This window comes from Mesorhizobium sp. M7A.F.Ce.TU.012.03.2.1 (assembly GCF_004006095.1).
In the GTDB taxonomy this organism is placed as follows: domain Bacteria; phylum Pseudomonadota; class Alphaproteobacteria; order Rhizobiales; family Rhizobiaceae; genus Mesorhizobium.
In genome coordinates, this window is sequence record NZ_CP034779.1 from 4,546,441 (window position 1) to 4,601,988 (window position 55,548).

The following is a 55,548-nucleotide window of genomic DNA, read 5'->3' on the forward strand; positions in this document are numbered from 1 at the left end:
AAAATCCTTCGTCAAGGACGGCGTCAACCGCGTGATGCTTGCTACCGACGGCGACTTCAATGTCGGCCAGACCGATGACGACGACCTCAAGCGGCTGATCGAAAGCGAGCGCAAGACCGGCGTTTTCCTGTCGGTGTTCGGCTTCGGCCGCGGCAATCTGAACGACCAGATGATGCAAACCATTGCCCAGAACGGCAACGGCACCGCCGCCTATATCGATACGCTGGCCGAGGCTGAAAAGGTGCTGGTCGAGGATGCCTCGTCGACGCTGTTCACCATCGCAAAGGACGTGAAGATCCAGGTCGAGTTCAACCCGAACAAGGTCTCGGAATATCGCCTGATCGGCTACGAGACCCGCGCCTTGAACCGCGAGGATTTCAACAATGACCGCGTCGATGCCGGCGATATCGGTTCGGGCCACTCGGTCACCGCGATCTACGAGATCACGCCCAAGGGCAGTGGTGGCGAGCAGATCGACCAACTGCGTTATGGCCAGGCGTCGGTGGACAATGGCGGCGTCGCCAATGCGGACGAATATGCCTTCGTCAAGATCCGCTATAAGCTGCCGAATGAAGACGTCTCGAAACTGATCACCACGCCGGTGACCTCGGCCAACGAGATTTCGTCCTTCGACCAGGCCAGCACCGATCAGCGCTTCTCCGTCGCGGTTGCCGCCTTCGGCCAGAAGCTGCGCGACGAGGATGCGACCGCGAAGTTCGGCTACGACAAGATCATGGAGATCGCCACTGCCGCTCGAGGAGCCGACCCGTTTGGGTACAGGGCCGAGTTCCTCTCGCTTGTGCGCCTTACCTCTGCGCTGGGCGGTAACCGGTAAGTGATGATGACGGCCGGTTTCTTTCAGATGGGATCGTTCTGATACGGGGGAACCGACCGCGGGCGGGTGAGGCAGGCCGGCGAGGGAAACCTTGCCGGCCTTTTTTCGCGGATTTTATGGGTCGTTAAATTGCGCGGCATTTCCGGTACCGGATGGCAACCCCCTCCTTGTTACGCAGGACAGGTGTACTGGGCTTGAGGGAGCCGAAATTGCAGATCAGGACTATCGCCAACTCGATACCCCCAGCGCCAGACGCCTCGGCGGTTTCATCGGCCCCATCATCGGAATCCAGGCGTATCAGTGACGATGTCGCACAGGCGCGCCACACCGCCCTGTCGGCGCTGACCAACGACCGCTTCCGCATCATGCTGGAACAGATCACCGACCCCAGCGCTTCAGGCGCGCTGATGACGATGCGCGGCGACAATGTGGTCGACTTCAAGTCGGCGCAGTCGAGCTACGCCGACAACAGCGAATAACCGAAATCGATGAGGTCAGGCCCGGCTGCGGCGGCGCTCGCGCCGGGCTTCGCTGGTCTCGGCGGTGTTTTCCGTCGCGACCTTGTTGCGCATCGGACCGATGCGCTCGACGATCGCGGCAACCGTCGGACGATCCGCCTTGGTGTGCGCATCGAGCGCCTTGCGCATGGCGGCAAGGTGCTGGAACGAGGTGCCGCAGCAGCCGCCGATAATCTTGGCGCCGCCATCGACGGCGAGGCGTACATAATCGGCCATCAGTTCTGGCGTGCCGGAATAATGGATTTCGGTGCCGCGGAATTCGGGAATGCCGCAATTGCCCTTGACGATCACCGTCGCCTCCGGCTTCGCCTCGGTCATGTCGAGCAGCGAGGCCAGGATGTCGGACGCGCCAACGCCGCAATTGGCGCCAACGCCGAGCGGCGCCTGCGACAGCCCGTCGGTGACGCCGTGGATATCCCTGGGCAGCAGGCCCATCATGGTGCGGCCGGCAGTGTCGAAGGAACCGGTATAGGTGTAGGGCAGGCCGACGCGGATAGCAGCCTCGGCGGCGGCCCGGATCTCGTCTGGAGCCGACATCGTCTCGATCCAGGCGACTTCGGCGCCGCCTTCCTTGAGGCCTTCGATCTGCTCGGCGAAGGCGTCGACCGCCTCGTCATAGGTCATGGCGCCCAGCGGCACCAGCAATTCGCCGGTCGGGCCGACCGAGCCGGCGACGATGACCTTGCGGCCGGCCCTGCCGGCGACCGCACGCGCAAGCTCAGCGGCGCGTTTGTTCAACGCGTGCACGCGATCCTGCGCATGGTGCAGCTTCAAGCGGTGACGGGTGCCGCCGAACGAGTTGGTGAGGATGATGTCGGCGCCGGCATCGACGAAATTCTGATGCAGGCTGGTGATGGTGTCGGGCGCCGTCTCGTTGAGCAGCTCTGGCGCCTCGCCCGCCTCCAGCCCCATGGCGAACAGGTTTGTGCCGGTGGCGCCATCGGCTAGCAGCACGCCCTTTTCAGCCAGCAGCGTATCGATCGGGTTGGTGGTCGTCATCGGATTGGCTTTCATGTTTCGAATTCGAATAAGGATATAAAGAAGTCTTTATGTGTAGTCAATGATTTTGCCGCGACCGCTCGGCCAGATGGAGCCCTTTCCTCACGATCCGGGGGTGATCTCGACGTGGATCTCGGTGCAGATGCCGCCATTGGTCGGGTGATGGTCGACCGAGCAGGCGGTGACCACCAGCAGGAGGTCCTGTTCGGCGCGCAACGTCACATAGCCGCCCGGCGGGTTGATCGACGCGGAAACCACCAGCCGACCGTCGGGTTCCGGCAAGGAGTTCTGAAAGAGATCGACCGGATCGGGGGCGAAAGGCAGCGATATGCCCTCTGTGGCCAGCGCCTGCATCAGATTGTCCCGGCAGTTCGGATGATTGGGAAATCCGGCGCGCTCATAAAGCGCGCTGTCGCAAGCGGGGTAAAGCATGTCGTGCGGACCCGGCGAGCCATCTTCGACCAGCGTCAGCATCGGCTTGGCGGCGGCACTGAAGAAACTGTCGCCGATTGCGGGAAAAAGCCGCTCGGTGATGTCACGGGTCTGCGAGGTGCTCAGCCAGTCAAGCGCCGGGTCGGTGCTGAAAGCCCAGAGATCGGAAACCTGCTGTCCTTTGGGATCGATGATGCGGATGAGGTCGCCTCGTGAGACGCGGATGGCGCGGCCCGACTGGGGTGGAACGACGATGCGGCGCGGATCGGGCATGAGCTGTCCTTCAAAAATGGAAATGGCGTGGCCGGGACGAGGCTCCACCAGAGGACCATGATTGCCAGAGATCAGACAGTGCCTGTTGGGAACGACATGCCGGCCAGCCTGTGCGCGAAGCCGGACGCCTCGTGCGCGTTGATGTCGGCGGCGCGGATCAAATTGTCAAAATGCTGGATCAGCGTCTGGATCGGCTGGGTGGCGTTGAGCACCAGATACATGTCGCCGACATAAATGGCGGCGCGATAGGGACCGAAGATGGTGTAGGGGATGGAATAGCGAATCCGCCCGTCATAGAGAAACAGCCGGAAGGTGGGGTAGAGGTCGTCGAGCAGCGTCGCCATGTGCAGCAATTGGGCGCGGCGGTCGGCTTCCGGGAAACGATCCCAGACACCCAGGCCGCGGGCGAAAATCTCCAGCGTATGGCGAGGCATGCAGACTTCCATGTCGGTTTCCGGCCGCCTGTTGTAGTCGATGCGGTATTGCGTTTCGCCGGCCTGGGCGAGGCGGCTCTTGTTGGTGATGCCGGCTTCGTAGTCGACCAATGCTTCGGTGCGCAGAAGGTCGGGAATGCCGGCCGGTACGTAGCGGATCTTGGTGCCGGCCGCCTCGGCATGCCATTTGGCCAGCAGCGTGCGGTCGAAGCCGTCCGGTGCCTCCTCGATCTCCAGGCTCTCGCGGATTTCGCCGGTGAGGCCCTCGTCCTGGCTGAGGCCGAGAAGCCAATCGAGCGACACCTTGAACTCGGCGGCGATGTTGAGCAGCGTTTCCGCTCGGGGCAGACGCGTCGAGGCGCCCGACAGCAGCTGCGACAGCGCCGAACGGTCGATGCCGACCGCAGTCGCGAAGGCCGACTGGTTCAGGTCGGAGCGTGTCAAGAGTGTTTTCAGGCGCTCGCGGAAGATCGTCGACAGGTCGCGCTTGTCCATGTCCGTGCTCCACCTCGATTGAGGAAAAATTTGCGCCGAATCGCTTCCGAGCGCACCTCAGGCGTAAATGAATCCATAAGCCTGTTTACAATGTTTAACAAGTGCGGTCAAAAATGCGCAATCGCAACAGTTTGTGTACTTTGTCTCGTTGAGTGGAATCACTTCTCCTGACACAATGTTGTCAGGAGCCAATTGGGGCTCCGGCGACTGAGGGGCAGTGGTCGATAGCATGACGAGCAAGAGCATCAGGCGACACAGCGCACCGGCCATAGAGTGGCCGACCGTGGTACTCGCCTTCTTCTGCTACGCAACTTGGCTCGCCACCGGTTTCCTGCTCTGGCCATCCTACCCCGTCCTGGCGCTCGCCATCCTGGCTTTGACCGCCGCATTGCAATCGTCGATCATGCACGAAGTGCTGCACGGGCATCCGACACGCAACGCGCGGGTCAATGAAGCCTTCGTGTTCCTGCCGATCGGTCTGGTCTGGCCATTCCGCCGCTTCAAGACCATTCATCTGCGCCACCACGCCGACGAGCGGCTGACGGACCCGCTGGACGATCCGGAAAGCTATTATCAGGCGCTCTGGCAGCACGACGAACTGCCGCCGACGATGAAATTCCTGCTCAAGATCAACAACACCATGGCCGGCCGCTTCGTGCTTGGCCCGTGGCTGTCCTGCGTCGGCTTCTTCATCGACGATGCCAAGCAGGTGATCGCCGGTGACAAGGCGATCCGCAAGGCCTGGCTGCTGCATGCGATCGGCCTTGCCGTCGTGATGCCGATCGTGCAGTTCGGCTTCGGCATCCCGCTGTGGCTTTACATTCTGGTGCCGGTCTGGCTCGGCCAGTCGCTGATCTCGATCCGTACTTTCGCCGAGCATCAATGGTCGGAACATCCGGAAGGCCGCACGGTCATCGTCGAGCGCTCGCCGCTGTCGTTCCTGTTCCTCAACAACAATCTGCACTTCGTCCATCACAAGACCCCGACCGTGGCCTGGTACAAGCTGCCCAAGCTGTTTCGCGACCGCCGTGAGGAATGGCTGCGGATGAACAATGGCTATGCCTATCCCAACTATTTCGCGCTGATCAAAGCCTATGCGTTCAAGGCGAAGGAGCCGATCGTGCACCCGGTGCTGCGGCGTCAAGCCGAGCCGGGCAGGGCCTTCAAGCCGCGCATCAGGGCGCGCAGCATCAGCGGACTCGGCAGTGCGCCGGTTCCCGCGGAGCCGCCGAAGGAATAATTCCGGTCTACCCGGAATCCGTGTCGGCCAATTCTGATTGGGCGCCGCGTTTTTGCGATCATTTTTCCAGACATGATGATTTGATATCGGCATGAGTGAATTGGTTGCGGCGTTGCCGATGTATGATGGGACGTCAGGCCAGCAATTGCGCGATTTCTTCTGGTAAGTTGTACTTTTGTCGTACCGATCTGAGAAAGCCCGCCGAAGCGGGCTTCTGTTTTTCGGCTTGGGCTTAGTTGGCCACCAGCACTTCGCCCAAAATCGTGAGATACGGCACATCGCAGTCATCCTGACGGAGGACGCCATATAGCTCCCCCAACCGGCCAGCCTTGTGGCGCGTCATCACCAGCGCCGGCATCGACTGGTCTCTGTGCGTGACCATTTGGCCGACGTTGAATTTCCAGCTCTCATTAACTGCGTGGGTGTCCATTGGTTCGCTCCTCGTTGCGCTTGAGTCCAATGTCGGACATAATGTTCAACGTACACTTCGATGTCAACAAGGAATACAACGTTGGACATAAAGTCGATTTCGCCGGGGCAATGTAGGGCGGCCCGGGCCCTGCTGGACATGGATCAGAACACGTTGGCTGCAGCGGCCGACGTTTCGCGCGGTGTCATCATTGATTTCGAAAAGCAGAGGCGGGTGCCGGGGAGAAACAACCTAGCCGCTATCCGCGCAGCTCTTGAGGCTGCAGGCGTCGAATTTATCGATCATTCTGGCGTGAGGATAGCCAGCAACTAAAAAGGCCGACGCTCACCGACGCGCCGGCCCACACTCGCCTATAGACGTGATCAAGCGCCTACAATCGATGTGCCAAACTGTTCCGGAATGGATAAAATTGCAAAGCGGCGGTTCGTCTATGCGGCGAGCTCAAGACGCCCGGTCGCAGCCACGAATTGCGGTGCAACCCTTCGGAGAGCCGACCCGACAATTATTCTACGCTGACCAAGGCACGAGCCACTGACCAGTTCGACTTCATACACGTCCGGACCTGAGCCTCCGCTTCGCCTCGCGGTATGCGCACGGAACGTTACGATCCCCGGAAACTGTCCGCTGGCGTGTTCAACAAGGTCACCTAGATTAAATAGAAAGTTGTCGTTTGCAGATCGAGCACTTCTCCTGCCGAATGAGATTCGCATTGTATTTCATCTTCTATTCGAGTGTGGTTGAAGAAAACCGCCATCGGCTTTCGGCCGTCTCAATGATCCTGGCTGGTTATTATCGCAACATCGATTTATTAATTTCCACAGCCTAAACTGTTAAAGGCGTTTTCGCCTAAACTGCCATTGCCGATTATGCGAAAGCGCTTATTGGATCGCGGGCTGTTCTTCACTGGACTGGCCGTTTAGTCTACGGCGTTTATCTTGGAAATGGGAGTGAAAAATCGGCGCTTTGATTGTTATCGTCGGCGTGTTGGAGATCTTGGCCGGAATGTCTTTCTTCGGCGCCGCCAAATCAGCAATTCACGAGAATTGGCTACCGCAGCAGGTGTCACTGCAAATACGGTGACGCGTATCGAGAATGGCGCCGATGCCAAGCAATCCACTATCGAGGCGCTGAAGAGAGCATTGGAGGCTGCAGGCGTCATCTTTCTGGCCGATGGCGAGACGGTCGACGGCGGCCCGGGAGTGAGATTGCGAACGTGCGGCTAAAACAGTGGCAGCTAAAGCGGAGCTTGCTTAATCGGCCCTATTGCGCAAATATTCCTCTTGGGGGAGTAAAAAGGGGATGTTCAAACTATTTTCGGCAATCTTTTCGGTAGTGTTTGTGGCCACCGCGAATGCCCAGTCATTCGAGAATATTGAAAATTGCCGGCAGTTGCTGGGCAATGCGGACAGACTAGCCTGTTACGATGCACTCAAGCCAGATGAACCGCTCCCGTTGAAAACAGAGCCGGCAGCTAGCGTGCCTGACCCACTGGTTAAACTGGCGCTGGCGCGCTTCAATGTCCAAGAAGAGAACGTCAGGCAGCGCATCTATAGCTCGAGGATCGAGCTACATCTTTCCTTTTCAAATGCATCTGCAAAACGCGTCTCAGCATTGGCCCTCTTGATCACCATCAGGGATGCATTTGGCGACGAGATTTTGGTCAACGACAGCAAGTTGGACATAAACATACAGCCTGGCGGATCGACCGCGAGCAATACGTTTTTCTTTTGGGAAGATAACCAGTTCATTCACGACGATGCGTACAGCAAGTTGATTGGCCCCGTTACCGCGGGGACGGCGAAGACAGAAGTCACCGTTAAGCGAATAGTGTATCAGGACGGCACCTTAGATACTTATTAACAACTGTGCACTGCACGGGGCAAGGGGGGCTTCCCCCTGCAACTCGGATGGGCGCGTTGCTTTCAGAAACTGGTGGCCGCCCATTGGGAGCCAGCTAAATAGCGCGTGACGGCTGCCATGCTACCCAGCCGTAGGGGGCCGTACCGGCCCCGTAGTGTTCCACTGGATGAACTCTACTTCCTTCCCGGTGACTTCCCGCACGGCTTTCAACAGCACCTCATGCAAGACGCGCGTCTGCCTGTAGTGGTCGCAATGTGGCGATATGAACGGCTTCACGATGCTCTTGTGCAGCGCTTCCGCCGCCACCAGAAAGCACTCGATTTCAGCTTGCGATAGCTGCTTTGAGGGTTTTGACCTAGCCATTGCGACACCTTTTGAGAGTCGCCCCACCCGAGGACATTATTCCTACTTCAAAGTTCACATGTAAAGGCTCAAACGATTCCGGGCTTGTCTCTGGTCTTGTTTGGGGCGCCCCTTGGCGTATGCCGATTGATCGCCACGGGGGCTGAAACTTTTTGCATCGACCTGAGGAACATGCATCCGCAATCGAACGTTCAGGATGTGCTTGGTAAGGATCACTCCTTGAAACGCCCCAGGCAGAGCCCGCCACTGTTTTCCCTCAAGTTCGGTGGCGGGCCTTTTCGTGAGCCGCCGGCAAGCGTCAAATCTTTTTCGTGGGGCGGAACAGCCGTCAGCTATCGAAGTTGGAAATGTACTTGGTCAGCATGTCTCTCTCCTGGGACGACCAAGCGCTGGTGCAAGGCCCGTCGCTGTTCCCGTGTCCCTTTCAGCGGCGGGCTTCCTTCGTCAGGCGCTCGACGGTCTCAATTATGGCCTTGGCCAGAGCTTCGCCTTCATGGATTGGCTCAGGACCATAAAGGCCAAGGACGGCTTCCTCAGATGGCAGCACGCCGGCAGGGCATACCTGCTCGATAGCCATTCGGACGAGCTTCAACGCGGCACGTTCGCCAGCTGGGTTGATTGCCACAGGGGGGCGTGAGTTGCGGGTTCATGTGCCGAGTGCGATCATTCGGGCGAGCCAGGATCATAGTGCACAATGGCATCGAGGATCGTCTCGTAGACGCTTCCTGTGTTTTCCTCAATCTCGGTGCTGCTGATGCCTATCGCTTCCGCGTCCGCGAATAGCTTTTGGGTCAGTTCAGCAACCGATATGATGTCGGAGCTGGTCGTCTCTGGGACGTTCTGACTTATCCATTTGTGCAGGAAGTTCGTGCCGCGTGTGCTCATATCGCCATAAGCTACCGGAGGGCGTTAGGTTCCCGGCAGTTTAGCTTTGTCTTACGTATGCGGTTACTCCTCGCGGAAATCCTGCAATGAGGCATGCCGCAAATCTTCCTCGCCGCGCAGGTGCTTCACACGGCCGACCAGGCCCGGCTTGACCCATTGCGTCGCCGGCCGCTTCATGCCCTTTGGCGCCGGCCCGGCGTGCTCCTGGACACGCTTCCATAGCCGTTCCCGGATCGGCCGACTGGAGTTGATGAAGGCCGAGCCGACATACTGGCCGGTCTTCCGATCGGCCATCAGGGCGAAGGCAGGCTTGCCGGGCTCCCGCTCGACGCCGAGCAAGGCGTATTCCTCCACCATGTAGCTCTTGATCTTCAGCCAGTTGGTGGATCGGCCGCTGCGATATTTGCTGTCGCGGCGCTTCGACACCATGCCCTCAAGGCCAGCTTCGTCTATCAGGTGATAGATCGCCTTGGCGTCGCCGGGCAGCGCCTGGCTGAATTGGATTCGAATGTTGGCCGGGATCATGCTTTCAAGGATCTCGCGCCGCTCCTCCAGCGCCATGTCGCGCAGGTCATGGCCTTTAAGATGCAAAAGATCGAAGGCGACGAAGTAGAGGTCGTGCTGGCGCCGGGTGATCGCTCTCCGCAGTTCGGAGAAGTCGGAAAGGCCGGCTTCGTTTAGGACGATGATCTCACCATCAATGATGGCACTCTCGGCCCCGAGCTCTGCGCTTGCCGCCACCAAGTCACGATATTTCGCTGTCCAGTCCAACCCGCGACGCGTGAAAATGCGCGTGCCTTCGCTGTCAATGATCATCTGGGAACGGTAGCCGTCGAACTTCACCTCGTGAGTCCAGGCTCCCCCCTCTGGAGGCTTCTCCACAAGGGTCGGCATCAACGGCTCGATGAACTTCAAACGCATGCACTGACCCACCGTCCGACGATTCAAGCGCCGAGCCTGAAATCGGTTCCCGGAACAATTTAGCTAAAATGAATGTTTCAATGGTTATGAAGATCGAAGCGGACGAATGCCGGGCTGCACTGACGTTGATCCGGCGCACAATAGAGGAGCATTGCACGCCCGGTGTGCTGCCCAGCGAAGAGATGATCAACGGGCTTTATGGGCCAGGGTTGAGCATAGGGGGGATTCACAGACTCCCTGTTTCGATCTATGTTGCCGGCCATGGACACGGTTTTCGATGACCTTTCCGAAGCCCTCAGAGCGCCCCACCAGGACGCATGGCCCGCTGTCCGCGCCTTCGCCCTGGACGTTGCCGCCAAGCTGTTCCTAGGCCTTGCTATCGGCCTAGGCGTTGGACTGGGGATGGCGATCGCCGGCTAACTTACAGACGGCGCGCCTTTAATGGAACGAGACAGCCGTCACGACTTCGAAACCGGCCGAGGACGACATCCCCACACCATAGCTGGCGGTATTGGCCGCGACGCCCACGGCGTGGCCACAGCCCGCCCGCATGAACGTCGGAGTTACCCCGTACCGCCCTTCAAGGTCCAGCGTCACCCCCGTAAGGGACATGGCGCTTGTCGAAGGCTCCACGCCACCAGCCATGGCGATAACGCAACTGTCCGCCGCAGTCGTCAGATTGGTGATGGTTGGATCGTTACCGGTTGCCGATTTGAAGTCAGTATGGACGTTGGAGGCGTATCCAGTGATGACGTAGATATCCATCAGGGAGCAAGTGTGCAGCCCGCTCCACGTCAAAGTCACTGTGATATTGCCGCCCGTGGTGATTTCTCGATAAGCGATACCGGCCTGCGTGCCTTCGTTGAGGCCATCGTTAATCCCGTTTTGCCCGGCAAGCGTGCCGTTGGTGCCGTCGATGCTACACGACGATAGAGTCCGGACGCCAGCGGCGGTCCGAACGGAATGCGCGCCGATAAGAACGATCTTGGGACCGGCCGCGCCGACATTGATGTTGATTTCCGTATGAGGCGATGTGCCTCCCCCCGTTACAACACTGTTGCGACGCTCAATGAAGGTGACGACAGGGCCGGCAGGCGGTGGGGTAAACACGAACGAATTTACTATCATCATGGGGAATGGAAACGTCACTTGGACGCCCTCCTCTGTTTGTTAGGGTGGCTAAGTCCTGTTTGTTCAAATGAAATTGTGGGGGATCGTAGACCTTCCCCCTTTTCACGGGTTGTCTACGATGTCGCCAACCGAAGAGATGACGGCATCGATCGCGAACGCGCCATCGGTGAACGCTCGCTTGAAGATGATCTGGCCAGCGCGCTCGAATATGGCGATCGAGTAAGGGTCGCAGACCGACCGTGCGATGTCGCGAACGCCCGCCGTGACGTCGACAACGGCGCCGTCGATCACATCATCGATGTCGCCTTCAAAGGCGATTTCCGATTCATCGAAGCCGCCCGCCTGCATGAGAGCGAGCAGGAAATCGGCGAGCTGCCGTTGTGTCCCGTCTTGCGAGGTGATGCGCATCCGCTGCGGCACACTGAAGACGGGTGTCTTGGTCAGCAGCGTGTCGGTTTGACCGTCGTAGTAGTATTCTTGCGGGTTGCTAGTCGCGCCCGCAACAGACCGCGTTTCGCCCGTCTGCAAGTTGGTGAAATAGGACGTGCTCGACGCGACGAAATAGAATTCATCAGTCAGGCGATGCAGGTCAGGATCGCCGAGCTTCCTGACGCTGCTATAGGCCTCTATCTGGTAGGGCACGGTCTTGGTGAACTCGACAGCGCCGGTTGTTCCATTGATGCGCTTGACGGTGCCTGCATCAGTCCAGACGACAAGATCGCCATCGTCGTAAACCGCATAGCGCAAGTCATCCGCCAGCGTGGCAACAACAGTCGTGCTCTTGACCGTGCCGAGAGCCGTGAAGATTACCTTGACCAGTGCGTTGTCGGCGCAAATCCAGACATCTGCCTCATTGCCCCGGACGGCTCCTGGCGTCAGGCATTGAATGCTTGCATAACCGCCCCAGCTTACGGCGGTCTCGGTCGCCAGGGTAAGCGACTCGTCGGCTGCCTTGTAGTAGTAGCAGAACAATTGCTGATCGTCGGTCGATCCAACGTAGAGAGCGCCATCGCCGATTTCGACCAGGCATATAACGCCCATCACGGCGAGTATGGTCCCAAAAACGTCGCCAGCGGCAACGACTGCGCCGCTCAACGGGTTGAGGATCCTCAGGCTCCAATGACCGTCCCCTGACTCTCCAAGGTAGAAAAGGCGGTCATAGGCTCGGCTGTAGCGCCAGCCAGCGTACATGGTTGCCCCACCTGCCTGTGGGATGACGTAGAACTCCCGCAGAGCGCCGATGGAAAACCGCCTGATCAGCCCGCCAGGGCTGGTGTAGCCGTAGAGTTCCAGTTCCCCCCAGACTGGGACCATGTAGTTGATCGTCCCTGAGCTTAAGGTGCCGAAAGACTCATAGTCGTGCGTCGTCGCGCCGTCCTGAATCCACTCGGCTTCAAAGACCGGCGGAGCGCCAAGCCCAACAATGTCGAAATCCTTGACGACGATATCGAGATACCCGCGATGGGCAGAAACGTTGCTTTCGCCTTCCTCCGAAACCATTGTCGGGTCGCGCGGCTGGGTGCTCCTGCCGTCATAGGCGGTGAACTTCAGGCCGCTTTGGCGATAGCCTGTGCTGCCGTCATAGATCAGCTTGCCATTGGCGTAGAGTTTGCGCAGGACCCAGGTCGAGTTTGGAACCAGCGGCCGCGCGAAACGCAGGCGGGCCGACATCTTTGCCGTGGTGGAGGTGATCGTGTCCCAGTATTCGACATGGGTGGAGGTGACGGTAAGGATCGGCGGCACCCAGATATAGGCCGCCGGCAGCCGGCATTTTCCGTAGACGACTGGAATAGTTTGGCCATACGCCGAAGTCGGCAACGTGGTTTGGACTTCCGGCACTTGAGGCACGGTCGGCGCTGTCGGTTCATCGAAAAGCCACCGCCCTCTTATCGGTCTCGACATTTACTGCCCCGCCCCATTTAGGAATGCCTGACCAGGCAGTCGGTTCTCAGCCCGAAAATTTATGATCAGCGCCGCCGGGTCGAGGGGCTCGCCGCATAGCGAGATTTCATCGATCCGGTTGACTGCCGTCAGGATCTTTATGCCGCACTGCATCGTGTCCCAGGCGGCGCCCTTAGGGCCGAGCGAAAGACCCGTCAAACAGCCTTCGCGGTAGAGCGCAATCGCCTCGCACGCTCGCGGCGTATTCCAGAGCCGACCGATGACGAAAAGGCCGCGGTCATCGTCGGCGATCGTCAGCCACTCGCCGATTTCGGGGCCTTTGTGGTTGAGCAGCATTTTTGGTTTACATCCGCGCTGCATGAGATCGCGGAAGGCGCCCTTCGCGATGATATAGCGTCCACATAAGACGCCATAATTCGCGGCATAGCCGGCGACCATCATTTGTTGGCGGCCACGGCTATGCGATCGCGCGGTCGCGCGTGGGGTGGTGGTCATGTTGTGGGGGATCCTGTATCAGGGGAGGGTTGCATCTGGTTGGCAACTGATTGCCAACACGATAAGGAAAATGCTATCTGGGTTCCTTTAGAATAAGGAGGAGTCAATATGCCGATAAAGAAGCGGAATCTGTTCCCTCACCAGAAAGGCCTGAACGGCCCGCTGGATGAGCCTTTCAAGAAACGCCTTCAGAGGATTAGAAACGTCGGAGGGCTCACTTACGACAAGCTCGGTCAAAAGCTTGGCATAAGCGGAAGCTTTGCGAGCAACCTGCTTCAACAGGAAGCCCACACGCGCACCGTGCATATTCCAAGGTATTTGTCAGCGGTTGAGCAGTTGGAGCGCGAGCTTGGAATAGTTGGAGGCGAAGCAATTACTGTGAGCGCTTCTGTACCGCAGTCGGATCCGATTTCGCTCGAAGGGCTAATCCGCTACGCGAATAGCCAAGGATTTGCAGTGACCTTTACTCCGATTGACCCTCGAATGCCGGCAGACGCATAAGGCGAGTCTCCCGTCCGCACCGCGGCGCTTCACGTTAAAACCGGTCATGCTTGAGGGCCTAAAATGGAAAGCCGCTTGGATGGCGATTTCTTACTGACTTTAGCGGGCCGATTGTATACTTGCAGTGGTGTGGCTTGGAATTTTAGATGGCAAATTTCTATGCTATTTTGCAAAAGGCGCTCGGCAAGCATGGCGACGAGACGCCGGAAAAGCGTACGCGCATCTATGCCAGCGTTCGCACCATGCTGGCGAAGAAGCTTGAGGAATATTCGCCGCCGCCGGCCNCCGCTACATCGAAGAGCTGATCGGCGCCCCGGTCGCACTCCTTTCCACCAGCCCGGAACGGGACGACACGATACTTGTGACCGATCCGTTTCAAGACTAGTTTCTGAAGCCTTTCCGGGCATCGCGGCCGATTTGCGGGGGCCGGCGCGGAAACAAAATACAGGTCGACTGAAGCATGGCAGATTACGTTGCTATTCTGAAAAAGGCGCTCGGCAAGCATGGCGACGAGACGCCGGAAAAGCGTACGCGCATCTATGCCAGCGTTCGCACCATGCTGGCGAAGAAGCTTGAGGAATATTCGCCGCCGCCGGCCGCCGRAGCCATAGCCACGCAGATGCGTTCGCTGGAAGACGCGATCGCGAGTGTCGARCGGGACTATGCCAAGAGCCTGCCGGAGACCGATCCGCTGGCGGAGCTGGAACACATCTTTTCRTCGATCGATCGCAACAAGAATCAGCCGAGCCGTACAAGCCAGCCGGCAACGATGGAACCGGCCTGGACCCGATTTTCTCCGCCACCTCCGCCGAGGTACAAAGAGCCTCCCTCAATCGATGAACAGATCGCTGAAACCGTCTTGGAGATTGGCGGGGAGTCTTTGACCGTTGCCCCGCCGGCAAAGCAAAATTCGCCCAAGCCGCCCGAACCTACAACCGTGGCAGGCCCGCACTATCAAATACGCGGAGGGAAATTGGCAAGTTCCCTGTCGCCGCCAGGTGATTCCGAAATTGAGGTCCAGCGACAACTTCATTCGAATCTAAAAGTCGCAATACGCGACGCGGTCGCACTCACGCCCAGCATGAAAAATCGCTTTCCGGAGTTAGCGAGAGCGGTAGAAGCTTATGACCGTCTAATCGACTGCGAGACGGAGCAGCTAAATGTCGTAAACCTCTGGGCGGTCGGCGGCGCATTATACAGTTTCGAAAGTGCTTATCGAAACCAAAATATGATTCGTACACTTTCCGAGCCTATCGAGCCACAGATCGAAGCGGCGCTTCACAACGTGGCCAGATTGCACGGCGCCTTCATAATGGGTTTCGAGGAAGGTCGAGACCTCGTCAGCAGAGCCGATGCTTTCACGCATGAGGAGGAAATTGTAGACAGTTTGCGTGAATCTGGCGACAAGCTCATTTCTATTTTATCAGAGAATGCTGACCTTGTTGAGGAACGAACCAGAGCAGTCACCAAACCAATAGCAGACTATGTGCACGAATTTGGGTGGACCGGAACCCGGACTGGCTATGCCGCATATACTGTCGTGAGCAATGGTATTCTGGCCATTCTACGGGGCTTAATTGGCAGGCCGAATTCTGTTTTAGATGCGGGAACTAAAGTTGCTGCGATATATGCTTTTGCTGGCTATAGTAACCCCGAGTTCGCGCAAGTGGCTTTGCCCATACTGCATCGCAATGGATCGGTTATTCTGTCCTTTGTTAACCACTCACCGGAGTTTCGCGCTTATGTTGAGTGGGCACTTGCACTCCTTCGCGCAGATCAGAAGACAACGCAGGTCGGCTCAAATTTGGGCAAGCCGGAGGGGCAACTCAGTTCGAATGGCGTTGACCCAACACCGAACAAGTGATCGCTTTTGGTGGACCGGCCCCCATATTTTGAATGGGAAAAATGTGCGCTTTCGGGTGTCTAGCGGTATGCGCTCTGGCGGTCGTCGCGATCGGAAGACCCCCTTGGGGGTGCCTGCGGGCTGACGTCAGGCGGCCTTAGAAACCGTCTTGGTAATCACGCGCGTCACGCCGCAGGTTTTGCGACTATTTTTGGCGCCCTAATGGATGCCGCGCAGTCGCATAGCAGCCTCGGCCTTGCGGAGTAGACGTTCCCTGGCTGCGCTAGCGTTGTTTTCTTTGCGAACGCTCGCGTCAGTCGTTTCATAGGCCGGGAACGCGGTGAGCGTGATCTCGTACAGATCGATCTCTGTGACGGTGCGGAGCGGCAGCCGGCCGCCGCCGTCTTGCCAGTCCTCGGCCAGGAATTGGCCTGCGAACGAGCAGCCCTTAACGTCCCCTCGGCCAACCGTACCAAGCGCCTCCTGGCCGGAAGGCGTCGACTTGTCGACGTCTAGGCTAAACCACAGACCTATGCGATCTTCACGCAGGGTGAGCGTGCCCGCCGACACTCTGCCAAGGACGCGGCCGGTGTCATGGCCGATCAGCGCCACAATGTCGTTTCGCTTGAGTGACTCAGTGAACGCTCCGGGCGATATCCGCTCCCGAAAAGATTGGCCGATTGTCGTGATGTCGTTGAAGCGCACGGCGTAACCGCTGATTACATTATCGGCCAATCGTAGCCTCCGCTGCTTTCAGCTTCGCCTCTCGCTTACCGAGACTGGACTTGGCCCGAAGCTCTGCGGCGATGTCTTTGGGATCTGTGGAGTCATAGCGGAGCCTACCGTCAGGCATTGTGATTTTTCGCGACCGCACTGCCCGTGCGCGCGATGTATCGGCACGTTCAAGCATAGTAGCCAGCCTCCTTGGCCTCACGAACGAAACGCTGGATGTGGCCATCCCTGTGTTCGCCGAGGAAATGTAGGCTTACCGGGCCAAGGCCGCCCCAAGAGATGTCTTCGCGCTCGAGTTGATCCCGAAAATCGTCATAGCTTGCGCGTACCGCGGCAACGGCCTCAAGCGCACGTGCAACCGCAGCAACGCGCCGTCCATATTCTGGCCGGCATACTTCGATGATTGCCTTACTGGCAGCCGACCTTGCTCCCGTAAGGCGCTGGCGCAACTCTTCCAGCGCTGCTTCGATGTCCCTATCGAGAGTCGTCAATTCCGCCAATTTCGCGCGCAGAGCGGTAGAGCTGTCTGAGGTTTCACCGAGAAGCTCAGCAACACCGCGGCGCAAAGCTGGCGCAGGAGTTTCTCGAATCTGTTTTTCGGTTTCTCGACGCTCTGCTCTGACTGCAGAATGGCGTCCGATAAGGGAATCTCTTTTTTCCACCAGCGCGGCGTATTCCGGCTGGGTGGTCAGGGCAGGAACAATGAATTCCGCGGTCTTTGCAACAATGGCCATTTTCATTTCCCCTTGAATAGATCGCTAATGGCATCGGCGAAGGCCGCGCCGTTGATTACGGTCGATCGACGGTGGCCGGCGTGTTGCCAATGACCAGGATTGGTGCCTGGCTCGACAAAACGGCTGATCGCGCCGTCCGATTGAACGATGGCGATTTCTGGCCACGTCGAGACGACTTCGATCTTGATCCGGCGGATGTCTTGCGAGTCTTCCGCAGCCAGGTCGGCCAGCGAGTCCAGATAGTTCCCGGCCGAGTATTGTAGGCTCGCCGGCAATGACTCGATTGGCGTTCCCGCCGGTGTTAATTCGCGGACCTTCGCAACGGTCTCGGCGACAGCGCGCAACGGTACGTCCACGGCGCTGCCGATGAGCAGGTCCACGACATTGCCGATGCCGAGCACCGGGGATTTGGAAGGAGCGCCAGGCGGTAGCCTGCCGGCTTCTGTGAGCGCACGTGCAACGGCACGAACGCGGGGTTTGTTGAGACCGATGCGTGCAGCAAGCACGTTCACGGCCTCCGAGGTGGAAGGCATGATGTGTTTTTCCTATTTTCGAAAATGGCTAGTTCAAGCGCAAAAATTGCTGCGGCCCCCGACAAGCCGAAGCTCAATCGAGGGCCGCGTTTCCGGCGCTGACGGAAACGGAATTGTCCCGCCTGGTCTCTTGACCAATGGCGGGATTGCCGGCGCGCTGGCGACGCTACCGGCGAAGCCGGGGCGCATGAGGTCGCTACGGCCTATCTCTCGTAATTACCCTTTGGGCTGCAGAACTGGGTATACCTAAAAACTCAGCTGGCATTCTGTGCGGGCAATTCCGCCTTTGCCGCCACGGAACGGCTCATTTCCGCTACCATTCCGTTGCCAACCCCAATCAGCAAGTAAAGCAGACCGTTGTCAGCTGCCTCGCCCGCATTGTTCGTCCCTAGATACCTTGTGGCTATATACGGATTATTTTCGAGGATGCTTGTAAAGGCCACCCCCGCTCGTAGCCCGCCGCCGATAACAAGAAACCAGGCAATCACGCGCGCAAAATTGGTAAAAAACATAGAGCCCTCCACTGTGCCCATCGTAGCTACTTTGTCGGGGCGGCTACCGCAACTAAGCTGCCCGACCGAGGAGGTATGGAATTCGCGGGTGTGTCTTCCAATAGTGGTCGACTGCCTTCATTCCGCACATCACCAAAACGCGGCCTGCCGCCCCAGCCCCTTGCTTCCCTGCACCCTCACGCCCCCCAATAGTCTCCAGCGTCTCGCCATCGACCACAGCTGCTTCAAATGGCTCGGCAAGCCAACCAAGCTCATCTCTCAGGGCGGCCAGTTCATTGGAGCAATCTATCCGGTCGAGGATTGGCCAATCTCCATTCCAAACCTTCGGCACCTTACGCCCTCTTTGCATAGGCTGGTCGGGATCGGTGCGCAGGCCATGTCTCGGCCTGCTGTTGGGTTCAGGATGCCGCTTGCCAGTTACTCGCTTCGGCCCTTTGTCCTTTAGGTCGCCAGTGCTCGCATCCAGGTCTGTTCGATGCATCAAAAAGATGTCGTCTCCTAAATCGTGGCCGATCAGGTCGATTGGACTGTGTGCGCGGTCAAAGACGTCACGATACCGCTCCGCCAACGAAAAGCAGTGCGAAAGGCCGTCACGGCGTAGCACCTTCGCGAGCGGCCAGTTGTCATTGGCGGCTTGCCGCGGTTCACCAGCATACCAAGCTACTCCCGAGGCTATGAATTGCTCCGGCGATGGGCCATCACCTGGTCGTACGAATGGCGTTCCCTTTGGGCTTGATAGTTTGCGGGGCGACCATTCGATCTCCTCGCTTTCAAGTTTGCGATTGTCGTTAGCGGGTACGCCCGCCTCGAGAGCGAGGCGATCGAGTTGCTGAAAGGACATCGGATTTCCTCATGAAACCATCCGCCAGGATGGGTGAACCGGCCCGGCCGGGCAGTGCCGAACCGCAATACGCGGGACGGGTAGTTAGATAGCGGCGTCGGATGGCCACCGCCGGCAGAGTCGAATAGAAAGACGAAAGGGCGCCTAAAAAGGGGGATCGATGCAGATTTTCTTAGTACTGGCTGGAGTTGCAGAGCTAGGATTTGGCATTTTAGTTTTTGCGGATGGGCCTGCAATTACCCAACAGATTGCAGGCCTCATCTTAGTGTGCGCCGGAGTGGTCACCTTGGGCCTCTCCGAATTAATCAATATTGGACAACGTATCGCGCGAGCAGTGGAAGCGAAGTTGGTTGATGCACCATTATTGCCATCATTGCGGACCCAGACCTACGTCTCACCAAACTCGTCCGCCTACGGCGGAAAGGCCAAAGTTTGTTCTTTCTGCGGACACAACAATTCTCCCATCCTTGATATCTGCCATTGTGGAAAGCCGCTTACGACTTAGCCGCACACCCCTGTGGAACAATCCGCTCTCCGACAGGTTTCTCTCGCCAAAGGAGACTTCCATGATCCGTTGGCTGATCAGACTCGGCGCGTTATATGCGGCATACAAACTCGGCGAAGAGGTAGGCCGCGCACAGGCCCGAGTTGATCTGAGGGCACCGTTGGATTACGAGCGCCTTCCGTAAGACAGAAACGAAGAGGAATTCGGCGAACCGATCTGAGGTTTGTTGTCATTCGCCGGCCGCAGGTCTGGCCTGATCCGGTAGAACTCTAGCCAACTGATGGTGCGAATTTGAACGGTCTCTCCGTTGGTCTCGACAGTTCGTGCTGCTGCCATTGGCGCCTCCCATCATTCGTCAACCCGCCGCACCGTCGGGAAAGAGCTGGTGTACATCTGGCCGTCCTCGCCTTCAGTGATCACTACAAATCGACCTTGGTCGAATGAACTCTCGTGAACTACGCCCACGACCTGGCACGGAAACCAGTTTGTCTTGCCGCCCATTTGCTTGACCGGGTAAGCGGCATCGAATGGCGCGATAGAAATTAGGTTCATTTTGGAATGCTTTCATGGTGTTCTCCTCGTTTCTTATTTGGTGGTCGAAGTGCGCAGTCGGTTTCCACCGGCTGCAGGTGCTTCCACCGCCAGCGGGGTATAAGGGGTGGTGGTGGCTAGGCTGGTGGAATGCCGGTGGTAGTCCGGTGGAATGCCGGTGGTAGGGTCCGGTGGAATCAGGTTCCTCCGTAATCTTCAGACGTCAGAATGAGCCGCTTTCGCTGACGCGAGGCCGGCCCCTCGATGACGATCTTGATCTCTGCTGACTCCAAAAGCCTCTGCATGGCATCGCCGAACTGTCGCTTTGAGATGCCGCCAGCTTCCACGTGTTTGAACATCTTTGCTGGCGCGTAGTTTGTCCCGGTCACATCGGAGACGCTCTGCCCAGTTCGATTGAATATCGAAAGCAGCTTTTTGAATGTCTCGTCAGCACGCTTGTTCAGGATGCCGGCGACTGGCGAAGGCTTACCATCATCCAAGACGAAGGCACCCTCCTGCCACCGCATTCGTATCTCTCCGCCCTTCTTGCCGTAGTTGGCCTTCATGGTGGTGAGGATACGGACATCGGGATCCGCGCCATCTCCGGCCGCCGTGGTGAGGTACAGTCTTGACCGGACGCTGTTGTTCCAAGCCGTTGAGCCTGATGAACCTGTGCCTGACTGCATACCCGCCACTGACGGATGCGAGAGCAGCAGGACTGCCATATCCAAGTCGATCGCCGGCTTTCGGAGCAGACCGATGAATTGTCGCACATGGTTGCGTTTGATTTCGTCTCCGCCAAAAAGGTCAGCCGAAGTGTCCAGCACAAGGAAGCCGGGGCGATAATCGACAAGCCTCTCAACGAGCCGGACCATGTTATCGGTCGGCTGCATTACGCTCGCCTTATCGGGCACGGCAAGCAGGGCGTCGCGGCCGGCCATGGGTATAAGTCGGAAGTCAGCCATGTCAGACAGGCCGCGCTGGTGTTCGTAGGTTATCGCGGCAAGCCGTCTATGAAACTCATCAGCCTCATCCTCAGCTCCCAAATACATGACGCGCCCGGCCATTGGGCGAAGTCCAATTGTTTCGCAGCCCATTGCACTGGCGGAGGCAATCTGCAGAGCAAGAAGTGATTTGCCGACGCCACCGTCGCCGTTGAGGATCGTTACCTGGCGCCGCGGTATTAAGCCATCAAGGAACCACTCACGGGTCGGAACAGGCATACCGTGCCAGTCAGCCGGGCTAATGATAGGCAAGTTGTCGTTGGCTGGATGAGGCGCAGGCTGTGCTATAGCTCGGGCGGCATAGGTAGGAAGGTCGCGACCAAGTCGCATGTTGACATAGGCGCCAAGCTGCTGCGCTGTGTATTTCCCGGTCGTTCCGTCCACAACGATGTCGCGGTTGCCGGCGATGTACATGCTGCAGACCTGGCCCTGAACGTCCGCCTCACGAACATAAATGCCTTTGACTGTTCCGCCAAAAAGCCCGGCGAGTTCAGCCAGCGTCACGTCCGGCGGGTCAATCTGCGTTGCGGTCATGCGGCGATGGCTCCATGAGCGCGGCTAAAGCGGCGCTGGCGATTTCGGCAACTAGGGGCTGGGAAAACGTAACGACGCGACTGCCCATAGCATTGGGCGCGAACACGGCGTAACCGCCGCTATCGCGCCGGGAGAGCTTCAGGTTGAACACGCGAAGATCATCCGTGATCTCGACGTCGACGCGTGCGATCACGTTCCCGGAGCCAGGAGGCTCGGGTCGGCATGCAATAATTCTCAAGGTGGAGTTCCCGTTTTGGAAATGGCTGCGGTTGGATCCGCAGTGGGTTTTTATAGAAGGGTAGGGCGGCTAGGCTGCTGCCCTTGCCCGCAGATTGTCATTTGCATGGTCGTAAACCGCCGTTCGCCTGCTTGCGGCAAGCCAGGCCTCAAGGTCGGGGAGTGCGTATCTGACGCCACCACCGAGTTTGAGGTAGACTGGTCCGCAGCCCGCCATGCGGCTCTTATTCAGCCAACTCGGAGACTTCGCGATATGTGCCGCCGCTTCTTTTGTGGAAAATAGCACTTGAAGCCCCCTTGAATTAGTGTTAGGTATTTAGCGGATGGTGGAATTTGCCACTCGTTAACGTGTAGGCGTTTTCGCCTCGTTTGTCAATATCGGTCAGGCCGATTCCGGTTCTGGCGCCACAGTCGCAAGCCACGGCCAACCCGCCCATTTATCGCCTGTCTCGCGAATGTGTGTGTAGCGCTGCAGATTTTGCCAAGAGCGATGCCCTGACACTGACGCTACTTGCGGGATTGTGCGGCCAAGCTCGAAGAGCCGCGACACGCCCTCGTGCCTCAGGTCGTGAAACTTCAGGTCTGGAATGCCAAGCATGTTGCAGGCGTTGCGCCATGAAAAGTTGATGGTGTCGCCCTTATAGGGAAAGATCAGTTCGCCGGTCTTTGGCGTGGCCTTGATGATCGCCAGAGCTTCTGGCGTCAGCTCCGTCCAAATATGATTTCCGGATGAACCGCGGGGATCCTTTGCGTCACGAACCAAGATGCGGCTGTGGGCTTCATCCAAGTCAGGCCAGCGGACGCGGACAATCTCTCCTTCGCGGCGAGCACTAAAGAGCGCGAATGCGGATATTCGCTCCATGGGCAGGCTGCGCTCGGTACGCGTGGCGAAGAACTGCATCAGCCGACTCATCTCATCGACAGTGGGCCGCCGGTCGCGCTGGTTGGATCGGCCAGTCATCTCAAGCTTCGCGGCTACCGTGATCGCATCCGTCATCGCCTTTTCGTCCAGCGGATAGCCCCACGCTGGACGCGAAATCTTGAAAACCCCCGACAGGAACGTCAGATACCCGGCAACCGTCGAGGGCTGTCGAGTTTCTGCAAGTTCTCGAGCTAACGCCACTATATGATCTGAACGAATTTCGGAGCAGCGCTTGGATGCGATGTCATATCCCTTGAGGCTATTAAGGACCGCGGCTTTGGTGCGACCAAGCCGCTTGGCTTCCCGCTCGTACCGCCCTATTGCCTCGCCAAGCGTCGGGTCTTCTTTCTTGATCTCCTCAACTACGCCTGGCTTCGAAAGCTCCCCCTCGCGGAAAGCTCCCCACGCCGCTGCCTCTCGCCGCTTAGAGAACGTCTTGTTCTCACGGTGGACTGTCTTGCCGTCGCGCTTAATGACGATCTGGGCCATGTACGACGGCGAGCCGTCCTTTCGTTTCCGCTCTATGATGCTAGCCATTCGTACAACATGCCTCCCAGTTCTGTACGACATGTTGTACTATAAATGAAAAACCGTGCAATAGCGGGAATTTCGCTGACACGGACTGACACGTTAACCGGTTGATTTTGAAAGAAAATCTAATGAAGTCTATTGCGGCGTTGCCGATGTATGACTGGCCCGAAATGCGCGGCGAGGTCGACGCGCAATGGATGCTGTTGCGCGACGTGTTTCGGCAAAAGGGTATCGACGCACCGCAAACCATCGTGCGGCGCAATGGAGACCTGCCGCCGGTGCCGGGCGGTATTCGTGATGCTGCCGGTGCATTGATCGCACCCGACCCAGTGACATTGCCGCCGGACGAACTCGATTTTCACAGACTGTGGCTGCACCCGGCGCTGCTGTTCGCGCAGACCTGCTGGGGGCCGATGGAACTCGGCCTGTCCAGGCATGTGCAGGTGGTTGCCCAGCCAAGCTACGACGCCTACGAAGGCGGGCAGGGCGAGCTCTATTCCAGCGCCATCGTCATGCTGGCGGATGGCGCGCCGTCGGTTGCCTCGCCCAATGACGGCAGCCCGCTGATCCCACTAGATCGGATCCGCGGCAAGCGCTTCACCTTCAACAGCCTCGATTCGATGTCGGGGTTCCTCGGTTTGACGCGCGACCTGGAGGCGATGGGCGAGAGCCTTGACCTCTTTGCCTCGCGCAGCGAAAGCGGTGGGCACCGTTCCTCGATCGTCGCAATTGCAGAGGGCAAGGCCGATATAGCGGCCATCGACTGCAAGAGCTGGGCACTGGCGCAGCGTTTCGAGCCGGCGGCGAAAAGGGTGGCGGTCGTTGGCTGGACCGGACGGCGCAAAGGCCTGCCCTACATCACCGCCGCAGGGACACCGGAAAAGACGGTTGGGGCGTTGCGCGAGGCCATTGCCGGGCTAGCCGAGCAGTCTCTTATCCAACGGGTAGGTTGAGAGCTGTTCGTTGCCCGTCTCGGTGATCAGTATCTGTTCCTCGATCTTGACGCCTTCGCGCCCGCCAAGCCTGCCGATATAGCTTTCCACGCACAGCACCATGCCCGGTTCCAGCACGCCGTCCGGAGTGTCCGATGTCCAGTCGCTGGCATGCGGCAAGGTCGGGTATTCATCGGCCAGACCGACGCCGTGATAGAGCACGCCGTAGCGCGTCGGGAAGCAGTCGCCGGGCGGCACCGCCGAGCGTTCGACGAGGTCGCGAAACGAGATGCCTGGCTGCATCAGTGCCGTGTTGTGCCCGATCTGGTCGGCAGCGATGCGGAACAGGTCGCGCTGTTGGCTGGTCGGCTTTCCATCGCCGCACAGCCATGTGCGCGACAGGTCGGCGCAGAAGCCGTAGGGGCCGATCAGGTCGGTGTCGAAGGCGACGAGATCGCCAGCCTCGATCTTGCGCGACGAGCATTCCTGGAACCACGGATTGGTGCGCGGGCCTGACGTCAGCAGTCGCGTCTCGATCCATTCGCCGCCGCGCGCGATGTTGCCGCGGTGCAGTTCCGCCCACAATTCGTTTTCGGAAGTCCCCGGCTTCAGCGCTTGTTCCATCTCGCCCATCGCCGCCTCGCAGGCGACGATCGCGCGGCGCATGGCGAGGATCTCGTCGGGTGATTTGATCAGCCGCGCGTTCTCCATCAACGCTTCGCCATTGCCGATGGAAATGCCGAGGCGAGCCAGCTCCTCGACGCCTTCCGGATTGATATGGTCGACGGCGATGCGGCTGTTGCCGCCGCCATGCTCTTTCACCAGATCGGCTATTCCTGCGGCCCAGCGGCGGACCTTTTGCTCGGTCAACTCACCGCCATAGAGATACATCCACGACACTGCCGGTCGCACTTCGTCGACGACGCCGGAATGATCGGACAAATGCTCGCAGGAGAAATAGTCGAACAGCACCACCGGCCCCTCCGCGGCGACAAAGCAATGCCGCGTCGGGTTGTGCGCCACCCACAGCTGCATGTTGGTCGAGTCGGTGGCGTAGCGGATGTTGACGGGATCGTAGAGCACGGCGCCGGCATAGCCGCGGCGCCTCAGCTCGGCGCGGATGCGCTCCAGCCGGTATTGGCGCATCGCCGCCAGATCGGGCGCGGCAATGCCCGCCGCGGCCCATTCAGCCTCGGCCTGCGCACCGTAGCCCAGCACATGCTGGTTGAGCGAAGCCGCCTTCTGGCGGGAGGCGTCGCGCAAGGCTTCGATCGAGTCGGCTTCGAACGGCATGATCTTGCGATGCCGGCCAAAGCTGCCCTTCGGCCCCGCGTTGTCCATGGTCGAAACTCAGGTCCGCATCTTCTCGCCGCTCGGATCGAAGGGCGCTTCGACATTGATGCGGGCCGGGCGCCGGTGACCGAGGATCTCGATCTCGAACAGCCCGGCACTTTCGTCCTCGGCAAGCGCTGCGGGGACGTAGCCCTGCGCCATCGACTTCTGCACATAATGCGCATAGCCGCCTGACGTGACCCAGCCGACCACGCGCCAGTCACCGTCGACGATACCCCGCACGGCGGAAGCGCCTTCGGTAGCCTTGGAGCCACGTATTTCCTTGCCGCCCTCGTCGAAGCGGGGCGCGCCATAACCATGCGGCTTTTCAACCGTGCCATAGTCCTTGCTGACCTTGGCCCAGATCGGCTCATCGCCCATGACATCGGCGTCGGTGGCATCGACGATGAAGGAGACGCGGCGCAGCTTTGGCCCCTCGGCCTGTTCCTTGGCAGCGGCCTCGCGGCCGATGAAGTCGTTCTTCTCGAGCTTGATGAAGCGGTCCATCGCGCCTTCGAACGGTCCATAGATCGGCCGCAACTCGCGGAACCAGGTCGGAAAATTCTTTTCGAGGCGCATGGAGAGCAGCGCGCGCATGCCGAAATCGACAAGGCCGAATTCCTCGCCTGCGTCCTTGATCGCTTTGTAAACCAGGCGCTCGTAGGCCGGTGCCATCCAGATTTCATAGCCGAGGTCGCCGGTGTAGGTGATGCGGTTGACCATGCAAGGCGCCCCGCCAACCGCCATCTCGCGGAAATCCATGAAGCGGAAGGCTTTTGTCGAGACATCGACATCGACCAATTTCTGCAGCAAGTCACGTGACTTCGGCCCTGCGATCGACAGGCCGACCAGCGTCTGGTCGAAGCGGTGGATGCGCACCGTTCCGTCCTTCGGTAGATGCTTCTCGAACCAGCGCATGTGGTATTTCTGCGCCGCCGAGGAACCCCAGATCATGAAGCGGTCTTCTGCCGCCTTGGCGATGGTGAAGTCGCCAATCAGCTTGCCGAATTCGTTGAGCATCGGCGTCAGCACGATGCGGCGGGTCTTCGGCATGCGGTTGGTCATCAGCCGGTTGAGGAAATCCTCGGCTGCGGGTCCCGAGACTTCGTATTTGGCAAAATTGGCGATCTCGGTGACACCGACACGCTCACGCGTGGCGCGCACTTCCTCGCCGATCGGCCCAAAATCGTTGGAGCGGTGGAAGGAGACGATATCCCTGGGTTCCTTGCCTTCAGGTGCGAACCAGAGCGGCGTCTCAAGTCCCCAGCTGTCGCCCATGACGGCATTGTTGGCCAGCATCGTGTCGTAGAGCGGTGTCGTCTGCGCCGGGCGTGCTGCCGGGAGTTCCTCATTGGGGAAGCGGATGGAGAAGCGGCGCGAATAGTTTTCGCGCACCTTGGCGTTGGTGTAGCGCAGGCCGGCCCATTCGCCGAAGCGGGTGACATCCATGCCCCAGACGTCGAAGCCGGGATCGCCATGCACCATCCAGTTCGACAGTGCGAGGCCGACGCCGCCGCCCTGGCTGAAGCCGGCCATGACGGCGCAGGCGCACCAGAAATTGGTCAGGCCCTGCACCGGGCCGACCAGCGGGTTGCCGTCGAGCGCGAAGGTGAAGGGGCCGTTGATGATCTGCTTGATGCCGGCTTTCTCGATGCCGGGGAAATGCTTGAAGCCGATTTCCAGCGACGGCGCGATGCGATCGAGGTCCGGCGGCAGCAATTCATGGCCGAAATCCCACGGCGTGTTGACCGGCGACCACGGCTTGCAGGCTTTTTCATAGGTGCCGAGCAGGATGCCGTTGCGCTCCTGGCGGGTGTAGATCTCGCCCTTGAAGTCGAGCACGCCGATCATCTCGCGGCCCGTCGACTTGTTGAATTCCTCGACCTCCGGCATCGGCTCGGTCAGCAGATACATGTGCTCCATGGCCAGCACCGGCAGTTCGACGCCGACCATGCGGCCGATCTCGCGCGCCCACAGGCCGCCGCAATTGACGACATGCTCGGCCTTCACCGTGCCTTGTTCGGTGACGACGTTCCAGGTGCCGTCGACCTCCTGTGTCAGTTCCACGACGCGGTTGCGCAGCACGATCTCGGCGCCGAGTTTTTTCGCCGCCTTGGAGTAGGCGATGGTGGTGCCGGACGGGTCGAGATGGCCTTCGACCGGGTCCCACATGGCGCCGACGAAATTGGTCTCGTCCATCAGCGGGAACATCGCCTTGGCCTCGGAGGGGGTGATCAGCTCGGTGTCCATGCCGAGATAGCGGCCCTTGGCATGGGCAAGGCGCAGGAAGTCCATGCGCTCGGGCGTGTCGGCCATCATCACGCCGCCGGTCAAATGCAGCGAGCAGGACTGGCCGGATATCTCCTCGATCTCCTTGTAGAGCTGCACCGTATAGGCCTGCAGCTTGGCGACGTTGGGGTCGCCGTTCAGCGTGTGGAAGCCGCCCGCCGCGTGCCAGGACGAGCCGGAGGTGAGCTCCGAGCGCTCGATCAGCATGATGTCGGTCCAGCCGGCCTTGGCCAGGTGGTAGAGAACCGAGCAGCCGACGACGCCGCCGCCGATGACAACCGCTTTTACGTGAGATTTCATCAAGATAGGTCCGTTTTTGCGTAAACTGAATCAGATGGGGTGGTCGGCGGGGAGCCGATCAAAAATCGGTCGGCGCGCCGCCTTCGGACCGGCGCTTGGCGACGAAGGCGTTGAGTTCCTCGCGGATGGCCGGGTCCATGTAAGGCTCCTCATAGGACGCCAGCCGCTCCTTCCAGACCTTGTTGGCCTTTTCGAGCGCCGTCGGCGAGCCGGCTTCCGCCCAGGTCTCGTAATTGCGCCAGTCGGACAGGATCGGCGAGTAGAAGGCGGTCTTGTAGCGGTCCTGCGTGTGCTGGGTGCCGAAGAAATGGCCGCCGGGACCGACCGACTGGATGGCGTCGAAGCCGAGTGCCTCGTCGGAAAGATCGAGTGGGGTCAGGAATTCGGCCACCATCTGCAGCAGGTCGATGTCCAAAATGGTCTTCTCGTAGGAGCAGCGCAGGCCGCCTTCGAGCCAGCCGGCGGCATGCATCATCAGATTGCCGCCGCCCTGGATGGCGCCCCACAGCGAGAACACGCTTTCATAAGCCGCCTGCGCGTCGACCGTGTTGGCGGCGCAGGTGTTGGAGGTGCGGTAGGGAATGTTGTAGCGGCGGGCAAGCTGGCCGCCGACGAGCTGCGCCTTCATGTATTCCGGCGTGCCGAACGCCGGCGAACCGGACTTCATGTCGACATTGGAGGTGAAGCCGCCATAGCCGACGGGTGCGCCCTTGCGCACCATCTGGGCGAAGGCGATGCCGGCAAGCGCCTCGGCGTTCTGCTGCACCAGTGCGCCGGCGATGGTGACAGGCGCCATGGCGCCCGACAGGGTGAACGGCGTCACGACGACGACCTGGCCCTTGCTCGACATCTGGATGATGCCTTCCATCATCGGCACGTCGAGCTTGAGCGGCGAATTCGTGTTGATGATGGTGAAGACGGACGGCTCTTCCAGCATCTGCTCGTGGCTGATGCCGCGCGCGATCCTGGCGATCTCGATGCCGTCGACATTGCGTTCCTTGCCGAGCGAATAGATGTGGAACACCTTGTCGGTGAGCACGCTGAGATCGCGGATGCATTCGAGGTGGCGGACGGACGGATGGATATCGGTCGGCTCGACCGGGTAGCCGCCCGTGCAGTTCAGGATGTTGTGCATCTGCGCGAGCTTTAAGAAATTGCGGTAGTCCTGCTGGTTGCCGGGCCGGCGGCCGCGATCGATGTCGGAGCAATTGGGCGCCGACGCCATCATCGAGATGATCACATTGTTGCCGCCAAAGCGCACATTGTGCGCTGGATTGCGGGCATGGATGGTGAACTCCGACGGGCAGTGCGACACCAGTTCGAGGATCATGTCGCTGTCGAAACGCACCCGCTCGCTGCCGTCGCGCACATCGGCGCCATGCGCCTTCATGATGCTGCGGGCCTCGTCATGCAGCACGTCGACGCCGATTTCCCTGAGCACGCGCAGGGAGGCGAGGTGGATCGATTCCAGCTCGTCGTCGGAGACCAGCCTAGTCGGCGTCAGCGGGTTTTTCAGCTGGCGGAAAGCCGGCTGCTCGAACGCGGCCGAGCCGCCGGCGCGCTTTCCGGCGCGGCCGCCGCGACGGGCGCGGTCGGTGGCCAATGCCGGTTCTGAGGGTTGTAGGGCGGCGGTCATGAATGGTCCTCGTAGGATGCGATAGCGGGCGGCATAATGGACCGGCGGCTGTCCAGCCATTGCGGAGGCGGCGACCACTAGGGCGAGGGAAGCGACATGCCGGAACGGCAGTTGCGCGGCCACGACATCGGCCTGATCCCGCCGCCTCGTTGGCGCAAGCGGATTTCGCCGGGCGGCCCTTCCTTTGCCTGGATCGAACCGATAGCTACTCGGGCTTGCCGGCCGGATGGCCAGCAATTCACATGGATGGCAGCATGGTTGCGACCGGCTCGAACGAAGGCGAAGCAGGAACGCAGTGGGCAGCGCTTGCCGGCGTCACCGCGGCACTTGCGATGTTCGGCGCGGCGCAGGGGTTGAGTTCGCCGCTGTTCACGCTGCTGATGCAGAAACAAGGCATGTCGCCAGCGCTGATCGGCTTGTCGGCGGCGATGATGCCGCTCGGGCTGATCCTTTCGGCTTCTTTCGTGCCCGCGGCTGTGCGGCTTGTCGGTGCACGCAATCTGGCGGTCGGCTGCTCGCTGATCGGCGCGCTCTGCTTCCTGGGTATCGGCTATCTGCAGGACTGGGTGGCCTGGTTCGTCATCCGCTTCATCATCGGCGTCGTCATCAACCCGCTCTACATCCTCGGCGAGGTGTGGGCACTGTCGCTGGCGCCGCCATCGCGGCGCGGCAGGGTGATGGGCGTGTTCAACACGCTGATGGGCGCCGGCTACGCCGCCGGACCATTCGCGCTGACCCTGCTCGGTACGTCGGGCTGGGCGCCCTTCATGGTCGGCGTCGCCGGTTTCGCGCTCTGCGCGGTGATCCTGCACGCGGTCTCGTCTAAGCTGACCGGGTTCGAGGATGACGACCAGCCTGCCAGCGGCCTTGTCGGCTTTGCCAAGGTGGCGCCTGCGCTGCTGCTTGCCGTGCTTGTCTCGGCGGCGGTTCAGCAGAGCACTTATGCGCTGGTCCCGGTCTTCGGCGCCAGCTATGGCCTGGCGGAAGCCGTTCTGGCCTCGCTGGTGATGGCGCTTTCCCTCGGCAACATCCTGCTGCAGATACCACTCGGCCTTCTGGCGGAGCGTTTTGGCGGCCGCGCCATGATCATCGTCTGCGCGCTGGCAACAACCGTTTGCGCGCTTTTGCTGCCTTTGCTGATCACAACGCCGTTGATCTGGGTCGTGCTGCTGGTGATGGGCGCGGTCGGTTACGGCGTCTACACCATGGCATTGGTCGAACTCGGCAGCCGGTTCAAGGGCTCTGTGCTGGTCGCCGGCAACGCTGCCTTTGCACTGATGTGGGGCGTCGGTGGCATCGTCGGCCCACCCGGTGCCGGCGTGCTCATGCAAGGCATCGGCCCGCTCGGGCTGCCGGTCGTGATCGCCGGCCTCGACGCGGTGCTGGTGATGTTCGCGCTGTATCGGTCGTCCGTGCGCCGAGCTTCCTGACGAGCTCAACCTCCTGACCGGCCCAACTTCCTGACAGGCCCAACTTCCTGACAGGCCCAACTTCCTGACAGGCCCAACCTCCTGACAGGCATTGTCTGGAGCAAGCGGTTTTCGCCTGCCAGGGGCTTACCACCGCGTTGCTCAATCGCTAATCCTGCAGCCTCGATAGCGGTGCGCACAATGAATTTGGTTGAATCGAACGAGGACGAGACGATGCAATGGGCGGCGATCACCGGTGTGATCGCGACCGTCTCGGTGTTCGCCATCGCGCAAGGGTTGTCCTATCCGCTGCTGAGCTTCATCCTGCAGCGCCAGGGCGTTTCGCCGGCGATGATCGGCCTGTCGGCGGCCATGACGCCGATTGGTTTCATCCTGTCGTCGCCATTGATCCCGGCGCTGGCCCGCCGGTTCGGGGCAGGGCGCACAGCGCTTACCTGTGCGGCGCTTTCGGCTGTCGTGCTGGCGCTGATCGGCTGGACGCAGAATGTCTATCTGTGGTTTCCCCTGCGCTTCCTGATCGGTGTGGTGACCAACCCGCTCTATGTGCTGAGCGAGATCTGGGTCATCGCGCTGGCGCCGCCGGCGCGGCGAGGGCGCGTCATGGGTGTCTATTCGACGATCATCTCGGCCGGTTTCGCGGCCGGGCCGCTATGCCTGCTTGCAGTCGGCACCGAGGGCTGGCCGCCCTTCCTCGTCGGCATCTCCGCCTTCGTGCTGTGCGGCATCTGCCTGGGCTTGGTGCTGCCGCGCTTGCCCAGGGTCGACGAGACCGGGCATCAGATTTCCGTCCTGGGTTTCATGCCGCTGGCGTGGCTGCTTTTGTTTGCCGTCATAGTCGCCGCCGGCTTCGAACAGGGCGCGCTGGCGTTGCTGCCTGTCTATGGCACCCATCACGGCATCACCGAGACCCGCATGTCGGCGCTGCTGTCGGCGATGATTGCAGGCAATATCGCCATGCAGGTGCCGCTCGGCCTTTTGGCAGAAAGGCTTTCCGCGCGCCTGGTGCGGCTTGCCTGCGTCGCGATCACGGTGCTCGGCTGCGTCCTGCTTCCGCTTCTCATCGAGTCGCCGCTGATCTGGCCGATGATCTTTGTCTGGGGCGCGGTTTCCTACGGCATTTACACGATGTCCATCATCGAGCTCGGCGAACGCTTCACCGGTTCCGCACTGGTTGCCGGCAATGCGGCCTTTTCCTTGATGTGGGGCGTCGGCGGCATCGCCGTGCCGCCGCTGGCGGGCGGCGCCATGGATGTTATGGGCGCGAGAGGTCTGCCGATCACGCTTGGCTTGATGTGCCTGGCGCTGGCTATTGCTAGCCTCGCTGGTGGGCGGAAAGCCTCAATTGTGCGCTGAGCATAGTTAATATCGATACGGCCTATCGGCGTTGGCTTTTTCAAAGCAACGCGTTTATCGGAGACCTGATGACCAAGCCTGCCACCCAGACGCCGAATTCCACCCCCTCGACCAACGATCCCTTCCTCTGGCTGGAGGACAGGACAGCCAAACAGTCATTGGACTGGGTACATCGCCAGAACGAGGTCACGGTTGGCGAATTGCAGGGCGATCCGTCCTATCAGGCGTCGTTCCAGACCGCGCTCGACCTGATGACGGCCGAGGACAACATCGCGGTCGGCGCGGCAAAAGCCGGCCATGTCTACAATTTCTGGCAGGACAAGACCAATGTGCTCGGCCTCTGGCGCCGCACGACCGTCGCTTCCTACAAGACCGAGAAGCCCGACTGGGAAACGATCATCGACTTCGACCAGCTTGCGGCGAAGGAGGGGATAAAATGGGTTTTTGGCGGCGCAAGCCGACTCTATCCGGACTTCAACCGTTGCCTGGTGAGTATGTCGCCGGATGGCGGCGACGCCAGCGAGATGCGCGAATTCGACATCGCGACCAAGTCCTTTGTCGAGGGCGGGTTTCGTGCGCCCGCTTCCAAGTCGGGCTTCAGCTGGCTGGACAAGGACACCGTCATCGTTTCGGCCGCTTTCGACGAGGCCGACAAGACCGAGTCCGGCTATCCGCGAGTCATAAAACTGTGGAAGCGCGGTACCAACCTGGAAGACGCGACGCCGTTCTTCGAGGCGCAGAAAGAGGATCTCGCCGTTGGTGCCGCTGTCGAGTACGACGGTGACAGACGCTATGTGGTCCTGGCTCGAACGCTGAATTTCTTCGCTTCGCACATCTTCCTTCGGCTGCCTTCCGGCGAAAACAAACAGCTGCCGCTACCGGACGACATGACCGATACGGCAATATTCAGGGATCAGCTCGTGTTCGGCGTGCGCAGTCCATGGACGGCGCCCGACGGCACGGTTTGCAAGCCCGACGGCCTCTATTCGCTGGATCTGGCGCACTGGGTCGAGACCGGCGCGCTCGGATCTGTCGAAACCTTGTTCGAGCCGGCATATCGCGTGTCCATCGCCGGCATGGCCCGCACGCAGGACCGGCTGTTCATCAGCCTGATGGACAATGTGCGCGGCAAGGTCGTCGTCTGCGAGCGCAAGGATGGCAACTGGTCGCTGAAACCGGTGGCGCTGCCCGAAAATGGCAATGTCGGCATCAGCCATGCCGAGCAGTTCGGCTCGAGCGTGTCCTTTTCCTTCACCGATTTCCTGACCCCGAGTTCGATCATCTGGTCTGACGACAATGGCGAGACGCTCGCTACCGTGAAGTCGCAGCCGGCGCGTTTCGATGCCTCGCCGCTCATCTCGGAACAGTTCGAGGCGCGCTCCAAGGACGGCACGATGATCCCTTATTTTGTCGTCAGGCGGCGCGATCAGAAGGGGCCGGTGCCGACGCTGCTTTACGGCTATGGCGGTTTCGAAGTGCCGCTGCTGCCCGGCTATGCCGGCGTGCGCGGGAGGCTATGGCTGGAAAAGGGCAATGCCTATGTGCAGGCCTGCATCCGCGGCGGCGGCGAGTTCGGCCCGGCCTGGCATCAAGCGGCGCTCAAGGGCAATCGCCAAAACGGATTCGATGATTTCGCAGCGGTCGCGCAGGACGTCGTCAAGCGCGGCATCGCGACAGCAAGCTCACTCGGCATCCAGGGTGGTTCGAATGGCGGCTTGCTGACCGGCGTTTCCTTGACGCAGCATCCCGAGCTATTCGGCGCCGTCATCATCGAGGTGCCGCTGCTCGACATGCTGCGTTACGCCGAATTGCCGCCTGGCGCCTCGTGGATCGCCGAATATGGCGATCCGTCGAAACCCGAAGACGCGAAGTGGCTTTCAGCCTACTCGCCCTACCAGCATGTCGACGCCGCTGCCGCCTATCCGCCTGTGCTCCTGACCACATCGACCGCTGACGATCGGGTCCATCCCGGCCATGCGCGCAAGATGGCCGCCCGCCTGCAGGAAGCCGGCCATGCCAGGACGCTGTTCTTCGAGGAGACCGAGGGTGGTCATGGCGGGCGTGGCGACCGCCGGCCGCAGGCGGCGCAGACGGCGATGAAATATGTCTTCCTGCAGAGGGCGCTGACAGCCAAGGCCTAGACTCATTCCGTTATGGTCCAAGCAAAGGGTGGTTCTCCTCGACGAGCCTTTGCTCTAAGGTGCCAGCCATGGCTCTCGTCAGGATGTTGGTTGGCGCATTTGAGGCTCGCGCATTGCGGGTCGCGGTGACGCCGTCACCGCGTACGCTGCGCGCCGAGCTTTTGCGGCTGTGCGCCCGCATCGGCTATTCGCCACCGCTCTGCCTCTGAAGCATTCGCCCCGGCTTGCCGGATAGAATCCAGAGGGAAGATCAGACATGACCTATCAGAATTATTCGCTGAAGCAGCTTCAGCAGATCGACGCCGCGCATCATCTGCATCCGTTCACCGACCATAAGGAAATGCGCGGGGCCGGGTCGCGCATCATCACCCATGCCAATGGCCCTTTCATCTACGATTCCGAGGGGGCTGAAATCCTCGATGGCATGGCCGGGCTGTGGTGCGTCAACATCGGCTATGGCCGTGACGAGCTGGCCGAGGCCGCCTATGCCCAGATGAAGGAACTGCCTTATTACAACTCCTTCTTCAAATGCTCGACGCCGACGCCGGTGCTGCTGTCCAAGAAGTTGGCGGAGATCGCGCCGAAGCACGTCAACCAGGTGTTCTATGGTTCGTCGGGCTCGGAGGCCAATGACACGGCACTGCGTCTCGTGCGCCACTATTGGGTGCTGGAAGGCCAGCCGGAGAAGAACCGCATCATCTCGCGCAAGATGGCCTATCACGGCTCGACCGTTGCCGGCACCTCGCTCGGCGGCATGGATGGTATGCACAAGCAGCTCAACGGTGCGGTGCCCAACATCGTCCATGTTATGATGCCCTACGCCTATGAACTGGCGCTGCCGGGAGAGAGCGACCATGATTTCGGCCTGCGCGCGGCCGGGGCTGTCGAGGAGGCGATCCTCGAAGCCGGCGCCGACAAGGTTGCCGCCTTTATCGGCGAGCCGGTCATGGGGGCCGGTGGCGTGAAGATACCGCCGGCGAGCTACTGGCCGGAAGTGCAGCGCATCTGCCGCAAATACGATGTCCTGCTGATGCTGGACGAGGTCATCACCGGCTATGGCCGCACCGGCGAGTGGTTCGCTGCCCAGACGCTCGGTATCGAGCCCGATACGATCACCACCGCCAAGGCTCTGACCTCGGGCTATCAACCGCTGTCGGCATTGCTGGTCGGCGACCGCATCGCCTCGACGCTGGTCGAGAAGGGCGGCGAGTTCAATCACGGCTACACCTATTCCGGCCACCCGGTGGCCTGCGCCGTGGCGCTGAAGAACCTCGAGATCATCGAACGCGAAGGGCTGGTCGACCGCGTCCGGAACGACACCGGCCCTTATTTCGCCAAGGCCTTGCAGGAGCGCATTGCCGGACATGATCTGGTCGGCGAGGTGCGTTCGATCGGACTGATGGGCGCAATCGAGATCGTCAAGGACAAGGCGACCAAGGAGCGGTTCCTGCCGGCTGGAAGTGCGGCGGTAACCGTGCGCGATCATGCCATCGCGCACGGCATGATGCTGCGCGCTACCGGTGACACGATGATCCTGTCGCCGCCGTTGATCTGGACCCGTGATACGATCGATATGGCCTGCGATCGCATCTCGAAGGCGTTGGATCTGGCGCAAGCCGACCTGCGCAAGCGGTAGAATAGAACCCTCGACCGGGCGTTCTAGGAGCGCCCGGCCTCGAGAACATGCTGTGACTAGGAAACGATTCTACCTCTAGAGCGTAAGGTGTGGGGCTGCGGCTGATTCGGCCGCGACAAGGGGTTTTGTTTCCATGAGAAAGACCGGCAAGAGCCGACGGACGCAAGAAGCGGCCATCATCGGCGGCGACCTGATGCTGGCGCCGCTGGTGGCGATGATGCGGCTGCCGTTGATGGCCATGGATGGCGGGAGCAGCCAGCCTTGGAGCACGGAGACCGCGCGTGCGGTAAACGAGAAGACCGCCGCTATGGCCGAAGGCGTGTTTGCGGCGCAAATGTCCTTCCTGCAATCGGCATCGCGGTTTTGGCCGGAAATCTTTTCCGGCCGCACGCCGTCGCTGTTCAACGGGGTCGCGACGGAGCGCTCGATCAGCGCCGCGCTGAAGCCGGCAAGCCGTGCCGTGAAAGCGAATTTTCGCCGGCTGTCCAACAAGACCTGACAGAAGTTGCAGAACTTTGATTTTGCGCATTGACGGGCTCATGCGCTAGAATCAGTCGGTACGTCACCGATGGGGGACACGATGGCCGGACAACCGCTCAACCAGCCGGCTGAAATTCCAGCCGAACTCGACCGCTGGAACTGGGGCGCTTTCTTCCTCAACTGGATCTGGGGCATCGGCAACAGCACTTTCATCGCGTTACTGGCGCTGATCCCTGTCGTCAACATCATCATGATCATCGTGCTGGGCGCACGCGGCAGCCGCTGGGCCTGGCAGAACCGCGCCTGGCGCGACGCGGAACAGTTTCGCAAGACGCAACGCAACTGGGCAATCGCCGGCCTTGCCGTCTGGGTGGTCGGGATTGGCGGCTGCGCGACGGTGGTCGGCAGCATTCCCTACGTCCTGAAAGGCAGCGATGCCTACCACATGACGATGGACAGGCTTCGCGCCGACGACCGCGTCAAGGCGGCGTTGGGTGATGATTTGACCGACAGTTTCTGGGTCGGCGGCCATCTCAACGTCAATGCAAATGGGGCCGGCGATGCCCAGTTCGGCATTCCGGTCCACGGCGCCAACGGCAAGGGCACGGCCTATTCGACCGCTGTCCGGACAGCCGGCACATGGAGCCTGCGCCTGCTGGTGGTCAGGGTCGAGGGAACCGATGCGCCGATCGTGCTGATCAACGAAGATCATGTCCCGATCCCGAATGCTGCAATCGGAATATAGCGGGGCAAAACGCAAAAAAGCAGCCTAAACGCGGGCGCGAAGGCTGACAGTTCGGCCGGCTTTGTGGCCCAACAAGCGGGTGACCACTGCTGCGTTCCAGACAAGGAAATATGCTGAAAAGCCGGATGCTGTCTGACAGTATGCGCATGCGTTCATGTGGACCGGTGGCAATTTCATACAAGGGCACGCGCATATGGTGAGTTCCTTTCGTGCGGTCGTGGTTGGTGGCGGCTGTGTGGGTGCCGGCATTCTCTACGGCCTGGCAAAGCGCGGCTGGACCGATGTGGCATTGCTGGAGCGAACGCAGCTTACGGCCGGGTCGACATGGCATGCCGCGGGGCTCATCCCTTCTTACGCGCGCAGCCGCAATGTCGGCCGCATGATCGCCAGGTCGATCGAAATCTATGAGGGGCTGGAGGCGGAGACGGGCCAGAACGTCGGCTGGCACAAATGCGGCCAGCTGCGCATTGCCAACACGCGCGACAGGCTGGACGAGTACAGAAGCTACATGGACGTCGCCGAGGTCCAGGGTGTGCGGGCCCGGATCGTATCGCCCACGGAAGCGCGAGAAATCTGGCCGCTGCTCGACAACAACAGCATGCTGGGTGCCCTTTATCATCCCGATGACGGCCACATCGCACCCGCCGATGTCACCCAGGCCATGGCCAAGGGTGCACGCGACCTTGGCGCGAAGATCCATCTCGATACCGAGGTTGTGGGCTTCGAACGCATGCCGAGCGGCGAGTGGAGGGTCAAGACCTCACGCGGCGAGATCGTCTGTGAACATGTCATCCTTGCAACAGGCAATTACGCCCGCCAGACCGGCGCCATGCTTGGCCTGGACATTCCCGCGATCCCGATCCTGCATCAGTACTGGATCACCGAGGCGGTTCCCGAAATTGTGGAACGCAAGCGGCTTGGTCTTCCGGAAATGCCGATCCTCAGGGACGAGGGTTACGAGGGCTATCTGCGCGAAGAAGGCGACGGGCTGATGTTCGGTCCCTATGAGCGCACCGAGCAGCTCAAGCTGTTCGCTGAAAACGGCGTCCCGGAATGGTTCGGCGCCGATCTGCTCGATGAGGATTTCGATGCCGTGTCCTGGAACTGGGAACGCGCGACCGAACTGGTCCCCGCGCTCGGACGCGCCAGCATCAAGCGGAATGTGCGAGGACCTTTCCAGATGACGGCCGATGAACTGCCGCTGATGGGGCAGGCGTGGGGCCTGGAGAATGTCTGGCTCGCCGAAGGGGTGCCGGGAGGCATCCTTTGGGGTGGTGCGATTGGCTATTACCTCTCCGAACGGATCGTGGAGGGTGGCAACAGCATCGACACGGCGGAGCTGGATCCCCGTCGGTTCGGCCACTATGCAAACAAAAACTGGACCCGGGCAAAGGTCCGGGAAGCCTGGGGCACCCACGCCGCACAGCACTATCCTGGCCAGGACATGCCGGCGGCGCGACCGCAGAAAACGGCCCCGTCCTATGATCACCTAAGCCAGCTCGGCGCGGTGTGGGATGTGTTGAACGGCTGGGAGATGCCGAGCTGGTTTGCGCCTGCCGGTGTCGAAGCGCGCAATGTCTACAGCTGGCGCTGGACCCCCAAAGGGAACCACGTCGCCGCGGAGGTTCAGGCTGTCCGCCAGGCCGCTGGGCTGGTCGAGATGACTCCCATGACCAAGTTCGAGGTCGGCGGGCCGGGCGCCAAGGACTGGCTCGACGGAATCCTGGCCAACAGACTGCCGCGTTCCGGTCGTGTCGGTCTTGCCCATCACCTGACGCCAGCCGGCGGCGTGCAGGCCGAGTATGTGGTGGCGCGGCTGCACAGCGACCTGTTCTATCTCATATCGACGCCGCGCGCAGAGCGCTGGAACCTTGACGATCTCAGCCGGCTGTTGCCGAAAGACGGCAGCGTGCATCTGCGCAACGTCACGGAGGATCGCGGCAGCTTCACGGTGGTTGGGCCGAAGGCGCGCGACATATTGCAGCCGCTGACGGAGATCGACCTCTCCAATGAAGCCTTTCCATGGTTCAGCGTGCAGTCCGGCACCGTCGGCATGGCCAGCGACGTACGGCTCCTGCGCGTCAACTATTCGGGCGAACTGGGATGGGAACTCTATCATCCTCTCTGCTATCAGCGGCATTTGCTGGATGCGCTCCTGGCATCGGGAGAGGCACACGGGCTGAGGCTGGCCGGACTTCAAGCGCTGGAATCGCTTCGTCTCGATAAATCCTACCGCGCCATGTATCGCGACATGAACCCCGAATTGTCAGCCTGGGAAAGCGGCCTCGACCGATTCATCAGCCTCGACAAAGGGGACTTCATCGGCCGCGCCGCACTGGTCGCAAAACAGAAGCAGGTGACACGCCGGATCGCCACGCTGTCGATCGATACCGAAGGTGCGAGCGCGTTCGCCTTCGAGGGCGTCTACCGCGAAGGCGAGCTCGTCGGCCACATCACCTCGGCGGGCTACTCCTACACTTTCGGTCACGACATCGCACTTGCGCTGTTGCCCCTGGCACTTGTGTCGCCCGGCACCGAACTCGAGGTGTCCATCCTCGGCGAGCGCCGCGCGGCCAAGGTGATCGCCGACTCGCCCTATGATCCGGAAGGCGCCCGCGGGCGCATGTGAGGCATCCCGGAGTACAGTTCCGGGTTATCGATGTCTCAAAACGTGCTGCAGGGCAAAATGCAAAAACCGCGCTCCATCAGGAACGCGGCTTTGCCAGATACGCATGGCGCTTCGCTACGCAAACACTTTGCGAAACTTATGGCACTTGTCGAAACTTACGGGCTCCGGTACGCGAGACCTGATCCGGAGCACCGGGCGGATGAGATATGTCCGCCTCGCAGTCCGTTTTATAGGGACATCGTTACCGCGGAGTTATCGAGAGCTTAAGCAAATCTAAATTTGCACTTTTTTACCCAAGGAAACCGGAAAAATCCGGCAAATCCGGGGGTTACGCTGGGTTACCCCTGAGAAAATTAATTATGCCGGAGAAATCGACCCCGCCATGTCCCTGGGCGTTGAACAAGGCATAGAGCTGGGCTGCTTCGGCGCCAAGCGGCGTTACAGCACCCGCACCTTGTGCGGCTTCCTGGGACAATTTCAGGTCTTTCAGCATCAGCGCCGCTGCAAATCCTGGGTTGTAGTCCCTGTTTGCGGGCGAAGTCGGCACCGGCCCGGGCACCGGGCAGTAGGTGGTCAAGGACCAGCACTGGCCGGACGAGGTCGAGGCGACGTCGAACAGCGCCTGGTGTGACAGGCCGAGCTTTTCCGCCAGCACGAAGGCTTCGGCGACACCGATCATCGAAATGCCGAGGATCATGTTGTTGCAGATCTTTGCCGCCTGGCCGGCGCCATCGCCGCCGCAATGGACGATGCGACCGGCCATCGGCTTCAGGATCGGCTCGGCAGTTGCAAAGGCGTCATCGGAGCCTCCGGCCATGAAGGTCAGCGTGCCGGCCGCGGCACCGCCAGTGCCGCCCGAGACCGGTGCATCGATCGACGACAGCCCGTGCTTCCTGGCGACGGCATGGGCCTTGCGGGCTGACTCGACGTCGATGGTCGAGGAATCGATGAATAGTGCGCCCTTTTTCGCCTTGGGCGCTATGTCCTCATAGACCGACAGCACATGCTTGCCCGCAGGCAACATGGTGATCACCACGTCGGCATCCTTCACCGCGGCCAAGGCATTCGCCATGATCGTCACGCCTTGTTCTTTGGCGACGTTGAGGTTCTCCGGCACAAGGTCGAAACCATTCACCGCATGCCCCGCCTTGACCAGGTTGGCGGCCATCGGATTGCCCATGTTCCCTAGGCCGATGAAGGCGATCGTCATAGTGGTGCTCCGTGATTTGGGCTAACAGTAGGCAGTAGGCAGTAGGCAGTAGGCAGTAGGCAGTAGGGGTCTATTCGGGTGCAAGTTTGAAAATAAGCTGGCGAAGCATTTTGCCGATGCCCTCCGTGGATGTCAGCAACTGACTAGCTTGATCATGCGTGGCAAGGCCAATGCGTTCAGCGATCTGGAGGTGTGTCTCGAATTCCTTCAGCGAGCCTTGGGCAATCCTCAGAAATTGCTGATAGGAACCTCTGTTGTCTCGGCCATAACCTTCGGCGATGTTTGCAGGAATAGAGGTTGCTGAACGGCGGATTTGGCTGGTCAACCCATACAATTCCTCTTTTGGCCATGCCTTGGTCAAAGAATAGGTGGCGACAGCCAGATCCATCCCCTGCTGCCACACGATAAGATCCTTGTAGGAATTGATCTTGCCGGTCATCTCACTGCCTACTGCCTACTGCCTACTGCCTACTGCCTACTGCCTACTGCCTTCCAATTAATGCTCGCGCGATGATGACGCGCATGATCTCGTTGGTGCCTTCGAGGATCTGGTGCACGCGCAGGTCCCGCACCAGCTTCTCGATGCCGTAGTCGTGCAGGTAGCCATAGCCGCCGAGCAGCTGCAGTGCGTCGTTGGCGACATTGAAGCCGGTATCGGTGACGAGGCGCTTGGCCATCGCCGACCATTTGCCGGCGTCCGGCGCCTTGCGGTCGAGCTTCGCGGCGGCGGCATAGAGGAAAATACGCGCCGCCTGCAGTTCGGTCTCCATGTCGGCCAGCCTGAACTGCAGCGCCTGGAACTGGTTGATCTTCGAGCCGAAGGCCTTGCGCTCGGCGGTGTAGGAAAGCGCCTTGTCGAGCGCCGACTGCGCGCCGCCCAGCGAACAAGCGGCGATGTTCAGACGGCCGCCGTCGAGCCCGGCCATGGCGATGCCGAAACCCGCACCTTCGCCGGACAAAAGGTTCTCCGCCGGCACCTTGCAATCCTCGAAGATGACCTGGCGGGTCGACTGCATATGCCAGCCCATCTTGTGCTCGTTGGCGCCGAAGGAAAGGCCTGGCGCATCTCTGGGCACGACGATGGTGGAAATGCCTTTCGGGCCGTCCGCGCCGGTGCGCACCATGACGGCATAGACATCGCTGTCGCCGGCGCCGGAGATGAACTGTTTGGTGCCGTTGAGGACATAGTCGCCGCCGCTCTTGACCGCGCGCGTTTTCAGCGCCGCGGCATCGGAGCCGGAGCCTGGCTCGGTCAGGCAGTAGCTGGCCAGCCATTCCATCGAGGTGAGCTTCGGCAGGAAGCGCTGGCGCTGCTCGTCATTGCCGAAACGGTCGATCATCGACGCCACCATATTGTGGATGGAGATGAACGACGAAAAAGCCGGATCTGCGTGCGACAGCGCCTCGAAAATCAGCACGGCGTCGAGCCGGCCAAGTGCCGAGCCACCGACATCGTCCCTGATATAGATGCCGCCAAGGCCGAGCGGGCCGGTCTCGCGGATCACATCGGCCGGGAAATGCTTGTTACGGTCCCAGTCGAGCGCATTTGGCGCGACACGGTCTGCGGCGAAGGCCTGCGCCATCTCCTGGATGGCGCGCTGCTCCTCGTTAAGTTCGAACTGGCTGGTGCTCGCATCGACCGCGGCGTCCATGGCGTGCTCCCTAATCTTCGACCTGTTGGCCTGTCGTTTTTGGCTTTGCGCGCGCACCAATCTAGACCAATGATGCCGCCGCGCAACCCGACGCTCTGCGGAGCGGCTGTGCACCAATGCATGCCCGGAGCAAGATGTGACGACAAAATTCGATGAACTGCTGGGCCGGTTCCGCGCATACCTTTCCTCCGTGGATCACGCCTTGGTGCGCGATGCCGTGGCGCGCATTGGCTGGGACATGCCGGCTCGCACGCTGGAGCCGCATCCGCTCAACTGCCTGCGTCATCTTGATCGCGCCGCAGAGTTGGCGCCGTCGGATGCCAAGCCGCTGGTGCAACTGCTTGCTGAACGGCGCAACGATCTCCGCTGGGGGCAGACCTACAGCGAGGCGGATTTCGGAAAAGAGTTCATCGATAAATACGGCTGGCTGGAAGTGTTCGGCACCCGAGGCCACTTCGTCAATGACGCTGTCGCCGCCGGCGTGCTGATCCTTGGGCCTGATATCGTCTATCCCGACCACCATCACATTGCCGAGGAAATCTACATTCCGCTGACCGGCGGTACCGAATGGCGCATGGGCGAGAGCGGCTTTTGCATGCGCACGGCCGGCGAGGTCGTCCACCACGCGTCCAACGTCAATCACGCCATGCGCACCGGCCAAGACCCATTGCTGGCGCTGTACATCTGGCGCGGCGGGCCGCTGGCGCAGAAATCCGATATCACCGGAACCTTGGCGCAGGGCAGGGACTGATGGCCAGAGCGATCATGCTGCAAGGCACGGGTTCCGACGTCGGCAAGACGGTGCTGGTCGCCGGCCTCTGCCGCGCGGCAAAGAAGCGTGGGTTGAAGGTGCGGCCGTTCAAGCCGCAGAACATGTCGAACAACGCCGCCGTTGCCGATATTCCCGACGACAAAGCTGGCGGCGGCGAGATCGGCCGCGCGCAATGGCTGCAGGCGATCGCTTGCGGCGTGGCACCCTCGGTCCACATGAACCCGGTGCTGCTGAAGCCGCAGACCGATGTCGGCGCACAGGTCATCGTGCAGGGCAAAATGTTCGGAGAAGCGCGGGCGCGTGATTACCAGGCGATGAAGGGCCAGTTGATGGACGCCGTTCTGGACTCCTGGGGCAAGGTCGGCGAGGGCGCCGATCTCGTCATCGTCGAGGGCGCGGGTTCGCCGGCCGAGATCAACCTGCGCAGCCGCGACATCGCCAATATGGGCTTTGCCACGCGCGCCGACGTGCCGGTGGTGCTGGTCGGCGACATCGATCGCGGCGGCGTCATCGCTTCGGTCGCCGGCACGCATCTGATCCTGCCGGAGGAGGACCGGCGCATGATCGTCGGCTATCTCATCAACAAGTTCCGCGGCGACATTTCGCTGTTCGACGATGGGCTGAAGTCGATCGAGACATTCACGGGTTGGCGATGTTTCGGCGTGGTGCCGTGGCTGAAGGCGGCGGCGCGCCTGCCTTCGGAGGATTCGGTGGTGCTGGAGCGGTTGGCGTCCGGCGAGGCACGCGCGCTGAAGGTGGCGGTGCCGATGCTTGGCCGCATCGCCAATTTCGACGATCTCGACCCGCTCAAGGCCGAACCGCAGGTCGAGGTGGTGTTCGTGCCGCCGGGAAAGCCTCTGCCGGCCGATGCCGGGCTGGTGGTCCTTCCGGGCTCCAAGTCGACAATCGGCGATCTGCTGAAATTCCGCGAGAACGGCTGGGATCGCGACTTGCTGGCCCATCGCAAGCGCGGCGGCCATGTCGTTGGTATCTGCGGCGGCTTCCAGATGCTCGGCCGCACAGTGCGCGACCCTGACGGCATCGAAGGCAGCGTCATCGAAGCCGAAGGGCTCGGCCTGCTCGACGTCGAAACGGTGATGGAACCGGAAAAGACGGTGCGCAACGTCAGCGCCCGTTCGGTGCCGTTCGACTTGCCGCTCGAAGGCTACGAAATCCACCTCGGCCGCACCATCGGACCGGATACGCTGCGGCCTTCCGCTGTCATCAATGGTGTCGAGGACGGGGCGGTGTCGGCCGACGGCAAGGTGATCGGCACCTATATGCACGGCCTGTTTGGCGCCGACGGCTTTCGCGGGAGATTCCTCGAAAGCCTCGGCATCAAAGGCGGCGGCATCGACTACCGGGCCGAGGTCGAGCGGGCGCTGGACGAGGTCGCAGCCGAGCTGGAGACCCATCTCGACTGCGACGCGATCTTTGCGCTGGCTCGGTAATTCGCAGAGCGCCCGAGGTTGGCTCAGGCCTTTTCGCCCGCCTTCGGCCAGTAGGTGCCGAAGGACCAGACGTTGCCTTCCGGGTCGCGGCAGATGAACTCGCGGCTGCCATAGTCGCGGTTGGTCAATTCCTGGATGATCGTGGCGCCGGCGTTCCTGGCCTTGGCATAGGCGGCATCGGCATCGTCGACGGCAATGTAGATCGACTTGCCGCCGCCTGAGCCGGGTTCGCCGACCATCTTGCCGTAGTCGTCGTCGCGCACCGAGCCCAGCATGATCAGCGAGGAGCCGAAGACCAGTTCGGCATGGTGTACGACATCGCCTTCGCCATAGCGGGCACGGACGCTGAAGCCGAAAGCCTCGCCCAGCCAGTCGATCATTCTTGCCGCGTTCTTGTAGCGCAAAGCGGGGTAGATGCGGGGCGCTTCAGTGGTGGTTGGCATGGGAACCTCCTTCGCTTGGGTTGCTCGATAAGCCACCCTGCTCGAAGGCCGTTCCAGGGTCTTGAAGAAATGTTACCTGACAGAGAGCGCGGTCGGCGTTTCGCCGGCGAGGTCGCGAAACTCGCGCACCAGATGCGCCTGGTCGGCATAGCCGCAATCGGCGGCGATGCCGGCCCAGTCGACGGTCGGTTGTCTCGACAGGCCGAGCGCCCGGTTGAAGCGGACGATGCGCGACAGCGTCTTGGGGCCGATGCCGATGGCGTTGGAAAAACTGCCGGCGAGATGCTTGCGGCTCCAGCCCAGCCTTTCGGCGATCGATCCAATGCGGGTCCGGCCGCCGGATGCGATGATGCGGTCATAGGCCCAGGCGATTTCAAGCGGCGTCTCGGCGGCATTCTCGAGACGGGCGGTGACGAAGGCTTCGGCCATGTCGAAACGCGTCGTCCAGTCCGGCGCGTTGCCAAGCTTTTCACGCAGCGCCAAGCCTTGCGCGCCAAGCACGTCGTCGAGGACGACCATGCTGTCGGCCAGTTCGCTCATCGGCAGGCGGAAGAAACGGCGTGCGCCAAGCGGCGTGAAGTTGACCTGGACGCAGCAGGCGCCGCCGAAGGATTCGATCACCACCGGTCCGGCAAAGAGGCCGGCGGCGAAACTGGCGAAGCGGTCATTGTCGCCGGGCGCCTTGCCGAGGCCGATAGCGAAGGGTTCAGCGAAGTTGATGACCAGCGGCACGGTGAGGGACGCGTATTCGACGTTGCGCATATGGCCGGGCGTCATTTCGCGATAGCCGCAAATGTCCGACACAATGCCCTGAAGTCGAGGATCGGGCAGGCGCCGGCGCATCTCGAACCGCCCGGCGACGGACCGGTCCTGCTCTTGCTGGGGTTGCATCTCGACTGGCATCGGCCATCCTTGCGCCACGTCAAATCTAGCAGACCCGGGGCCGGAATCAAAAGCGCCCGGCTTTTGGCCGGGCGCTCCTCGTCCCCACTTCAAGGGAAATGGTCAGGCGCCGCGCATCAAGCAGCCGCCGGCAAGCACGATGAAAGCAATAAGAACAATCCACACCGATGCGAGTGGAATGAACGCAAGAACGCCAAGCGCGGCGAGTGCGCCGATGATGGCGATAACAACGGAAATGATAAAAACGATCTGCGTAGGTGCGCTAAGATTCATGTGTGGCTCCTCCTACATGATTCGAACAGCGGCATTCTATCAGGGCGCGTGATCACACACCAATCAGGGCGCGCAGCGGGTTCGCCGGGTCGGCCAGCAGCTTCACAGCAAGCGCCAGGCACACGATCACCAGCAGCGGCTTGATCAGTTTCGCGCCGATGCGCATGGCCAGGCTGGCGCCGACGCGGGCGCCGATGAACTGGGCAACGCCCATCATCAGGCCGATCTTCCAGTAGACGACGCCGAAGGCCGCGAAGACGATGAAGCCGCCGATGTTGGAGGCGAAGTTGAGCAGCTTGGTATGCGCCGTCGCCTTGAGCACGCCATAGCCGGCAAGCGCCACGAAGGCCAGCATGTAGAAGGAGCCTGCGCCCGGTCCAAACAGGCCATCGTAGAAGCCGATCGCGGGTACCAGGATCAGTCCGAATAGGAAGGGCGACAGCCGCTCGGCGCGATCGATGTCGTTCATGTTGGGCTTGAACGCGAAGTAGAGCGCGATGGCGATCAGCACGATGGGCAGGGCAGCCCGCAGAATGACACCCGGCACGATCGTCGCCAGCAAGGCGCCGATGGCGCTTCCGACAAGGGCCAGAAGCGCCGACGGCAATTGCCGGCGGAGGTCCACATGACCCTTCGATGCGTAGTGGATGGTCGCCGAGCCCGAGCCGAACATGCCTTGCAGTTTGTTGGTGGCGAGCGCCTGGACCGGCGTGAAGCCGGCAAGCAGCAGCGCCGGCACGGTGATCAGCCCGCCGCCGCCGGCGATCGAATCGACAAAGCCCGCGGCAAAGGCGGCGAAGGCGAGCATGGCGACGGTCTGGATGCTAAGGTCGATCATCTGATTTATGGCGGTGTCCGGCCGGCTGAAATATCGGGCGTTCGACCACGGCCGCCCTGTTTGCGCAAGGTCGATTCCGCGCTACCTCTATCCAAGCGCATCGCGCTTGGATTTATATTTGTGTGGTTAACCCGGAAAGAGGCTCCTGATGGCATTCGCATTGCTGGACCAGATACGTCAGATATTCGACGGCGACCCGGGTGTGCGCAAGGTGGCGGACGATCCGGTCCTGTCGGCGGAACTGCTGATGTTGTTTCGCATGATCCTGGCCGACGGGTCTGTCAGCGAGAGCGAGATGGTTGTCTTCCGGCGCATCTGCAAGGACGCCTTCGGCATTGCGGAAAGCAGTATCGACAGCGTCATCGAATATCTCAACGAGTTCGGCTACGAGACCAACGGCTCGCAGGCGATTGCACTGTTCCGCGACCTCGATGTCGAGCGGCGCCGGCAATTGGCCAAACATATGGCGGAGATCGCCAAGGCGGATTCGCAACTTGCCGAGAGCGAGATGCGCCTTCTGCGCCGCACGCTCGACCTGCTCGACATCAGCCCGGTCGATGTGGTGAAGCCGCAGGAGTGATTGGACGCCTTCTCTCCTGATCAGCCTTGCTCTCGCAGCCGCGTCGCGATCGCCCGGTGCAAATCAGGGGCGGCGGTGACAAGCGCCTTGGCCGCCTCGGATTGCGGGTGGTCGAGCACCGCGTTCGTCTTGCCGCGCTCGACGATCTTGCCGTCATGCATGACCAGCACCTCGTCCGTAATGGCGCGGGCGACGGTCAGGTCATGGGTGATGAAGAGATAGGCGATGCCGAGCTTCTGGTTGAGCTCGGCGAACAAATCAAGGATCTGGGCGCGGATCGAGACGTCGAGCGCCGAGACCGGCTCGTCGGCGACGACCAGCTTGGGGCGGGTGATGATGGCGCGGGCGATCGACAGGCGCTGGCGCTGGCCGCCGGAAAATTCATGCGGGTATTTGTCCATGTCGCTGATGCCGAGGCCGACTTCGTGCAGCGCATGCGCCACCATTTCGCGGCGCTCGGTGCGCGTCGGCTTCTTCTCCAGCACATGCAGGGGTTCGGCGACCAGTTTTTCGACCTTCTGACGCGGGTCGAAGGATCCGTAGGGATCCTGGAAAACGACCTGCATGTCACGGCGAGCCGGCTTCAGCTCGGCTTCGCTCTTGCCGGTGACGGTCTCGCCGCGAAACCGGATCGTACCCGAGCTTGGCCGATCCAGCGCCAGGATCATGCGGGCGAGGGTTGACTTGCCGCAGCCGGATCTGCCGACCAGCGCCACTGACTGACCCGGCGCCATCGACAGCGAGACATCGTCGACGGCGCGGATGCCAGGCGCGCGTTTGAACAATGAGGTGCGCCGTCCGGGATAGTCGCGTGTCACGCTTTCGACCTGAAGCAAAGGTCGGCTCGTCTCGATGTCATGCAGCCTGGCGCGCGCCGGCACATGCATCGAGGCCTGCGCCAGCTGGCGCGTGTAGGGATGGAGCTGTTCGGACAGCGTGCGCGCAGTGTCGCCGGCTTCCATAACCTCGCCGCGGCGCAGGATAGTGATGCGGTCCGCCATCTCGGTCACCACGGCGAGGTCGTGCGAGATCAGGAGCAGGCCCATGCGGCTCTCGGCGACGAGGTCGCGCAAGAGGTCGAGGATCTGCGCCTGCAGCACCACGTCGAGCGCCGTCGTCGGCTCGTCGGCGACCAGCAGCTTCGGCTTCAGCGCGCAGGCGATGGCGATGACGACGCGCTGGCGCTGGCCGCCGGACAGTTCATGAGGATAGCGCGACATAGGGAATTTCGCCGAGGGCAAGCCGACGCGGTCGAGCATTTTTCGCGCCCGGTCTTCGGCCTCGGCGCGGCTGGCCTTGGTGTGCCAGCGTATGCCTTCGGCAACCTGTTCGCCGATGGTCTTGACCGGATTGAGCGCCGTCATCGGCTCCTGGAAGACCATGCCGATGTCGTCGCCGCGCAGCGCGCACATTTGATCCTCGCTCGCCGTGAGGATGTCGATGCCGTCGAATGTGACGCGTCCGGTGGCCCGCGCGGCATGGGGCAGAAGCTGCATCACCGTCAGCGCAGTCATCGACTTGCCCGAACCGGATTCGCCGACCAGGCCCATCACCTCGCCGGGCGCGACGGAAAGCTCCATACTTTTAAGGATCTGCGTGTCACCGATGGTCAGCGACAGGTTCTCGATGTCGAGCAGGCTCATCGCTGCCGCCGCGATTTCGGATCGAGGATGTCGGCGATGCCGTCGCCCAGGAGGTTCAGCCCCAGCACGGCGACAACGATGGCCATGCCCGGAAAGATCGCCATCCATGGCGCCACCACCATGCGGGTCTGCGCGTCGAACAGCATGCGGCCCCAGCTCGGCATTGGCGGTTGCGTGCCCAGGCCCAGATAGGAAAGCCCGGCCTCGGCCAGGATGCCCAGCGCGAACTGGATGGTGCCTTGCACCAGGAGCAGCGTGGCGATGTTGGGCAGCACATGTTCGATTGTGATTTGCGCGCTGCTCTTGCCGGCGGCGCGTGCGGCGAGAATGAACTCGCGCGGCCAGATCGCCAGCGCGCCGGCCCGGGCGACACGGGCAAAGACCGGGATGTTGAAGATGCCGATGGCGATGATGGCGTTGATCGCGCCCGGCCCGAAGATGGCGGTGATCATGATCGCCGACAGCAAAGCCGGGAAGGCGAAGACGAGGTCGTTCAGCCGCATCAGTGCCTCGTCGACGAGGCCGCCGCGTGCCGCCGCAAAGGCGCCGAGCGGCACGCCGACCCCCATGCCGATGCCGACCGCGACCAGCGCCACGGCAATCGAATTGCGGGCGCCGACCATGACCATCGACAGAATGTCGCGGCCGAAATGGTCGGTGCCGAACCAGTGCGCCAGCGAGGGTGCCTGCGTCTTGTCCGATATCACCAGTTTGGTGACGTCGTAGGGCGTCCAGGCATATGAGACTACAGCCATTGCCAGGATCATGAGGGTAATGACGAAACCGGCCACGAAGGCGGTATTCCTGAATGCCTTGCCCAGGATGCTGCCGAACGTCTCCTCTGGGATGTCGATGTGCAGTGTCATTGCCGGCTTCTCAGGCGCGGATCGACCACCGCATAGGAAAGGTCGACGAGGAGGTTGACGGCGATGACGGCCGCGACCAGCAGCATGACGACGCTTTCGACCACGATCAGATCGCGCTGCGTGATGGCCTGGAACACCAGCCGGCCGAGGCCGGGCAGATAAAACACATTCTCGATGATGATGGTGCCGGCAAGCAGGAAGGCGAATTGCAGGCCCAGAATGGTCAACACCGGGATCATGGCGTTGCGCAGTGCATGCCGCCACAAGACTGCGCGATAGGGCAGGCCCTTGGCGCGGGCGGTGCGGATATAGTCCTCGTTGAGGACCTCGATCAGCGCCGAGCGGGTAACGCGCGCCAGGATCGCGGCTTGCGGCAAGGCAAGTGCGACCGCCGGCAGCAGCAGCGATTTCAAGGCTGGCCAGATGCCGGCACTCCAGCCGGGAAAGCCACCGGCCGGGACCAGCCGCAGCCAGACGGCGAAGACATAGATCAGCATCAGTGCGAACCAGAAATTGGGCACGGCGACGCCAAGCTGTGCGGCGCCCATCGAAATCGTGTCACCGGCGCGTCCACGCCGGCTGGCGGAAAACAGGCCAACGGGAATCGCGATGATGGTGGAGAGCGCAAGCGCAATCAGCGCCAGCGGCAGCGAGACGGCAAGCCGCTCGCGCACCAGGTCGATGACCGGCACCGAATAGGTGTAGGAGCGGCCGAAATCGAGGCTGAGCAGGCCGCCGGCCCATTGCAGGTAGCGCAAGGCCAGCGGGGCGTTGAGGCCCATCTGGTTGCGCAGCAGCTCGACCTGATCGGCACTGGCGTTCAGGCCCAGCATTAGCCGCGCCGGATCGCCGGGCAGGATCTCCAGGACGGCGAACACCACCATGGAAGCCAGCACCAGCGTGGCGAGCGCGACGGCGAAGCGTTTTAGGAGGTAGGCGGTCATGGAAGGTGGGGGATCACTCGCTCCACTTCACCTTGGTCAAATCATTGGCCTGGATCGGGGCGTTTTCCCACAGGCCTTGCAGCTTGGCGTCCCAGACGCCGACCTTGGGCAGTTCGTAGAGGAAGCCGACCACGGCATCGTCCGCCAGGATCTTCTGTGCCTGCCCCAGCAATTCCTTGCGCTTGGCTTCGTCGGAGGTGACGCCGAGATCGGCAATCACCTTGTCGAAGGCCGGGTTGTCGTAGTTGAAGTAATAGTCCTTGCGCGAATAGATATCGATGTCGTTGGGCTCGGTGTGGGAGACGATGGTCAGGTCGTAATCCTTCTTGGTGAACACCTGATCCAGCCACTGCGCCCATTCGACCGGGATGATCTCCAGATCGATGCCGACGTCGCGAAGTTGTGAGGCTATGATTTCGCCACCGAGGCGGGCATAGGCGGGCGGCGGCAGTTTCAGCGTCGCCTTGAAGCCGTTTTCGAGGCCTGCCTCTTTCAGCAATTCCTTGGCCTTGGCGACATCATGCTGGTAGCGGCCGGTGAGGTCGACATAATCCTTGCTGGCCGGCGACATGTGCGAGCCGATCGGCTGGCCGAGGCCGGCCGAGGCGCCGTCGATGATCGCCTTGCGATCGAGCGCGTAGGAGATCGCCTGCCTCACCTGCAACTTGTCGAAAGGAGGCTTCTTGTTGTTGATCGACAGGATGGTCTCACCCTCGGTCGAGCCGATCACCACCTTGAAGCGCGGATCGTCCTTGACCTGCGCGAGGCTGTCGGCATCGAAGAACGGGAAAGCCTGGATGTCGCCGGAAAGCAGGGCCGGCACATAGGCCGCGGCATCGGGCACGATGCGGAATTCGGCCTTGTCGAGGGACGCCGGCGTGCCCCAGTAATTGTCCGATTTGACCAGCGTGATCGACGATCCCTTGGCCCAGCTCTGGAACTTGAACGGGCCGGTGCCGATCGGTTTCTCCTTGTTGGTCTCTGCCGATTCCGGCGCCACGATCACCGCGTCACCCCAGCCCATATTGTAGAGGAAGGATCCCTGCGGGTTCTTCAGCGTCACTTTGACGGTCGCCGGATCGACGACGTCTATCGTATCGATGGCCGCGAATAGGCCCTTTTGCGCGTTGACCGAATTTTCGGCGCGGGCTCGATCGAGCGAGAATTTCACGTCGCCGGCATCGAAGTCGGTGCCGTCATGGAATTTCACGCCGGTGTGCAGCTTGAAGGTGTAGACCTTTCCATCATCGGAAATGGTCCAGCTTTCGGCCAGATCCGGCAGCACCTCGCCATTGGGCCCGATGCGTGTCAGGCCCTCGAACACATTGGCATATAGAACCTCGTCGATTGCCGCGGCGGCACCTGCGGTCGGATCGAGATGCGGGGGTTCGAGCGGAATGCCGATGACCAGGTCGGTCCGCGCGGCAAACGCGGAAGCGCCGGCGGCCAGCGACAGCACCGCGGCCGCCAGGATGGTTTTCCACAGTTTCATCGTGCGACTCCCCATGCGTTTCAGACACGTGCTCGAACCCGGGCGATAGAAGCGTGATTTCGCCGCGGAGTAAATTGCGTTTCGTTCTGCCCGTTGGCGTGGCCGGGAATGTTTTGTCCTGGCCACCGCATCGGCAGGTCGAAGCTTGTCGCGGTGCGCCTTACCCCGCGGCTGTGCCGCGCAGCAGCACGTTGAGCCCTATCGCCATCACCTTGGCCGATTCTACCATGTCCGATATCCCGACCCATTCGTCCGGCCGGTGGGCGAGGTCGAGAATGCCCGGCCCATAGGCGATGCAATCATAGATATGGCCGATGCGCGCAATGTGCTTCTGGTCGTAGGTGCCGGGCGAGATGACGTAGTCGGGTTCGCGGTCGAAGATCGCCATGATGCCTTGCGCAACCGCTTTGACCACCGGGGCGTCGCGCTCGGTCATCAGCGGCAGCACTTCCATCAGGTCGCGGATTTCGTAGTCGAATTTTGTCCGCTCGCGCTTTAGCCGGTCGAGAATACCGGTCACTTCGCCTTTGACGGTGTCGAGATCTTCCTCCAGCAGGAAACGACGGTCGATGGTCAGCCGGCAGGAGTCGGGCACGTTGGGCGACGGCAGGCCGGGCCGGAAGTCCTCGGTCTGGCCGCCATGGATCGAATTGATGTTCATGGTCGAGCGTTTTGCCCCTTCGGGCACGACCGGCATGCGCGTCATCTTACGGTCAAGCGCAGGGAACAGCTCGTCCTCGAAAGCCCTCAGCACGGCGCCCATGTGGCGCACCGCATTGTCGCCGAGAAACGGCATCGAGCCGTGCGCGATCTCGCCCTTGGTCTCGATCTCCGCCCACCAGACGCCGCGATGCCCGAGGCAGATGCGGTCCTTGTTGAGCGGCTCGGGAATGATGACGTGGTCGACCCTGGGTTTTGAGAAATAGCCGAGTCTGGCCAGATGGGCGACGCCGCCGAAGCCGCCGGACTCCTCGTCGACGGTGCCGGATATTTCGATGACGCCGGGAAAGTCGGGGAAGACTTCCAGGAAGGCTTCGGCTGCGATGATCGAGGCGGCCAGTCCGCCCTTCATGTCGCAGGCGCCGCGACCATAGACCTTGCCGTCTTTGACGACGCCGGCAAAAGGATCGACGGTCCAGCCGTCGCCGGCTTCGACCACGTCGATATGCGAGTTGAAGTGGACGCAGGCGCCTGACGATCTTCCGTCGAAACGGGCAACGACATTGACGCGCGGGTAGCGGTCGGTGTCGCCGGGCGTGCCTTCGGCGCGGATGAATTCGGTCTCGAAACCACTCTTCTTCAGCCGCGCGCCGAGATATTCGGCGCATGGCCGATAGGCCTCGCCGGGTGGATTGATGGTCGGAAAACGGATCAGCTCAGTGGTCAGCGCGACGACATCGTCGCGCCTGTCATCGATTGCCCGGAGGAGTCGCTCGTTCATGCCCAGAGTTGAGCAGCGATCTCGGCGGTTTTGCAAGCCCGTTGGTGATCGAGCCTGTGCGGCGTGTCGTTGCGGCAACTATTGCGGGAAATCGTTCAAATTCGCTGCTTTGGATTGGCGAATTGGTCAAGGTGTGTGTGTTAGCCCGTTCATCTGCCATTAAAAAGATGAGAGACAATTTGAGGGCAGGCAGGTTAGGGGCAATCAAAGGGGTTTGATCGCATGAAAAAGACAGTTCTCATGGCAGCCGTGTTTGTTGCGATGCTGTTCGGTGCTTCGGGGCAGGGCTGGGCAGCCAGCCTCGTTGCAAATATTGACGTGTCTTCGCAGACGATGACCGTCAGATATGGCGCGTCGGTTTACCGGTGGAGCGTCTCCACCGCGCGCAAAGGTTACATTACGCCGCGCGGCAGCTATCGGCCGCAACGGACGGCGCGGATGTGGTATTCGCGCAAATACGACATGTCGCCAATGCCTCATTCGGTGTTCTTCCGCGGCGGCTATGCCATTCACGGCACCGGCGCGGTGAGGCAGCTCGGGCGCCCGGCATCGCATGGCTGTGTGCGCTTGCACCCGACCAATGCCGCCGCCTTCTATGCGATGGTTCGGCAAGCCGGTTTCGGCAATACGCGCATTGTCGTCACCAACTGAAGAGATTCAGGTTCGCTGTTGTCGGCTGGCGCAGGGCTAACACCCTCGCCAGCAGTTCTGTTTAAGCGTTCGGGACCGCTTTTGCCTGCGAGGGCCGCTTTCGACGCCCGCCGCTGATCTCCCACCTTTTGTGGAACCACATCCACTGGCCGGGATCTTCTCGCACCCAGCGTTCGACGACATCGTTGAGACGCTGGGTGGTGGCGTGGACATCGACGCTGCCGTCAGCCGTGCGCGGCAATGTCAGCTTGTCCTCGATTTCGAGCCGGAAGCGGTTGCCTGGCAGCCTGATGCAGCGAGCCGGATAGACGTC

Annotated in this window: 58 protein-coding genes (2 of these 58 cut by a window edge); 22 read left to right on the forward strand and 36 right to left on the reverse strand. The window is 61.0% G+C overall.

From position 1 onward, the window contains the following. Positions 1-835 carry the 3' portion of a VWA domain-containing protein gene (locus EJ079_RS22290; protein WP_127810182.1) on the forward strand. Its footprint begins 1,280 nt before the window's first position, so only the last 835 of its 2,115 coding nucleotides appear in the window; the start codon falls outside the window, past its left edge; the stop codon is at positions 833-835. A 209-nt stretch (positions 836-1,044) separates the two neighbouring features. Beyond that, complete coding sequence (locus EJ079_RS33395) at positions 1,045-1,314, forward strand: hypothetical protein (RefSeq protein WP_023812294.1); 270 nt, start codon at positions 1,045-1,047, stop codon at positions 1,312-1,314. Positions 1,315-1,329: 15 nt separating this feature from the next. Here the strand turns inward: EJ079_RS33395 and bmt are convergent, their stop codons facing one another. The 3 genes from bmt to EJ079_RS22310 all read right to left on the reverse strand — a co-directional run bounded on the left by bmt (position 1,330) and on the right by EJ079_RS22310 (position 3,986). Beyond that, positions 1,330-2,352 (reverse strand): betaine--homocysteine S-methyltransferase, encoded by a 1,023-nt coding sequence (gene bmt / locus EJ079_RS22300; protein ID WP_164873980.1) that lies wholly within the window; start codon positions 2,350-2,352, stop codon positions 1,330-1,332. Positions 2,353-2,454: 102 nt separating this feature from the next. Continuing rightward, positions 2,455-3,057 carry an urea carboxylase-associated family protein gene (locus tag EJ079_RS22305; RefSeq protein WP_127810184.1) on the reverse strand — a complete coding sequence of 201 codons (603 nt, stop codon included), beginning with the start codon at positions 3,055-3,057 and terminating at the stop codon, positions 2,455-2,457. 71 nt (positions 3,058-3,128) lie between these two features. After that, positions 3,129-3,986: a helix-turn-helix transcriptional regulator gene (locus EJ079_RS22310; RefSeq protein WP_127267834.1), complete on the reverse strand. Its 858-nt coding sequence runs from the start codon at positions 3,984-3,986 to the stop codon at positions 3,129-3,131. Positions 3,987-4,215: 229 nt separating this feature from the next. On the opposite strand from EJ079_RS22310, the gene EJ079_RS22315 reads away from it, so the two are divergent. Beyond that, positions 4,216-5,226 (forward strand): fatty acid desaturase, encoded by a 1,011-nt coding sequence (locus tag EJ079_RS22315; protein WP_164762703.1) that lies wholly within the window; start codon positions 4,216-4,218, stop codon positions 5,224-5,226. 232 nt (positions 5,227-5,458) lie between these two features. Here the strand turns inward: EJ079_RS22315 and EJ079_RS22320 are convergent, their stop codons facing one another. After that, positions 5,459-5,656 carry a hypothetical protein gene (locus tag EJ079_RS22320; RefSeq protein ID WP_127810185.1) on the reverse strand — a complete coding sequence of 66 codons (198 nt, stop codon included), beginning with the start codon at positions 5,654-5,656 and terminating at the stop codon, positions 5,459-5,461. 81 nt (positions 5,657-5,737) lie between these two features. Here EJ079_RS22320 and EJ079_RS22325 point away from each other — a divergent pair, with 81 nt between their 5' ends. The 3 genes from EJ079_RS22325 to EJ079_RS22335 all read left to right on the forward strand — a co-directional run bounded on the left by EJ079_RS22325 (position 5,738) and on the right by EJ079_RS22335 (position 7,516). After that, positions 5,738-5,968, forward strand: coding sequence for a helix-turn-helix transcriptional regulator (locus EJ079_RS22325; protein WP_348629719.1), 231 nt, complete (start codon positions 5,738-5,740; stop codon positions 5,966-5,968). 635 nt (positions 5,969-6,603) lie between these two features. Beyond that, a complete protein-coding gene (locus EJ079_RS22330; protein ID WP_348629720.1) occupies positions 6,604-6,879 on the forward strand; it encodes a helix-turn-helix transcriptional regulator in 276 nt (91 codons plus the stop codon). A 76-nt stretch (positions 6,880-6,955) separates the two neighbouring features. After that, positions 6,956-7,516, forward strand: a complete 561-nt coding sequence (locus EJ079_RS22335; RefSeq protein ID WP_127810187.1) for a hypothetical protein — start codon at positions 6,956-6,958, stop codon at positions 7,514-7,516. Between the two features lie 120 nt (positions 7,517-7,636). Here EJ079_RS22335 and EJ079_RS33975 read toward each other — a convergent pair whose 3' ends face one another. From EJ079_RS33975 to EJ079_RS22375, 7 genes are all read right to left on the reverse strand, one after another. Continuing rightward, positions 7,637-7,879, reverse strand: a complete 243-nt coding sequence (locus EJ079_RS33975) for a hypothetical protein (RefSeq protein ID WP_127810188.1) — start codon at positions 7,877-7,879, stop codon at positions 7,637-7,639. A 424-nt stretch (positions 7,880-8,303) separates the two neighbouring features. Then, positions 8,304-8,456: a hypothetical protein gene (locus tag EJ079_RS22345; protein ID WP_245481719.1), complete on the reverse strand. Its 153-nt coding sequence runs from the start codon at positions 8,454-8,456 to the stop codon at positions 8,304-8,306. Between the two features lie 86 nt (positions 8,457-8,542). Continuing rightward, entirely contained in the window at positions 8,543-8,764 is a 222-nt protein-coding gene (locus EJ079_RS22350) for a DUF768 domain-containing protein (protein ID WP_127810190.1), read from the reverse strand. A 63-nt stretch (positions 8,765-8,827) separates the two neighbouring features. Further along, a complete protein-coding gene (locus EJ079_RS22355) occupies positions 8,828-9,685 on the reverse strand; it encodes an ATP-dependent DNA ligase (RefSeq protein ID WP_127810191.1) in 858 nt (285 codons plus the stop codon). 438 nt (positions 9,686-10,123) lie between these two features. After that, positions 10,124-10,834 carry a hypothetical protein gene (locus EJ079_RS22365; RefSeq protein WP_127810193.1) on the reverse strand — a complete coding sequence of 237 codons (711 nt, stop codon included), beginning with the start codon at positions 10,832-10,834 and terminating at the stop codon, positions 10,124-10,126. 84 nt (positions 10,835-10,918) lie between these two features. Next, entirely contained in the window at positions 10,919-12,634 is a 1,716-nt protein-coding gene (locus tag EJ079_RS22370) for a hypothetical protein (RefSeq protein ID WP_127810194.1), read from the reverse strand. A gap of 84 nt (positions 12,635-12,718) precedes the next feature. Continuing rightward, entirely contained in the window at positions 12,719-13,213 is a 495-nt protein-coding gene (locus EJ079_RS22375; protein ID WP_127810195.1) for an HK97 family phage prohead protease, read from the reverse strand. 108 nt (positions 13,214-13,321) lie between these two features. On the opposite strand from EJ079_RS22375, the gene EJ079_RS22380 reads away from it, so the two are divergent. Further along, the gene (locus EJ079_RS22380; protein ID WP_127810196.1) at positions 13,322-13,714 is read left to right on the forward strand and encodes a hypothetical protein; all 393 of its coding nucleotides are present in this window, start codon (positions 13,322-13,324) and stop codon (positions 13,712-13,714) included. A 460-nt stretch (positions 13,715-14,174) separates the two neighbouring features. After that, on the forward strand, positions 14,175-15,578 hold the full coding sequence (locus tag EJ079_RS33980) for a hypothetical protein (protein WP_245481720.1): 1,404 nt from the start codon (positions 14,175-14,177) through the stop codon (positions 15,576-15,578). Between the two features lie 198 nt (positions 15,579-15,776). On the opposite strand, the gene EJ079_RS22390 is transcribed toward EJ079_RS33980, so the two are convergent. From EJ079_RS22390 to EJ079_RS22410, 5 genes are all read right to left on the reverse strand, one after another. Continuing rightward, positions 15,777-16,292 (reverse strand): HK97 family phage prohead protease, encoded by a 516-nt coding sequence (locus EJ079_RS22390; protein ID WP_127810197.1) that lies wholly within the window; start codon positions 16,290-16,292, stop codon positions 15,777-15,779. Between the two features lie 167 nt (positions 16,293-16,459). Then, entirely contained in the window at positions 16,460-17,023 is a 564-nt protein-coding gene (locus EJ079_RS22395) for a hypothetical protein (protein ID WP_127810198.1), read from the reverse strand. Between the two features lie 2 nt (positions 17,024-17,025). Beyond that, on the reverse strand, positions 17,026-17,556 hold the full coding sequence (locus tag EJ079_RS22400) for a hypothetical protein (RefSeq protein ID WP_127810199.1): 531 nt from the start codon (positions 17,554-17,556) through the stop codon (positions 17,026-17,028). 254 nt (positions 17,557-17,810) lie between these two features. Then, positions 17,811-18,068, reverse strand: coding sequence for a hypothetical protein (locus EJ079_RS22405; RefSeq protein WP_127810200.1), 258 nt, complete (start codon positions 18,066-18,068; stop codon positions 17,811-17,813). Positions 18,069-18,120: 52 nt separating this feature from the next. Continuing rightward, on the reverse strand, positions 18,121-18,909 hold the full coding sequence (locus tag EJ079_RS22410) for a hypothetical protein (RefSeq protein ID WP_127810201.1): 789 nt from the start codon (positions 18,907-18,909) through the stop codon (positions 18,121-18,123). A 160-nt stretch (positions 18,910-19,069) separates the two neighbouring features. On the opposite strand from EJ079_RS22410, the gene EJ079_RS22415 reads away from it, so the two are divergent. After that, complete coding sequence (locus tag EJ079_RS22415; protein WP_127810202.1) at positions 19,070-19,414, forward strand: hypothetical protein; 345 nt, start codon at positions 19,070-19,072, stop codon at positions 19,412-19,414. A gap of 348 nt (positions 19,415-19,762) precedes the next feature. On the opposite strand, the gene EJ079_RS22420 is transcribed toward EJ079_RS22415, so the two are convergent. From EJ079_RS22420 to EJ079_RS22440, 4 genes are all read right to left on the reverse strand, one after another. Next, positions 19,763-19,966: a hypothetical protein gene (locus EJ079_RS22420; RefSeq protein ID WP_127810203.1), complete on the reverse strand. Its 204-nt coding sequence runs from the start codon at positions 19,964-19,966 to the stop codon at positions 19,763-19,765. Between the two features lie 176 nt (positions 19,967-20,142). Then, positions 20,143-21,483 (reverse strand): AAA family ATPase, encoded by a 1,341-nt coding sequence (locus EJ079_RS22425; RefSeq protein ID WP_127810204.1) that lies wholly within the window; start codon positions 21,481-21,483, stop codon positions 20,143-20,145. Further along, complete coding sequence (locus EJ079_RS22430) at positions 21,464-21,676, reverse strand: hypothetical protein (RefSeq protein ID WP_127810205.1); 213 nt, start codon at positions 21,674-21,676, stop codon at positions 21,464-21,466. Before EJ079_RS22430 ends, EJ079_RS22425 begins: the two co-directional genes overlap by 20 nt. A gap of 426 nt (positions 21,677-22,102) precedes the next feature. Further along, a complete protein-coding gene (locus EJ079_RS22440) occupies positions 22,103-23,179 on the reverse strand; it encodes a site-specific integrase (protein ID WP_127810206.1) in 1,077 nt (358 codons plus the stop codon). Between the two features lie 122 nt (positions 23,180-23,301). On the opposite strand from EJ079_RS22440, the gene EJ079_RS22445 reads away from it, so the two are divergent. Then, positions 23,302-24,126, forward strand: a complete 825-nt coding sequence (locus tag EJ079_RS22445) for a PhnD/SsuA/transferrin family substrate-binding protein (protein ID WP_127810207.1) — start codon at positions 23,302-23,304, stop codon at positions 24,124-24,126. Here EJ079_RS22445 and EJ079_RS22450 read toward each other — a convergent pair. The 3 genes from EJ079_RS22450 to EJ079_RS22460 are packed head-to-tail and all read right to left on the reverse strand — an operon-like array spanning position 24,091 to position 29,662. Then, positions 24,091-25,446 carry a Xaa-Pro peptidase family protein gene (locus EJ079_RS22450; RefSeq protein ID WP_127810208.1) on the reverse strand — a complete coding sequence of 452 codons (1,356 nt, stop codon included), beginning with the start codon at positions 25,444-25,446 and terminating at the stop codon, positions 24,091-24,093. The genes EJ079_RS22445 and EJ079_RS22450 overlap by 36 nt on opposite strands. 9 nt (positions 25,447-25,455) lie before the next feature. After that, a complete protein-coding gene (locus EJ079_RS22455; RefSeq protein ID WP_127810209.1) occupies positions 25,456-28,026 on the reverse strand; it encodes an FAD-dependent oxidoreductase in 2,571 nt (856 codons plus the stop codon). Positions 28,027-28,084: 58 nt separating this feature from the next. Further along, positions 28,085-29,662, reverse strand: coding sequence for a trimethylamine methyltransferase family protein (locus EJ079_RS22460; protein WP_127810210.1), 1,578 nt, complete (start codon positions 29,660-29,662; stop codon positions 28,085-28,087). Between the two features lie 254 nt (positions 29,663-29,916). On the opposite strand from EJ079_RS22460, the gene EJ079_RS22465 reads away from it, so the two are divergent. From EJ079_RS22465 to EJ079_RS22500, 8 genes are all read left to right on the forward strand, one after another. After that, positions 29,917-31,092 (forward strand): MFS transporter, encoded by a 1,176-nt coding sequence (locus tag EJ079_RS22465; protein ID WP_127268230.1) that lies wholly within the window; start codon positions 29,917-29,919, stop codon positions 31,090-31,092. Positions 31,093-31,272: 180 nt separating this feature from the next. Beyond that, the gene (locus tag EJ079_RS22470; RefSeq protein ID WP_127810211.1) at positions 31,273-32,445 is read left to right on the forward strand and encodes an MFS transporter; all 1,173 of its coding nucleotides are present in this window, start codon (positions 31,273-31,275) and stop codon (positions 32,443-32,445) included. A gap of 68 nt (positions 32,446-32,513) precedes the next feature. Continuing rightward, positions 32,514-34,586: a prolyl oligopeptidase family protein gene (locus EJ079_RS22475; protein ID WP_127810212.1), complete on the forward strand. Its 2,073-nt coding sequence runs from the start codon at positions 32,514-32,516 to the stop codon at positions 34,584-34,586. Positions 34,587-34,654: 68 nt separating this feature from the next. Continuing rightward, positions 34,655-34,795, forward strand: coding sequence for a capsid protein (locus EJ079_RS22480; protein WP_127268233.1), 141 nt, complete (start codon positions 34,655-34,657; stop codon positions 34,793-34,795). A 47-nt stretch (positions 34,796-34,842) separates the two neighbouring features. Beyond that, on the forward strand, positions 34,843-36,222 hold the full coding sequence (locus tag EJ079_RS22485; RefSeq protein WP_127268234.1) for an aspartate aminotransferase family protein: 1,380 nt from the start codon (positions 34,843-34,845) through the stop codon (positions 36,220-36,222). 133 nt (positions 36,223-36,355) lie between these two features. After that, entirely contained in the window at positions 36,356-36,721 is a 366-nt protein-coding gene (locus EJ079_RS22490; protein WP_127330251.1) for a hypothetical protein, read from the forward strand. A gap of 81 nt (positions 36,722-36,802) precedes the next feature. Further along, positions 36,803-37,447 carry a cytochrome c oxidase assembly factor Coa1 family protein gene (locus EJ079_RS22495; RefSeq protein ID WP_127810213.1) on the forward strand — a complete coding sequence of 215 codons (645 nt, stop codon included), beginning with the start codon at positions 36,803-36,805 and terminating at the stop codon, positions 37,445-37,447. 193 nt (positions 37,448-37,640) lie between these two features. Then, positions 37,641-40,076: an FAD-dependent oxidoreductase gene (locus tag EJ079_RS22500; protein WP_127810214.1), complete on the forward strand. Its 2,436-nt coding sequence runs from the start codon at positions 37,641-37,643 to the stop codon at positions 40,074-40,076. 328 nt (positions 40,077-40,404) lie between these two features. Here the strand turns inward: EJ079_RS22500 and mmsB are convergent, their stop codons facing one another. The 3 genes from mmsB to EJ079_RS22515 form a co-directional block, all read right to left on the reverse strand. Beyond that, the gene (gene mmsB / locus EJ079_RS22505) at positions 40,405-41,286 is read right to left on the reverse strand and encodes a 3-hydroxyisobutyrate dehydrogenase (RefSeq protein ID WP_127810215.1); all 882 of its coding nucleotides are present in this window, start codon (positions 41,284-41,286) and stop codon (positions 40,405-40,407) included. Between the two features lie 70 nt (positions 41,287-41,356). Further along, positions 41,357-41,725: a four helix bundle protein gene (locus EJ079_RS22510; protein WP_127271453.1), complete on the reverse strand. Its 369-nt coding sequence runs from the start codon at positions 41,723-41,725 to the stop codon at positions 41,357-41,359. A 43-nt stretch (positions 41,726-41,768) separates the two neighbouring features. Then, the gene (locus tag EJ079_RS22515; RefSeq protein WP_127810216.1) at positions 41,769-42,938 is read right to left on the reverse strand and encodes an isobutyryl-CoA dehydrogenase; all 1,170 of its coding nucleotides are present in this window, start codon (positions 42,936-42,938) and stop codon (positions 41,769-41,771) included. Between the two features lie 136 nt (positions 42,939-43,074). Here EJ079_RS22515 and EJ079_RS22520 point away from each other — a divergent pair, with 136 nt between their 5' ends. Together EJ079_RS22520 and EJ079_RS22525 are read left to right on the forward strand one after the other, a co-directional pair. Beyond that, a complete protein-coding gene (locus EJ079_RS22520) occupies positions 43,075-43,689 on the forward strand; it encodes a dimethylsulfonioproprionate lyase family protein (protein WP_127810217.1) in 615 nt (204 codons plus the stop codon). After that, on the forward strand, positions 43,689-45,161 hold the full coding sequence (locus tag EJ079_RS22525) for a cobyric acid synthase (RefSeq protein WP_127810218.1): 1,473 nt from the start codon (positions 43,689-43,691) through the stop codon (positions 45,159-45,161). Before EJ079_RS22520 ends, EJ079_RS22525 begins: the two co-directional genes overlap by 1 nt. A gap of 23 nt (positions 45,162-45,184) precedes the next feature. On the opposite strand, the gene EJ079_RS22530 is transcribed toward EJ079_RS22525, so the two are convergent. The 4 genes from EJ079_RS22530 to EJ079_RS22545 form a co-directional block, all read right to left on the reverse strand. Next, positions 45,185-45,604, reverse strand: a complete 420-nt coding sequence (locus EJ079_RS22530; protein ID WP_127810219.1) for a VOC family protein — start codon at positions 45,602-45,604, stop codon at positions 45,185-45,187. Between the two features lie 72 nt (positions 45,605-45,676). Continuing rightward, positions 45,677-46,507, reverse strand: a complete 831-nt coding sequence (locus tag EJ079_RS22535; protein ID WP_127810220.1) for an AraC family transcriptional regulator — start codon at positions 46,505-46,507, stop codon at positions 45,677-45,679. A gap of 102 nt (positions 46,508-46,609) precedes the next feature. Further along, positions 46,610-46,780, reverse strand: a complete 171-nt coding sequence (locus EJ079_RS22540; protein ID WP_127268806.1) for a hypothetical protein — start codon at positions 46,778-46,780, stop codon at positions 46,610-46,612. Between the two features lie 52 nt (positions 46,781-46,832). Continuing rightward, positions 46,833-47,618, reverse strand: coding sequence for a TSUP family transporter (locus tag EJ079_RS22545; protein WP_127810221.1), 786 nt, complete (start codon positions 47,616-47,618; stop codon positions 46,833-46,835). 148 nt (positions 47,619-47,766) lie between these two features. Here EJ079_RS22545 and EJ079_RS22550 point away from each other — a divergent pair, with 148 nt between their 5' ends. Then, positions 47,767-48,198, forward strand: coding sequence for a TerB family tellurite resistance protein (locus EJ079_RS22550; protein WP_127268808.1), 432 nt, complete (start codon positions 47,767-47,769; stop codon positions 48,196-48,198). 20 nt (positions 48,199-48,218) lie between these two features. Here EJ079_RS22550 and EJ079_RS22555 read toward each other — a convergent pair whose 3' ends face one another. The 5 genes from EJ079_RS22555 to EJ079_RS22575 form a co-directional block, all read right to left on the reverse strand. After that, positions 48,219-49,841 carry a dipeptide ABC transporter ATP-binding protein gene (locus tag EJ079_RS22555; protein WP_127810222.1) on the reverse strand — a complete coding sequence of 541 codons (1,623 nt, stop codon included), beginning with the start codon at positions 49,839-49,841 and terminating at the stop codon, positions 48,219-48,221. Further along, on the reverse strand, positions 49,838-50,707 hold the full coding sequence (locus tag EJ079_RS22560) for an ABC transporter permease (protein WP_127810223.1): 870 nt from the start codon (positions 50,705-50,707) through the stop codon (positions 49,838-49,840). Before EJ079_RS22560 ends, EJ079_RS22555 begins: the two co-directional genes overlap by 4 nt. After that, positions 50,704-51,651, reverse strand: coding sequence for an ABC transporter permease (locus EJ079_RS22565; protein WP_127269831.1), 948 nt, complete (start codon positions 51,649-51,651; stop codon positions 50,704-50,706). Before EJ079_RS22565 ends, EJ079_RS22560 begins: the two co-directional genes overlap by 4 nt. A gap of 13 nt (positions 51,652-51,664) precedes the next feature. After that, positions 51,665-53,143 carry an ABC transporter substrate-binding protein gene (locus tag EJ079_RS22570; protein WP_127810224.1) on the reverse strand — a complete coding sequence of 493 codons (1,479 nt, stop codon included), beginning with the start codon at positions 53,141-53,143 and terminating at the stop codon, positions 51,665-51,667. A gap of 160 nt (positions 53,144-53,303) precedes the next feature. Beyond that, a complete protein-coding gene (locus EJ079_RS22575) occupies positions 53,304-54,584 on the reverse strand; it encodes an acetylornithine deacetylase/succinyl-diaminopimelate desuccinylase family protein (RefSeq protein WP_127810225.1) in 1,281 nt (426 codons plus the stop codon). A 222-nt stretch (positions 54,585-54,806) separates the two neighbouring features. On the opposite strand from EJ079_RS22575, the gene EJ079_RS22580 reads away from it, so the two are divergent. Next, positions 54,807-55,235: a L,D-transpeptidase gene (locus EJ079_RS22580; RefSeq protein ID WP_023812266.1), complete on the forward strand. Its 429-nt coding sequence runs from the start codon at positions 54,807-54,809 to the stop codon at positions 55,233-55,235. Positions 55,236-55,296: 61 nt separating this feature from the next. Here EJ079_RS22580 and EJ079_RS22585 read toward each other — a convergent pair whose 3' ends face one another. After that, positions 55,297-55,548, reverse strand: partial view of a lipid A biosynthesis lauroyl acyltransferase gene (locus EJ079_RS22585; protein ID WP_164873981.1) — the end only. The gene runs 732 nt beyond the window's last position; the window shows 252 of its 984 coding nt (coding positions 733-984); the start codon falls outside the window, past its right edge; its stop codon occupies positions 55,297-55,299.

Coding starts and splice junctions, on each gene's coding strand:
- bmt (WP_164873980.1), bottom strand. CDS start 2,352: ATGACGACCACCAACCCGATCGATACGCTGCTGGCTGAAAAGGGCGTG.
- EJ079_RS22305 (WP_127810184.1), bottom strand. CDS start 3,057: ATGCCCGATCCGCGCCGCATCGTCGTTCCACCCCAGTCGGGCCGCGCC.
- EJ079_RS22310 (WP_127267834.1), bottom strand. CDS start 3,986: ATGGACAAGCGCGACCTGTCGACGATCTTCCGCGAGCGCCTGAAAACA.
- EJ079_RS22315 (WP_164762703.1), top strand. CDS start 4,216: ATGACGAGCAAGAGCATCAGGCGACACAGCGCACCGGCCATAGAGTGG.
- EJ079_RS22320 (WP_127810185.1), bottom strand. CDS start 5,656: ATGGACACCCACGCAGTTAATGAGAGCTGGAAATTCAACGTCGGCCAA.
- EJ079_RS22335 (WP_127810187.1), top strand. CDS start 6,956: ATGTTCAAACTATTTTCGGCAATCTTTTCGGTAGTGTTTGTGGCCACC.
- EJ079_RS33975 (WP_127810188.1), bottom strand. CDS start 7,879: ATGGCTAGGTCAAAACCCTCAAAGCAGCTATCGCAAGCTGAAATCGAG.
- EJ079_RS22345 (WP_245481719.1), bottom strand. CDS start 8,456: ATGGCTATCGAGCAGGTATGCCCTGCCGGCGTGCTGCCATCTGAGGAA.
- EJ079_RS22350 (WP_127810190.1), bottom strand. CDS start 8,764: ATGAGCACACGCGGCACGAACTTCCTGCACAAATGGATAAGTCAGAAC.
- EJ079_RS22355 (WP_127810191.1), bottom strand. CDS start 9,685: ATGCGTTTGAAGTTCATCGAGCCGTTGATGCCGACCCTTGTGGAGAAG.
- EJ079_RS22375 (WP_127810195.1), bottom strand. CDS start 13,213: ATGACCACCACCCCACGCGCGACCGCGCGATCGCATAGCCGTGGCCGC.
- EJ079_RS22380 (WP_127810196.1), top strand. CDS start 13,322: ATGCCGATAAAGAAGCGGAATCTGTTCCCTCACCAGAAAGGCCTGAAC.
- EJ079_RS22395 (WP_127810198.1), bottom strand. CDS start 17,023: ATGGCCATTGTTGCAAAGACCGCGGAATTCATTGTTCCTGCCCTGACC.
- EJ079_RS22400 (WP_127810199.1), bottom strand. CDS start 17,556: ATGCCTTCCACCTCGGAGGCCGTGAACGTGCTTGCTGCACGCATCGGT.
- EJ079_RS22405 (WP_127810200.1), bottom strand. CDS start 18,068: ATGTTTTTTACCAATTTTGCGCGCGTGATTGCCTGGTTTCTTGTTATC.
- EJ079_RS22410 (WP_127810201.1), bottom strand. CDS start 18,909: ATGTCCTTTCAGCAACTCGATCGCCTCGCTCTCGAGGCGGGCGTACCC.
- EJ079_RS22415 (WP_127810202.1), top strand. CDS start 19,070: ATGCAGATTTTCTTAGTACTGGCTGGAGTTGCAGAGCTAGGATTTGGC.
- EJ079_RS22420 (WP_127810203.1), bottom strand. CDS start 19,966: ATGAACCTAATTTCTATCGCGCCATTCGATGCCGCTTACCCGGTCAAG.
- EJ079_RS22425 (WP_127810204.1), bottom strand. CDS start 21,483: ATGACCGCAACGCAGATTGACCCGCCGGACGTGACGCTGGCTGAACTC.
- EJ079_RS22440 (WP_127810206.1), bottom strand. CDS start 23,179: ATGGCTAGCATCATAGAGCGGAAACGAAAGGACGGCTCGCCGTCGTAC.
- EJ079_RS22445 (WP_127810207.1), top strand. CDS start 23,302: ATGAAGTCTATTGCGGCGTTGCCGATGTATGACTGGCCCGAAATGCGC.
- EJ079_RS22450 (WP_127810208.1), bottom strand. CDS start 25,446: ATGGACAACGCGGGGCCGAAGGGCAGCTTTGGCCGGCATCGCAAGATC.
- EJ079_RS22455 (WP_127810209.1), bottom strand. CDS start 28,026: ATGAAATCTCACGTAAAAGCGGTTGTCATCGGCGGCGGCGTCGTCGGC.
- EJ079_RS22460 (WP_127810210.1), bottom strand. CDS start 29,662: ATGACCGCCGCCCTACAACCCTCAGAACCGGCATTGGCCACCGACCGC.
- EJ079_RS22465 (WP_127268230.1), top strand. CDS start 29,917: ATGGTTGCGACCGGCTCGAACGAAGGCGAAGCAGGAACGCAGTGGGCA.
- EJ079_RS22470 (WP_127810211.1), top strand. CDS start 31,273: ATGAATTTGGTTGAATCGAACGAGGACGAGACGATGCAATGGGCGGCG.
- EJ079_RS22475 (WP_127810212.1), top strand. CDS start 32,514: ATGACCAAGCCTGCCACCCAGACGCCGAATTCCACCCCCTCGACCAAC.
- EJ079_RS22480 (WP_127268233.1), top strand. CDS start 34,655: ATGGCTCTCGTCAGGATGTTGGTTGGCGCATTTGAGGCTCGCGCATTG.
- EJ079_RS22485 (WP_127268234.1), top strand. CDS start 34,843: ATGACCTATCAGAATTATTCGCTGAAGCAGCTTCAGCAGATCGACGCC.
- EJ079_RS22490 (WP_127330251.1), top strand. CDS start 36,356: ATGAGAAAGACCGGCAAGAGCCGACGGACGCAAGAAGCGGCCATCATC.
- EJ079_RS22495 (WP_127810213.1), top strand. CDS start 36,803: ATGGCCGGACAACCGCTCAACCAGCCGGCTGAAATTCCAGCCGAACTC.
- EJ079_RS22500 (WP_127810214.1), top strand. CDS start 37,641: ATGGTGAGTTCCTTTCGTGCGGTCGTGGTTGGTGGCGGCTGTGTGGGT.
- mmsB (WP_127810215.1), bottom strand. CDS start 41,286: ATGACGATCGCCTTCATCGGCCTAGGGAACATGGGCAATCCGATGGCC.
- EJ079_RS22510 (WP_127271453.1), bottom strand. CDS start 41,725: ATGACCGGCAAGATCAATTCCTACAAGGATCTTATCGTGTGGCAGCAG.
- EJ079_RS22515 (WP_127810216.1), bottom strand. CDS start 42,938: ATGGACGCCGCGGTCGATGCGAGCACCAGCCAGTTCGAACTTAACGAG.
- EJ079_RS22525 (WP_127810218.1), top strand. CDS start 43,689: ATGGCCAGAGCGATCATGCTGCAAGGCACGGGTTCCGACGTCGGCAAG.
- EJ079_RS22530 (WP_127810219.1), bottom strand. CDS start 45,604: ATGCCAACCACCACTGAAGCGCCCCGCATCTACCCCGCTTTGCGCTAC.
- EJ079_RS22535 (WP_127810220.1), bottom strand. CDS start 46,507: ATGCCAGTCGAGATGCAACCCCAGCAAGAGCAGGACCGGTCCGTCGCC.
- EJ079_RS22540 (WP_127268806.1), bottom strand. CDS start 46,780: ATGAATCTTAGCGCACCTACGCAGATCGTTTTTATCATTTCCGTTGTT.
- EJ079_RS22545 (WP_127810221.1), bottom strand. CDS start 47,618: ATGATCGACCTTAGCATCCAGACCGTCGCCATGCTCGCCTTCGCCGCC.
- EJ079_RS22550 (WP_127268808.1), top strand. CDS start 47,767: ATGGCATTCGCATTGCTGGACCAGATACGTCAGATATTCGACGGCGAC.
- EJ079_RS22555 (WP_127810222.1), bottom strand. CDS start 49,841: ATGAGCCTGCTCGACATCGAGAACCTGTCGCTGACCATCGGTGACACG.
- EJ079_RS22560 (WP_127810223.1), bottom strand. CDS start 50,707: ATGACACTGCACATCGACATCCCAGAGGAGACGTTCGGCAGCATCCTG.
- EJ079_RS22565 (WP_127269831.1), bottom strand. CDS start 51,651: ATGACCGCCTACCTCCTAAAACGCTTCGCCGTCGCGCTCGCCACGCTG.
- EJ079_RS22570 (WP_127810224.1), bottom strand. CDS start 53,143: ATGAAACTGTGGAAAACCATCCTGGCGGCCGCGGTGCTGTCGCTGGCC.
- EJ079_RS22575 (WP_127810225.1), bottom strand. CDS start 54,584: ATGAACGAGCGACTCCTCCGGGCAATCGATGACAGGCGCGACGATGTC.
- EJ079_RS22580 (WP_023812266.1), top strand. CDS start 54,807: ATGAAAAAGACAGTTCTCATGGCAGCCGTGTTTGTTGCGATGCTGTTC.